The organism is Candidatus Taylorbacteria bacterium (assembly GCA_039934295.1).
Taxonomy (GTDB): Bacteria; Patescibacteriota; Minisyncoccia; order Phycocordibacterales; family HO2-43-120; genus HO2-43-120.
The window spans coordinates 1-56,483 of record JBDTMN010000006.1; the positions used below are offsets into that span (position 1 = coordinate 1).

At 43.0% G+C, this 56,483-nt stretch carries 63 protein-coding genes, 3 tRNA genes and 1 pseudogene (1 of these 67 running past the window's edge); 47 read left to right on the forward strand and 20 right to left on the reverse strand.

Translation table 11 applies throughout. From position 1 onward, the window contains the following. Positions 1-874: hypothetical protein (locus ABI430_02315; protein ID MEO8637712.1), on the reverse strand; the 874-nt coding region annotated here is incomplete at its 3' end. Between the two features lie 247 nt (positions 875-1,121). Beyond that, positions 1,122-1,193, reverse strand: a tRNA-Glu gene (locus tag ABI430_02320). A gap of 90 nt (positions 1,194-1,283) precedes the next feature. Here ABI430_02320 and ABI430_02325 point away from each other — a divergent pair. The 5 genes from ABI430_02325 to ABI430_02345 all read left to right on the forward strand — a co-directional run bounded on the left by ABI430_02325 (position 1,284) and on the right by ABI430_02345 (position 3,727). Further along, the gene (locus ABI430_02325) at positions 1,284-1,973 is read left to right on the forward strand and encodes a hypothetical protein (GenBank protein ID MEO8637713.1); all 690 of its coding nucleotides are present in this window, start codon (positions 1,284-1,286) and stop codon (positions 1,971-1,973) included. Positions 1,974-2,004: 31 nt separating this feature from the next. Next, a tRNA-Ser gene (locus ABI430_02330) sits at positions 2,005-2,091 on the forward strand. A gap of 228 nt (positions 2,092-2,319) precedes the next feature. After that, on the forward strand, positions 2,320-2,871 hold the full coding sequence (locus tag ABI430_02335) for a hypothetical protein (GenBank protein ID MEO8637714.1): 552 nt from the start codon (positions 2,320-2,322) through the stop codon (positions 2,869-2,871). Between the two features lie 58 nt (positions 2,872-2,929). Beyond that, entirely contained in the window at positions 2,930-3,214 is a 285-nt protein-coding gene (locus ABI430_02340) for a winged helix-turn-helix domain-containing protein (protein ID MEO8637715.1), read from the forward strand. A 78-nt stretch (positions 3,215-3,292) separates the two neighbouring features. Then, positions 3,293-3,727, forward strand: coding sequence for an NUDIX hydrolase (locus ABI430_02345; protein MEO8637716.1), 435 nt, complete (start codon positions 3,293-3,295; stop codon positions 3,725-3,727). Positions 3,728-3,778: 51 nt separating this feature from the next. Here ABI430_02345 and ABI430_02350 read toward each other — a convergent pair whose 3' ends face one another. The 9 genes from ABI430_02350 to lepB form a co-directional block, all read right to left on the reverse strand. Then, positions 3,779-4,195: a hypothetical protein gene (locus ABI430_02350; protein MEO8637717.1), complete on the reverse strand. Its 417-nt coding sequence runs from the start codon at positions 4,193-4,195 to the stop codon at positions 3,779-3,781. Between the two features lie 44 nt (positions 4,196-4,239). Continuing rightward, a complete protein-coding gene (locus ABI430_02355) occupies positions 4,240-5,166 on the reverse strand; it encodes an FAD-dependent oxidoreductase (protein MEO8637718.1) in 927 nt (308 codons plus the stop codon). A 524-nt stretch (positions 5,167-5,690) separates the two neighbouring features. Then, a complete protein-coding gene (ftsZ, locus tag ABI430_02360; protein ID MEO8637719.1) occupies positions 5,691-6,863 on the reverse strand; it encodes a cell division protein FtsZ in 1,173 nt (390 codons plus the stop codon). A 297-nt stretch (positions 6,864-7,160) separates the two neighbouring features. Continuing rightward, positions 7,161-8,351, reverse strand: a complete 1,191-nt coding sequence (locus ABI430_02365; GenBank protein MEO8637720.1) for a cell division protein FtsA — start codon at positions 8,349-8,351, stop codon at positions 7,161-7,163. A gap of 112 nt (positions 8,352-8,463) precedes the next feature. Beyond that, positions 8,464-8,856, reverse strand: a complete 393-nt coding sequence (ybeY, locus tag ABI430_02370) for an rRNA maturation RNase YbeY (GenBank protein MEO8637721.1) — start codon at positions 8,854-8,856, stop codon at positions 8,464-8,466. A gap of 96 nt (positions 8,857-8,952) precedes the next feature. Beyond that, on the reverse strand, positions 8,953-9,192 hold the full coding sequence (locus ABI430_02375) for a hypothetical protein (GenBank protein ID MEO8637722.1): 240 nt from the start codon (positions 9,190-9,192) through the stop codon (positions 8,953-8,955). Between the two features lie 156 nt (positions 9,193-9,348). Beyond that, positions 9,349-10,296, reverse strand: coding sequence for a hypothetical protein (locus ABI430_02380; GenBank protein MEO8637723.1), 948 nt, complete (start codon positions 10,294-10,296; stop codon positions 9,349-9,351). Positions 10,297-10,416: 120 nt separating this feature from the next. Next, entirely contained in the window at positions 10,417-11,637 is a 1,221-nt protein-coding gene (locus ABI430_02385; protein ID MEO8637724.1) for a His/Gly/Thr/Pro-type tRNA ligase C-terminal domain-containing protein, read from the reverse strand. 50 nt (positions 11,638-11,687) lie between these two features. Next, positions 11,688-12,272: a signal peptidase I gene (gene lepB, locus ABI430_02390; protein ID MEO8637725.1), complete on the reverse strand. Its 585-nt coding sequence runs from the start codon at positions 12,270-12,272 to the stop codon at positions 11,688-11,690. A 318-nt stretch (positions 12,273-12,590) separates the two neighbouring features. Between lepB and pth the strand changes: the two genes are divergently transcribed. Then, positions 12,591-13,187: an aminoacyl-tRNA hydrolase gene (gene pth, locus ABI430_02395; GenBank protein ID MEO8637726.1), complete on the forward strand. Its 597-nt coding sequence runs from the start codon at positions 12,591-12,593 to the stop codon at positions 13,185-13,187. 246 nt (positions 13,188-13,433) lie between these two features. Here pth and ABI430_02400 read toward each other — a convergent pair whose 3' ends face one another. Continuing rightward, positions 13,434-13,583, reverse strand: a complete 150-nt coding sequence (locus ABI430_02400; GenBank protein ID MEO8637727.1) for a hypothetical protein — start codon at positions 13,581-13,583, stop codon at positions 13,434-13,436. A gap of 131 nt (positions 13,584-13,714) precedes the next feature. Between ABI430_02400 and ABI430_02405 the strand changes: the two genes are divergently transcribed. Then, positions 13,715-14,251: a hypothetical protein gene (locus ABI430_02405; GenBank protein ID MEO8637728.1), complete on the forward strand. Its 537-nt coding sequence runs from the start codon at positions 13,715-13,717 to the stop codon at positions 14,249-14,251. Positions 14,252-14,351: 100 nt separating this feature from the next. Here the strand turns inward: ABI430_02405 and ABI430_02410 are convergent, their stop codons facing one another. Together ABI430_02410 and ABI430_02415 are read right to left on the reverse strand one after the other, a co-directional pair. Further along, positions 14,352-15,689, reverse strand: a complete 1,338-nt coding sequence (locus tag ABI430_02410) for a S1 RNA-binding domain-containing protein (protein ID MEO8637729.1) — start codon at positions 15,687-15,689, stop codon at positions 14,352-14,354. A gap of 236 nt (positions 15,690-15,925) precedes the next feature. Then, the gene (locus ABI430_02415; GenBank protein ID MEO8637730.1) at positions 15,926-16,261 is read right to left on the reverse strand and encodes a hypothetical protein; all 336 of its coding nucleotides are present in this window, start codon (positions 16,259-16,261) and stop codon (positions 15,926-15,928) included. Positions 16,262-16,396: 135 nt separating this feature from the next. On the opposite strand from ABI430_02415, the gene ABI430_02420 reads away from it, so the two are divergent. The 9 genes from ABI430_02420 (at position 16,397) to ABI430_02460 (ending at position 23,990) form a co-directional block, all read left to right on the forward strand. Then, on the forward strand, positions 16,397-17,029 hold the full coding sequence (locus ABI430_02420) for an MBL fold metallo-hydrolase (GenBank protein ID MEO8637731.1): 633 nt from the start codon (positions 16,397-16,399) through the stop codon (positions 17,027-17,029). A gap of 27 nt (positions 17,030-17,056) precedes the next feature. After that, the gene (locus tag ABI430_02425; protein MEO8637732.1) at positions 17,057-17,302 is read left to right on the forward strand and encodes a hypothetical protein; all 246 of its coding nucleotides are present in this window, start codon (positions 17,057-17,059) and stop codon (positions 17,300-17,302) included. Between the two features lie 123 nt (positions 17,303-17,425). After that, positions 17,426-19,894 carry a DNA gyrase subunit A gene (gene gyrA, locus ABI430_02430; protein MEO8637733.1) on the forward strand — a complete coding sequence of 823 codons (2,469 nt, stop codon included), beginning with the start codon at positions 17,426-17,428 and terminating at the stop codon, positions 19,892-19,894. A 102-nt stretch (positions 19,895-19,996) separates the two neighbouring features. Further along, positions 19,997-20,524 carry a methyltransferase domain-containing protein gene (locus ABI430_02435; protein MEO8637734.1) on the forward strand — a complete coding sequence of 176 codons (528 nt, stop codon included), beginning with the start codon at positions 19,997-19,999 and terminating at the stop codon, positions 20,522-20,524. Positions 20,525-20,701: 177 nt separating this feature from the next. Beyond that, positions 20,702-22,003: an extracellular solute-binding protein gene (locus tag ABI430_02440; GenBank protein ID MEO8637735.1), complete on the forward strand. Its 1,302-nt coding sequence runs from the start codon at positions 20,702-20,704 to the stop codon at positions 22,001-22,003. A 133-nt stretch (positions 22,004-22,136) separates the two neighbouring features. Further along, positions 22,137-22,583, forward strand: coding sequence for a pilin (locus ABI430_02445; GenBank protein ID MEO8637736.1), 447 nt, complete (start codon positions 22,137-22,139; stop codon positions 22,581-22,583). Between the two features lie 4 nt (positions 22,584-22,587). Then, positions 22,588-23,073 (forward strand): pilin, encoded by a 486-nt coding sequence (locus tag ABI430_02450; protein MEO8637737.1) that lies wholly within the window; start codon positions 22,588-22,590, stop codon positions 23,071-23,073. 87 nt (positions 23,074-23,160) lie between these two features. Then, positions 23,161-23,577, forward strand: a complete 417-nt coding sequence (locus ABI430_02455) for a hypothetical protein (protein MEO8637738.1) — start codon at positions 23,161-23,163, stop codon at positions 23,575-23,577. 116 nt (positions 23,578-23,693) lie between these two features. Then, positions 23,694-23,990 (forward strand): hypothetical protein, encoded by a 297-nt coding sequence (locus ABI430_02460; GenBank protein MEO8637739.1) that lies wholly within the window; start codon positions 23,694-23,696, stop codon positions 23,988-23,990. 76 nt (positions 23,991-24,066) lie between these two features. Here the strand turns inward: ABI430_02460 and ABI430_02465 are convergent, their stop codons facing one another. Then, entirely contained in the window at positions 24,067-25,095 is a 1,029-nt protein-coding gene (locus tag ABI430_02465; GenBank protein ID MEO8637740.1) for a hypothetical protein, read from the reverse strand. A 23-nt stretch (positions 25,096-25,118) separates the two neighbouring features. Further along, the gene (locus tag ABI430_02470; protein MEO8637741.1) at positions 25,119-25,904 is read right to left on the reverse strand and encodes a hypothetical protein; all 786 of its coding nucleotides are present in this window, start codon (positions 25,902-25,904) and stop codon (positions 25,119-25,121) included. Between the two features lie 222 nt (positions 25,905-26,126). Here ABI430_02470 and ABI430_02475 point away from each other — a divergent pair, with 222 nt between their 5' ends. Beyond that, positions 26,127-28,787, forward strand: coding sequence for a PEP/pyruvate-binding domain-containing protein (locus ABI430_02475; protein MEO8637742.1), 2,661 nt, complete (start codon positions 26,127-26,129; stop codon positions 28,785-28,787). Positions 28,788-29,989: 1,202 nt separating this feature from the next. Then, positions 29,990-30,253 (forward strand): annotated as a pseudogene (locus ABI430_02480) (PEP-utilizing enzyme). A 58-nt stretch (positions 30,254-30,311) separates the two neighbouring features. Here the strand turns inward: ABI430_02480 and ABI430_02485 are convergent. Together ABI430_02485 and ABI430_02490 are read right to left on the reverse strand one after the other, a co-directional pair. Then, positions 30,312-31,709 (reverse strand): hypothetical protein, encoded by a 1,398-nt coding sequence (locus ABI430_02485; protein MEO8637743.1) that lies wholly within the window; start codon positions 31,707-31,709, stop codon positions 30,312-30,314. A 98-nt stretch (positions 31,710-31,807) separates the two neighbouring features. After that, complete coding sequence (locus ABI430_02490; protein ID MEO8637744.1) at positions 31,808-32,437, reverse strand: hypothetical protein; 630 nt, start codon at positions 32,435-32,437, stop codon at positions 31,808-31,810. Positions 32,438-32,600: 163 nt separating this feature from the next. Here ABI430_02490 and ABI430_02495 point away from each other — a divergent pair, with 163 nt between their 5' ends. From ABI430_02495 to ABI430_02600, 22 genes are all read left to right on the forward strand, one after another. Then, a complete protein-coding gene (locus ABI430_02495) occupies positions 32,601-32,831 on the forward strand; it encodes an AbrB/MazE/SpoVT family DNA-binding domain-containing protein (protein MEO8637745.1) in 231 nt (76 codons plus the stop codon). Between the two features lie 3 nt (positions 32,832-32,834). Then, positions 32,835-33,239, forward strand: a complete 405-nt coding sequence (locus ABI430_02500) for a type II toxin-antitoxin system death-on-curing family toxin (protein MEO8637746.1) — start codon at positions 32,835-32,837, stop codon at positions 33,237-33,239. 33 nt (positions 33,240-33,272) lie between these two features. Next, on the forward strand, positions 33,273-34,532 hold the full coding sequence (ahcY, locus tag ABI430_02505; GenBank protein MEO8637747.1) for an adenosylhomocysteinase: 1,260 nt from the start codon (positions 33,273-33,275) through the stop codon (positions 34,530-34,532). Positions 34,533-34,640: 108 nt separating this feature from the next. Next, complete coding sequence (locus ABI430_02510) at positions 34,641-35,573, forward strand: PfkB family carbohydrate kinase (protein ID MEO8637748.1); 933 nt, start codon at positions 34,641-34,643, stop codon at positions 35,571-35,573. A gap of 88 nt (positions 35,574-35,661) precedes the next feature. Beyond that, entirely contained in the window at positions 35,662-37,011 is a 1,350-nt protein-coding gene (locus ABI430_02515) for a hypothetical protein (protein ID MEO8637749.1), read from the forward strand. A gap of 110 nt (positions 37,012-37,121) precedes the next feature. Next, entirely contained in the window at positions 37,122-37,424 is a 303-nt protein-coding gene (locus ABI430_02520; GenBank protein MEO8637750.1) for a hypothetical protein, read from the forward strand. A gap of 4 nt (positions 37,425-37,428) precedes the next feature. After that, entirely contained in the window at positions 37,429-37,773 is a 345-nt protein-coding gene (locus ABI430_02525) for a riboflavin kinase (GenBank protein MEO8637751.1), read from the forward strand. A 52-nt stretch (positions 37,774-37,825) separates the two neighbouring features. Beyond that, on the forward strand, positions 37,826-38,221 hold the full coding sequence (locus ABI430_02530; protein MEO8637752.1) for a hypothetical protein: 396 nt from the start codon (positions 37,826-37,828) through the stop codon (positions 38,219-38,221). Between the two features lie 190 nt (positions 38,222-38,411). Beyond that, on the forward strand, positions 38,412-38,870 hold the full coding sequence (locus tag ABI430_02535; protein ID MEO8637753.1) for an MgtC/SapB family protein: 459 nt from the start codon (positions 38,412-38,414) through the stop codon (positions 38,868-38,870). 814 nt (positions 38,871-39,684) lie between these two features. Continuing rightward, positions 39,685-39,786, forward strand: coding sequence for a JAB domain-containing protein (locus tag ABI430_02540; GenBank protein MEO8637754.1), 102 nt, complete (start codon positions 39,685-39,687; stop codon positions 39,784-39,786). Positions 39,787-39,839: 53 nt separating this feature from the next. Next, positions 39,840-40,439, forward strand: coding sequence for a hypothetical protein (locus tag ABI430_02545; GenBank protein ID MEO8637755.1), 600 nt, complete (start codon positions 39,840-39,842; stop codon positions 40,437-40,439). Next, a complete protein-coding gene (locus ABI430_02550; protein ID MEO8637756.1) occupies positions 40,436-41,197 on the forward strand; it encodes a nucleotidyl transferase AbiEii/AbiGii toxin family protein in 762 nt (253 codons plus the stop codon). The genes ABI430_02545 and ABI430_02550 overlap by 4 nt, the downstream gene beginning before the upstream one ends. A 368-nt stretch (positions 41,198-41,565) precedes the next feature. Then, entirely contained in the window at positions 41,566-41,826 is a 261-nt protein-coding gene (locus tag ABI430_02555) for a hypothetical protein (protein ID MEO8637757.1), read from the forward strand. Between the two features lie 39 nt (positions 41,827-41,865). Further along, the gene (locus ABI430_02560; protein MEO8637758.1) at positions 41,866-43,692 is read left to right on the forward strand and encodes a DUF262 domain-containing protein; all 1,827 of its coding nucleotides are present in this window, start codon (positions 41,866-41,868) and stop codon (positions 43,690-43,692) included. Between the two features lie 166 nt (positions 43,693-43,858). Then, on the forward strand, positions 43,859-45,850 hold the full coding sequence (locus ABI430_02565; GenBank protein ID MEO8637759.1) for an N-6 DNA methylase: 1,992 nt from the start codon (positions 43,859-43,861) through the stop codon (positions 45,848-45,850). An 82-nt stretch (positions 45,851-45,932) separates the two neighbouring features. Continuing rightward, positions 45,933-47,246 carry a restriction endonuclease subunit S gene (locus ABI430_02570; GenBank protein ID MEO8637760.1) on the forward strand — a complete coding sequence of 438 codons (1,314 nt, stop codon included), beginning with the start codon at positions 45,933-45,935 and terminating at the stop codon, positions 47,244-47,246. A gap of 8 nt (positions 47,247-47,254) precedes the next feature. Next, positions 47,255-47,428 (forward strand): hypothetical protein, encoded by a 174-nt coding sequence (locus ABI430_02575; GenBank protein ID MEO8637761.1) that lies wholly within the window; start codon positions 47,255-47,257, stop codon positions 47,426-47,428. Between the two features lie 24 nt (positions 47,429-47,452). Beyond that, complete coding sequence (locus tag ABI430_02580; GenBank protein ID MEO8637762.1) at positions 47,453-47,707, forward strand: hypothetical protein; 255 nt, start codon at positions 47,453-47,455, stop codon at positions 47,705-47,707. A 6-nt stretch (positions 47,708-47,713) separates the two neighbouring features. Continuing rightward, positions 47,714-47,965, forward strand: coding sequence for a hypothetical protein (locus ABI430_02585; GenBank protein MEO8637763.1), 252 nt, complete (start codon positions 47,714-47,716; stop codon positions 47,963-47,965). A 345-nt stretch (positions 47,966-48,310) separates the two neighbouring features. After that, positions 48,311-48,991: an HD domain-containing protein gene (locus ABI430_02590; protein ID MEO8637764.1), complete on the forward strand. Its 681-nt coding sequence runs from the start codon at positions 48,311-48,313 to the stop codon at positions 48,989-48,991. 158 nt (positions 48,992-49,149) lie between these two features. After that, positions 49,150-49,842 (forward strand): helix-turn-helix domain-containing protein, encoded by a 693-nt coding sequence (locus ABI430_02595; GenBank protein ID MEO8637765.1) that lies wholly within the window; start codon positions 49,150-49,152, stop codon positions 49,840-49,842. A 6-nt stretch (positions 49,843-49,848) separates the two neighbouring features. Continuing rightward, positions 49,849-50,241 carry a hypothetical protein gene (locus ABI430_02600; protein MEO8637766.1) on the forward strand — a complete coding sequence of 131 codons (393 nt, stop codon included), beginning with the start codon at positions 49,849-49,851 and terminating at the stop codon, positions 50,239-50,241. 142 nt (positions 50,242-50,383) lie between these two features. On the opposite strand, the gene ABI430_02605 is transcribed toward ABI430_02600, so the two are convergent. Next, positions 50,384-50,956 (reverse strand): hypothetical protein, encoded by a 573-nt coding sequence (locus ABI430_02605; protein ID MEO8637767.1) that lies wholly within the window; start codon positions 50,954-50,956, stop codon positions 50,384-50,386. Positions 50,957-51,262: 306 nt separating this feature from the next. Here ABI430_02605 and ABI430_02610 point away from each other — a divergent pair. Next, a tRNA-Thr gene (locus ABI430_02610) sits at positions 51,263-51,338 on the forward strand. Between the two features lie 215 nt (positions 51,339-51,553). On the opposite strand, the gene ABI430_02615 is transcribed toward ABI430_02610, so the two are convergent. Then, the gene (locus tag ABI430_02615; GenBank protein ID MEO8637768.1) at positions 51,554-51,727 is read right to left on the reverse strand and encodes a hypothetical protein; all 174 of its coding nucleotides are present in this window, start codon (positions 51,725-51,727) and stop codon (positions 51,554-51,556) included. A 77-nt stretch (positions 51,728-51,804) separates the two neighbouring features. Between ABI430_02615 and ABI430_02620 the strand changes: the two genes are divergently transcribed. The 6 genes from ABI430_02620 to ABI430_02645 all read left to right on the forward strand — a co-directional run. Continuing rightward, positions 51,805-52,068, forward strand: a complete 264-nt coding sequence (locus ABI430_02620) for a hypothetical protein (protein MEO8637769.1) — start codon at positions 51,805-51,807, stop codon at positions 52,066-52,068. Further along, positions 52,065-52,634 (forward strand): PH domain-containing protein, encoded by a 570-nt coding sequence (locus ABI430_02625; protein ID MEO8637770.1) that lies wholly within the window; start codon positions 52,065-52,067, stop codon positions 52,632-52,634. Before ABI430_02620 ends, ABI430_02625 begins: the two co-directional genes overlap by 4 nt. A gap of 256 nt (positions 52,635-52,890) precedes the next feature. Beyond that, positions 52,891-53,796: a PCRF domain-containing protein gene (locus ABI430_02630; protein ID MEO8637771.1), complete on the forward strand. Its 906-nt coding sequence runs from the start codon at positions 52,891-52,893 to the stop codon at positions 53,794-53,796. 96 nt (positions 53,797-53,892) lie between these two features. Further along, complete coding sequence (gene ftsE / locus ABI430_02635) at positions 53,893-54,573, forward strand: cell division ATP-binding protein FtsE (protein MEO8637772.1); 681 nt, start codon at positions 53,893-53,895, stop codon at positions 54,571-54,573. 60 nt (positions 54,574-54,633) lie between these two features. Then, entirely contained in the window at positions 54,634-55,560 is a 927-nt protein-coding gene (locus ABI430_02640) for a permease-like cell division protein FtsX (GenBank protein ID MEO8637773.1), read from the forward strand. A gap of 78 nt (positions 55,561-55,638) precedes the next feature. Then, positions 55,639-56,483: the 5' portion of a CTP synthase gene (locus ABI430_02645; protein MEO8637774.1), read on the forward strand. It continues 802 nt past the right edge of the window; only the first 845 of its 1,647 coding nucleotides appear in the window; it begins with the start codon at positions 55,639-55,641; the stop codon falls past the right edge of the window.

The window sequence follows — 56,483 nt, forward strand, 5'->3', positions numbered from 1 at the left end:
CTTCTTTTTCCTTAGCGGTTACCGCCAACTCATCCGCAGTCACAGCCAGCTTTCGTCTCACCTCCTCTTTTTCCTTCGCAGTCACGGCAAGTTCTTCCGCGGTCACAGCCAATTTTCGTCTGACCTCTTCTTTTTCCTTAGCGGTTACCGCCAACTCATCCGCAGTCACAGCCAGCTTTCGCCTCACCTCTTCTTTTTCTTTGGCAGTGAGGGCGAGTTTTTTATCGGTCACCGCCAGCCTGCGCCTCACCTCCTCTTTTTCTTTAGCGGTTACAGCGAGCTTATTGGCTTTGATTTTAAGCTCCCTTGCCGTAACTTCCAACTTGCGACGAATACTTTCCTTTTCACTTGCGGTCACAGCGAGCTGTCTTGCTTTCAGGCTAAGCTTTTCTGCCGTCACCTCTAGCTTGCGCCGAACACTTTCCTTTTCCCTAGCGGTTACGGCAAGTTGTTTTGCTTTCAGTTTTAGTTCTCGTGCCGTTATCTCCACTCTTCGTCTAACGCTCTCCTTCACCTTGGCGGTTTCGGCGAGTCTGTGGGCTCTTTTCTTTAGTCCTTTTGCCTTCACCACCAACTTTCGCCTGACACCCTCCTTTCCACGAGCGGTTACCGCGAGCTTGCTGGCTCTTTGTTTCAGTCCTTTTGCAGTCACTACCAACCTTCGTCTGGCGCCCTCTTTTTTCTTGGCAGACACGGCGAGCTTAGTGGCTTTCAGACGAAGCTTTTTTACCGGCACTTCTAGCTTTCGTCTGACGCTCGCTTTTTCCTTGGCAGATACGGCGAGCTTAGTGGCCTTCAGACGAAGTTTTTTTACCGGCACTTCAATTTTTCGCTTAACAATTTCTTTTTCCGATTTTTTTCTTCTATTTTTCATGCTTCCAATTATTATGCCTTATTATATTCTCGATCCAATAATAAAACAATGAGTTGTGGAGTTACTATTCGTCAAGGGGGGAGCTTGGGCGCTGTGACTCTACTGGGAGTCTCGGCAACGCCGCGTGGCTTTCAGGTTTACTCGAAATATTAATTTCTCGTAAACATTGAAAGCCTTTCGACTCCCGGACGCAGAGCCCCCAGCTCTGCTTAGAGTCACAGCGTAAATCACTACGCTCATTTCGCTGTGACTCTACCGGGAATCGAACCCGGATTTATTGCTTGAAAAGCAACTGTCCTAACCATTAGACGATAGAGCCGATCAAAATACATAAAAAATATAGCATATACTGATAAAATCACAAACATCCTTTATTGAACTCCTTTTAACAGTAAGGTATACTGTAACTATGAGTTCAAATATTCACCTTAAGGAAGCAGCTATTTCTTTGCGAAGAAGTGGCTTAAGCTATAATGTGATTCGCAAACGATTAAATATTAAGTCAAAAGGCACTTTAAGCTTTTGGTTTAAAAATTTAGAATTATCAGCGGTACAAAGAAAAAAGCTTAGAAAGAACAATCATCTCTCTTACGTAAGAGGATTACGCAAGGCAAACACAAAGCGAACTCTCAGAATAAAAAATGAAAATATTAATGCAGGAAAAGAAGGAGAAAAACTAATCGGGCAATTATCTAAAAGGGATTTATTGCTCATAGGTGCAGCTTTATACTGGGGTGAGGGAACGAAATCTCAAAAAAGAACCTCTGCCTCCCTAGTGTTCAGTAATTCTGACCCCAAAATGGTTAGAGTTTTTATGATGTTTATTAGAAAAATATTATTAATAAAGGAAGAAAAGATTCGTTCGGGAATCCATCTATATTCAAACATTTCAGAAGAAAAAGCTAGAATTTATTGGTCGAATATTACAAACCTTCCAAAAGATCGATTTTATATCGTCACTCAAGTAAGTAGGGCAAGTCAAAATAAGAGACCATTTAATAGTTTACCTTTTGGCACTATTGCGATAAAAATTAATAGTAGAATACAATTTTATAAAATATTAGGGATGATTAAAGGTCTGTCCGAAAATTTTTTGTAAAAAACACAAAAAATGGTATTGTTTGAATCAAGGAAAGGTGGCTGAGTGGTTGAAAGCGCATGACTCGAAATCATGTAGGGTCGAAAGGCCCTCGAGGGTTCAAATCCCTCCCTTTCCGCAATGATTCGTGCAAAACAACCCTTCGGTTGTTCTAGCGACTCATCATTGTGAGATGAGGGAGGGATGAGAAAGACGCAGCGGATGCCGAGCTAGCAAGCGAGGTCGCGAGTCGGGGTAGCGGAAATTTTCGAGCGACGGCGAGAAAATTATCTGTGACCAAATCCCTCCCTTTCCGCAGTTAGGAAATAAATCGTCAATTTACTTTAGTTTTTGAAAAAAAGATCCTATGAATCCACAAGAGAGACCCAATGATTTAAAACGATTAATTAAATCGGAGTCAATAAAGGAGAATCACATAGATCAACCCCCGTCTTCTGAACAAATAGGCAAGCAAGTGTCTAGGAGTGTTGAAAATACATCTGAACAGCTTGATAAAGTTCGCCATGAGATTAATATTGCAGAGCAAAATCAGCCATCAGACCAAAAGGAGATTGCTGTCCCTCAAAACCAAAGGGAAACAATTACAATAGGGAATAAGCAATATATTGTTGAATATGTTCCAAAAGATGCAATTTATCCTGGTTTTGGTAATTCAAGTGGAAACATAGCCACAGTAAGAAAGGATTTACCACCTCGCGTCAGAAACTTTGTTAAAGCACACGAATTGTACCATTGTCAGGATGAAGCTACTTGGGGAGGTTGGATTGGAAGAGAAATCAGGGCAAATCTAGTTCCAGGACTAAAGGATCCTGCCGGTTTACTTGCAACGGCTTGGGCAACGCTTTCGGATTTGGATAGAATCAAATTTTATTTGAGACGCATAAAAAGAGGCTACTAAATATGCTTATCACCCCAACAAACTGGAGTTTGTAAGGATGATGTAGTAACATGTGACTATGGGTAGGGTAAAAACAGCAAAGCAAATGGAGCGACATCTCAAAGGAATGGCGAATCACTATCGTATTCAGATTCTTTTGATTATTGCATCAAATGAGAGCATCACTCTTGATAAAATCATAGAACAAATTAATGCAAACGAAAAAACTATTGGAGAGCATACGCGGCGTCTCCACAGTGCGGGTCTTATCAGCAAGAAATATCGAGGACATTTTGTCGAACATACTCTGTCGCCATATGGCAAAACATTTGTTAGTTTCCTAAAATCATTTCAACGACTCTAAAACATACCCTTAAATACTCCAGTATTTAAGGGTATGTTACTTTCGAAATATTGTGTGTCAATTAATCACAATACATTTATGCTTTATCTCAAAAAGCCCAAAGATTTTGCAAAAAAATTTGATGTGGCAGCATGTTTTTTTGAGTGCAATGGAGAGTTTCTCATTCTCCATCGCCACAATCATAAATCGGAAGGGGATAAATGGGGATTGCCTGCAGGCAAAATAAACTCCGGAGAGACTCCCGTCGACGGGGCTTTGAGGGAAATTTACGAAGAGACGGGAAATAGAGTAAGGAAAGAGAATCTTGTTTTTTTTAGAAAAATGTATGTGCGATATCCCGATTTTGATTTCGACTACTATCTTTTTTCGATTGCGCTTACAGAAAAGCCGCAAGTTACTTTGAGTGAAAGAGAACATAAGGACTCGAAGTGGGTAACTCCCAAGGGAGCATTGTCAATGAATCTTATGAGGGATTTCGATAGTACGGTGAGGCTTTTCTTCTGTATCAAGTAATTGGCATTATAAAAAAGCCCGCGGTATCTGCCGGGGCTTCGAACCTCAAGTTCATCTCCATGGATTTGCTCGCTCTTCATCAACCATGATGATTGTTTTCTGTGTGACGTCAGAAATAATCTCCGCCTCGTTTTCAGCAAATCCAAAACACTCGCCGGGTTTGGGATATCCATGCTCTCTCCACCAGCGGGCCGCACCTGGTGCGGCACGCTCCAGAATTGCGATTGCCTCGTCTTGAGGAACACTAAAGCCAAAACGATTCAATGTTGCTTTTTCACCGCTTAGGACGCCTTGATCCATTCCGCTATCGGGATAGCCGACGAAGGGATGACAAGGCAGGACCATGCCGACCCATTCTTGACGAACATCGATCGGAGGTTCACCACAGGGGACTCTCGTGATTTTGATGAGACCAGTCGCTTCAGTTTTTGGCATAATGAATCCTTGGGGTACGTTTGTGTGACTCATTCGAGTATATGCCGACAAAAAAAACGGTCAAGGGATAAAACTGACTATTTCGCCTTAAGAAACAGATAGATATCTTCAAGAGCCCTGACCGCGTCGCCGGCGGCGATGTTGTTTTGGTGATAGAGACTGTCCGTGCAATCTCCGGCAGCCCAGACACCGGCGATACTCGTCCGCTGATTGCGAGGGTCGATTATGATATGTCCCCATTGGTCGAGCTTCACGACGTTCTTCGCAAAATCTGTAGTGGGAATGGACCCGATTTCAACGAAAATTCCGGTCAAAGGAATCTCCTTCACTTCGGGAGTTTCGGTTGATTTATAGACGAGCGAAGAAACGAATTTGTCTCCCTTGATTTCAACTATTTGAACATTCGTAAGAGCAGTCATCTTCGGATTCTCGAGAATTTTTTTTACCGTTATCGGGTCCGCTCTGAATTCCGTGCCTCTGTTAAAAAGGGTGACGCTTTTGGCGTAAGCCAAAAGCTGGGCGGCCGACTCAAAAGCCGCGTTCCCGCCCCCAATAACCGCCACATCTGCCCCCGCAAAAAGAGGCCCGTCGCACGATGCGCAATAGGTAATGCCTTTGTTCTCGAATACATCCGCTCCGGGAATGCCTTCCAATTTTTTTCGATGGCTTCCGGTCGTTACGAGGACAGTCCTCGCGGTGTATTCTCCCTTGTCAGTTTCGATTGTGAAAGCGCCGTCTTTATTTTTAAGAATTTGCTTTACGGATTCACCTGATTTTATTTCCACGATGTCGTTAGCATAAGCTCTCAGATGTTCTTCCAAGTTTTTAGCGAAATCCATTCCCTTGATAGAGACAGTGCCTATCCAGTTTTGGATATCGTCCGAAACAGTGCTCTGGTTTTCGAAATTTTTTGTGATGAAGACAGTCGAAAGCCGTTTCCTGGAAGCGTATACGCCAGCCGAGACCCCAGCAGGTCCTCCGCCTAAGATTGCAAGATCGTACATGATGATAAGTTAAAAGTGCAAAGTATAAAGTATAAAGTAGAATCTGATTATAGCAGAAGATGCAGAAAAGCCGAAGAGTTGACGCATTCGTATAGAAAGGTAGGATAAGACGAACTTTTGTACACCAATCACAACTAAACTGACAGAAAATATGCCACAAATTTGCAATTACATTACTTTTCGGGTCTCAAGCGAAGGCACAGTTGGAAGGGAGCGGACCTTCAGAAAGACTATCGACGTCCCATGTGAAAATCCGTACTTGCAGGGAAACGTATTCTTCGAGTTTGCAGGTAAGGGGATGGTCAAAGTGGAGCGCTCCAAAAAGCACGGTCGAAGATTCTATTTTCACTTCTGCGTCGAGAATGTTTTCAGGTTCCTCGATTATTGCGAGGCGGCGAAAAAAACAATCGGATGGGAAGAGGTATTTTCGGAAAGAGTCAGAAACACTAGAATCCGGAGTTGCGTTTGACTCCGGATTTTTCTTTTTTTCACACAAACTATCAATTAACAACTATCAACTTCTTCTACTTGAGTTTCGATCTTCGGAGGAATGCCGGCACAGCGCCCCAATCGTCATCGCTGTCGTCCACAACGGGGGTTATTTTCTTTTCTTCTAACTTTATCTCTTTTAAGTTCACCGTATTGAAGCTTGTCGCAGTCGGGATAGAGTTGTAAATTTTCCCTTTTTTCTCCTCCTTGTTTTCGCCTTCGCCTTGAAAGAGAGTGGCTTTCTTGAACGTCCCGTCCGGAAAGCCAGAGGCGATTACCGTTACTTTGACTTCATTTTTCTTCAGTTTGTCGTCGCGAACGGTGCCGAATATGACTTTTGAGTTCGGATCGATTGATTCTGTAATAATTTTTGCAGCGTCCTGAATTTCAAACATCATAAGGTCATCTCCGCCGGCAATCGAGAAGAGTACGCCCTTTGCCCCGTGTATGGAAATGTCGAGAAGAGGGGAGTTGATAGCGAGTTTAGCCGCTTCTTCCGCTCTTTTTTCACCCGACGCCATTCCGATTCCCATTAGGGCGGAACCTGCGTTATCCAATATCGCTCTCACGTCCGCAAAGTCCACATTGATGATTCCCGGATTGGTGATAAGGTCAGATATGCCTTCTACCGCTTGTTTTAATATTTCATCCGACATCTGGAAGGCCGCCTTAGCGCTCGTGTCCTTGCTCACAATATTTAGAATCCGATCATTCGGAATGACGATCAGTGCATCAACCGATTTTCGAAGTTCTTCGAGCCCTTGGTCGGCGAATTTCATTCTTTGCTGACCTTCGAAGAAAAACGGCTTAGTGACCACTGCAACAGTCAAGATATTCATTTCTTTCGCAATTTTAGAAACAACCGGCATTCCGCCCGTTCCTGTTCCTCCTCCTTCTCCCCCCGCAATGAAAACCATATCAGCTCCTTTGATTGCTTCCTGGATTTCCTCTTTTGTTTCCTCTGCGGCGCGTTTCCCAAGCTCGGGATTCATACCGGTTCCCAATCCGCGGGTCAAGTTTTTTCCAATATGGATTTTTCTCTTCGCGAGAGAATTATGCAGGTCCTGCGCATCGGTGTTTACCGCGATAAATTCAACTCCCTTTACTTTCGAGTTGACCATATGGTTCACGGCATTTTTTCCGGACCCGCCGATACCGATAACCTTAATTCTTGCGAAAGCTTCTACTTCTGGTGATATGTTTGGCATGGCAATTTTGGCTTATAGCTGTTAGCTTTTAGGCGCTTGCTTGAATAGAAATCTGCAGTTAAAAAACAAGTCAGCGCTACACTAGCAATCTCACTTAATGGGGCTATCATAGCAGAAGTGCTATTAAAAAGAAAAGGGGTTGACAGAAGCAGGAAGTATATATTGTAATATTATCATTTTTTCCATTAAACTGGTTGAAATTTTATGCAGAATCATCCGCAAGAAATAAGCTTTCAGCTTTTAGCTGTTAGGAATGAATATCAAAGCTAAAAGCTGGAATCTTACAGCTGGTAGCTCCTAGGGGAGAAACTGTTTTACCCATCCGACAACAGTTTTTGCCAAAGACTTTAGAAATCTGAGACCTCGCTTTATTCCGATAGCGTCTTCAAGAGTATTGGTGAAGCCCAAAAGGCACAGACCGTAAGCTACAGCGAAAACAACGTTTCGGACGGGCGACTTCATATTTCCCTGAATCGCCAGATCCGAGACCTTCGAAGGGAGCTTCAAGGACCGCATTGCAAATTCGGGGATGGTGTTTAAGAGCGAGCCACCGCCGATGAACACGATGCCTGCGGGCAGGAGACCGTCTCTTCCGATTTTTTTTAGGTGATTTTCTATGAGCTCAAAAATATCGCTCAATCTCGCGTCAATGATTTCTTCCATTTTTTTCTTTGGGTGCTCGCCACCATCTCTCCTATCGCGCTTTGCGGACTCGGCATCCTCGAGAGGAATTTTAAAGCCGAGGGCGATGTCATTGGTAATATCGGTTGAGCCTATGGGAAATACCTCGAGAGATATGGGGATGTCGTTTTCGTAGACTACCACTGAAACCGTTTCTGAGCCGATATTTGCAAGGACACAGCCGGCGATTTTTTGCAATTTGTTTATTGTGACAAGGCTTGCCGCGATCGGCGAGGCGATGAGATCTTCGGCCTCCACACCGAGCTCTTCCAGGCATAGAATTATGTCGTTTACATGTTGTTCGAGACAGGTTATGAAGAGAGTCTTAACGTCAAGCTTTGCCGCCTTCATGCCATGTGGACGTCCCCAGACCGTTTTTCCGTCAATCTTGAATTGAAGGGGAATGGTGTGGATAATTTTGCGATTCAAAGAAATTTGTCGCGGAATTTCCTTTTCGCTCGCGGCAATGGCATGGCTCACATCAAGATCGGTAATCTCGCTGTCGGCGCGCGATATCATGATGCTTCCGTGCGATATGCGACTCTCGAGACCGATTCCTCCAAGAGCGACGTACGCCTTTTTGATTTTAATTCCCGAGCTCTTTTCGGCCTGACGGATGGCAAGACCAATGCTTCGCGTTACCTCGGCGGAATTCACGATATAACCGTTGCGAAGTCCTTTGGATTCAGAAAATCCTGCTCCCAGCACGCGAGGAAAACCCTTCTCCGCGATGCCTCCCGCTTCGCAGACGAGTACTTTGACCTCGTAAGAACCAATATCTATTCCAATTGAAATGTTGCGTGCCATAGATTGTCAACTAATCACAGATAACAAATTATTGAATAACCTATAACCGAACTTTTAAAATCCTGAATTGATTTTTCAGTTACGTTTCGGTTATTTTTTGTGAGTGAGAAAATTAAATCCCGAATTTTTTTCGGACTACAACTTCCTCACTCTCCATTCTACTACTATGAGTGAAACCTTTCAAATGCGTGAGTGCGTGGATAAAGAGAAATCCGGCAAAATTTTTCTCATTTCTTTCAAAAAGTTTTGCTTCACGTTTTGCTCTCGCGAGATTTAAAAAAATTTCTCCCTCTTGTTCGCTTAAAGGGAACGCGAGGACATTGGCCGGCTTGTTTTTACGGCGATAGCGAAGGTTGAGCTTGCGAGAACGGGAGTCGCCCACAATCACGAGACTAAGTAAATATGATTTTCCTAACACGGAATTTTTCATGCCCGAAAAAGGCAAGCCCGGAAGCTTGCCTTTTGTGGTGTTGGTTATGGAAAAGTGGCTGGAAGTATTCTGCATAAAACTTATGCGTTTGGACGCTATTCAACTTAGTTCGACGAAGTCAGACAGTCTATGAGGCGACGATGAAATGCGCCAAAATCAAAAGTTTCTCATTTATCTTCGAGAGGGTTTCTCAACAATTTTTCCCAGCTTAATAAGTTCGTCCATTTCTTCTCTTTTTCTCAGCTTTTTCAAGGCTCTTTTTTTCTTGGTGTAGGGCGAGGGGATTCGTTCGGAATAGCGCAAAGACCGCACGCGATTCAAAACACCAGAGCCTTGCACGCGTTTAGTAAACCTTCGCAAAAGGTTGATGTTATTTTCATTGCTGTTTTTCTCCACCTGAATATTTATCATGCATTGCATCCTACCATAGGAGAGGGAAAAGTCCAAGAATAGGTGTTAGGTGTAAGGTGTAAGGTGTAAGGTGTAAGGTGTTAGGTGTTAGCTTTTCGATAATACTTCGAGGGTGAGGAGGGTAACTGTCCAAAGAGACTCTTTGGACACAAAGTCCTATATTTTATAGATATTCTCATTCACTTCTTGCTCAGAGCCGAAAGCTTCCTTTCTCGCAAAACGATAGAGTACATATTGTGCCGAAATGTTTCCTAAGTCTGTAGCCTGACGGCTTGCTTCCTCACTATAAACGCGCATAAGACCTCCTACCATTTTACCTGTATTACCAAACTGAGCCAAACCAAGACTAATAGATCCAATTGCCAGTTGGGCAATACTATTTACAGAGTTCGCACCGATGCTTAGAATCAACGACTTCTTAAATGTTTCAGATTTACTGACATTATTAAGCTTTCTCATCTCTTCCAGCATTAACTTATAAGAATGATCTGTTCCAAATTTATCAAGGAAAATAAACCACGTGTATCGTAATTTTGTTTTAAGATAATAGCCATAAGCAACAAGACCTATTACAAATACTACGAATAGTACGAGCGAACTATTCAAAATAATTTCATAGCCGGTAGAACTGTTAAATATAGGTACGAAAATCATTATTACTAAACCGAAAGCAACAATAATCACCGCAATAGGTACAAAGTAATACTGTAGCCAGAGTTTAATACGGAAGTCAATAGCTGGCCAAAATAATTTTCTCGCTATTTTCCAACTTTCCGATGGGGATAGATTCTTTTTGTCGAAAAATGAGTCAATCCATATTTGCTTCTCGATTTTGAATATAAAACGAATAATTTGACTATAAATTACTGCTAGAATCAAGTATACGGCAAGGGCTTCGAAATAAATAAATTTTTGATCCTGTGAAAATGAATTGAAGTCATAAATCAGGTTAAGCACGTAAGATACTACGATAAGTAATAAATACGGCCAAGTGATGAGCAGTATCCTTTTAAACAGTGCTGATTTTCTAAGCTTAAGCTGTCGCCCTATTTCCTCAAATATTTCTTTGTAAGTTGGAGGTAGGGTTGTATTGCTTATTTGCATAAAATTCTGTTTCTTTAATATGAGCTAATAAATAAATCATACAATGCTTATCAATATTCCCTTTATTCAACCTAGAAGCTAACACCTAACACCTAACACCTAACACCTAACAGCTAACAGCTACCCCTTTATCTTCTTCAAATATTCCGCAAGTCTAGCTATTGGAATCGTTTCTTGGCAACGCGTAGCCATATCACGAACAATGATGCTTCCTTCGAGCGCCTCCTTCTGGCCCATGATAATCGAATAGGGCACTTTCAATCTTTCGGCGACCTCGAGCTGGGGTGCTAATTTGTCTTTGACGAGGCCCTGCGCCAGAGGGATTTTTTCCTTACGCAGGATTTCCACGATTTCAAGGCTCTTCAATTTTGCCTCAAAGCCGAGCTGGATAAAATAAATTTTGGCGGATTTAAATTTTCTCTTCAGCTTTTTTACACTGCCGGTTCCTTTTTTGTAATGGACGAAAATGCCCGCCGCTCCGAGCTCTTTTTTGTAACCGATTTTTTTGGAAAGACTGTTATAGCGGAGGCCAACTGCAAGGGTGGTTCCCGTGTCGGTGTCTTTAATCGAAAAAATAGTTCCCATGCAAAGCTTTCTTGAATGGAGAAGGTCGGTGCTGATTTTGTAGGGAATTTTCAAAGTCTCCAGATATTCCAGAACCTCTCCGAAATGTTTTCTCGCGGTTTCCGAGAGCGAGTCGATGGGGTGCGGGGCATTTCCTTTCTGTGATTGGCATTTCTCGTTATCGCAAAGCAGAACGTCGAAGGGGTCGTCCTTGAGTGCCTGACGGCAATGAGCGGAAAGCGTATTTATATTTTTTCTGTAATAGTTCGAGAGGTCACGCATGAAGCTTGACATGGAGTCTTTGTCTCCAATGCTGTTGATTTCGATTTGTAGATTTTCGTAACCCTCATCTTTTAAAATTTCAAGTGCCGTTTTTATGAGAACCGCTTCGGCAATGCTTTTCGTCGTGCCGATAATGTCCAGATAGAAGCGTTTTTCATTGGGAAGCGCCCGCACTCTCCCTCCATCGATGCGTTCATAGTAGAGCATCAAGGGCTGGCTTAGGGGACTCGGATTATCTTTGAGAAAATTTCGGAAGAGAGCTACTTTTTCTTCGGGACGTATTGAAAAGATGTGTTTTTCCAATTCATTTTCTTCCTTCAGTTCTAAAACTTTGCGGGCGATGTCGAAGTCTTCTTTTTTAAGTTTAAACGGGACTGCATGGGTGAAGCCATAGTAGTAAGCAATCTCGGCAGACTTCTCCACGCTCCGCGACTTGGCTCTGTGTCTGCTTTTTACCTTTCGTTTCAGGACTTTTTTTTTATGGATAGTAACCATGACGTTAGAGACGGCTTTATGCGCTGAAAATGGTTCTGTGTAAAACGAGATTACTCGGGAGTCGCGAATTCGCCCGGTAAAACTGCAATTTTGGTTATTGGATGAAGGCGAATGACCGGCCGTCCGATGATGAGGGCTTCCTTTACCGGTCCCCAGAATCTAGAGTCGGAGCTTTGAGGCCTGTTGTCCCCCATGACGAAATACTCGTCGCCCAAAGTGATTTTGAACGAGTCAAACGATTTGTTTTCCAAATACGGCTCATTTAAGGCAAAGCCCTTTGGATGCAGTGCATTGACGATAGTTATTTTTCCGCCTTGAGATTCCACAGTTTCCCCTGGCAGACCGATGATTCTTTTTATGTAGTATTTGCTCTCGTCTTTAGGATATTTGAAAATAATGACATCGCCACGCGCAGGATTCTCAAAGCGGTAGGTGAGCTCGTCGACAATTAAATATTCTCCGTTTAGAAAAGTAGGATCCATTGAAGAACCGCTTACCACAAAAGGCTTTGCGACAAAAAAACGGATCGGGATGACGATGATAAGAGCAATCAATCCGAATCGAAGGAGCTCGGCGAATGCTCCTTCGGATTTGGGAGGAATGCGAGGCGGAGGATTTTTGGGAGCGGCGTTCATTAAAAATTTTTAATATTTAAAAGAGAGTTTTTTCGAATTTAGATAAATCTTATTACGAATTTGCGTTTGACACAAGGGGCGCTCATCTGTCATTTTGCGAGAAACCAACGCTTCGATGATAAGAAAATTATTTTCGCCTCGTTTTGGAAATTTCATGAGTCGCTTCGCTCCTGCAGCCAGATGAAATTTTCAACTCGGCTCAGTAATTTTCCATCATCTCCGCGAGTTTTCGCAAAATGACAGATTCACTATATCGAAGGGAAGAAGTTGCATGTTCTTCCACTTTACACTTTACACTTTACACTTTACACTTCTCCCATGTCTTACATCATCGTTGGTCTAGGCAACCCCGGAGAAGAATATGAAAATACCCGACATAATGTTGGACGGATGGCTCTCATGTCGTTTCAGAAAGAGCAAGATTTTCCGGAGTGGAAGCTGAACTCAAAAATAAATGCTTTAATTTCAGAAAAAAATTTGCCGAACATAGGCAAGGTTACTCTGATTTTGCCGGAGGCATTTATGAACAACTCTGGCAAAAGCCTGACGACAGTTATTACGAGCAAAAAGAAAGCAAAGGAGCTTGTCGTCGTTCACGATGATTTAGACCTTCCGCAGGGCAAGGTGAAAATTTCGTTCAACAAGAGCGCGGGAGGTCATCGCGGGGTTCAAAATATCGTAAACAAAATTAAGACGGAAGAATTTGTCCGAGTGCGAATCGGCATTTCTCCAGAAACAAAAAAAGGCATAAAAAAACCGCAAGGCGAGAAAGCCGTCCTCGATTTTATTCTCGGAAAACTCAAACCCGAAGAAGAGAAGCAATTCAAAAAAGAATTTAAGACAATCTCAAAAGCCCTCTTGATTCTCTTAGGGGAAGGCTGGAGCAAAGCGGCGAGTGTGTATGGTAGCTTGTAGGTCCCAATTTTTCCCACGAATTTTTAATTCGTGGATGAAAAATTGTGCGCCGACATTAAGAAATGTCGGCGCACAATTTTTGTCCCTCGCAAAACCTCGGGATCCTCAATCTTGCACCCACTCGGGAACTCGTGGAAGTCCAAGGAGACTTCTTGGAAAAATGATGCGTTCTAATTTTGAGCTACATTGCGTTAATGTGGGAATTTGAATATCAAGGATATTCCTTCATAAAAAAAGCCTCCCAAATTAGGAGGCGGGGCGACGGGAAGAGGGGAGAGAATGAATGCGAGATATCATTTTCCCCATTTCAAGCGCCTTTGCATACGCAATGGCTCGGGCCAATTTTTTCTCTCCGGAGATTGTTTTTCGCTCACGGGCAGTTCTTAGTTTTTTCATACGGTTTTTTCGACTTTCTGCATTTACGCTACCATACCGCCTATCTTTGTGCCATACCCGCGCGAATGATTGACTTTTTTTGGGTTGGCCAGTAGGCTAAATTTGGTAACACGGCTCAACAAATATTCCAAATGAAAGGACGGATTATGATAATCAGCACTGGGCAGTTTGCGAAACAGATAGCCAAAGCGCGATTCGGAGATCGGATTGTGCTTTGCCAAGACGCAGACAAAATCTCTTCCCCACCCGTCTTCTGGGCGCATCCTAAAGGTGTGGTAACCAAGAAGGGCGATTCCTTCTGGCTCAACGAGGCAGATTCCTCTCGAGGAGATTCGGCACTGTATTCTGGTGAGTACAAAACAAGTTTCTCATGTCCAACTGGTTTTGTGATTTTGAAAGATGACCAGTTTTTGCTCGATGGTGAGAAGCCAATGACTCCAGTTCAGGCTCATGAGTCCTTCACAGCTCCAAGCTCGATAATCCAAATCAAAGGAAGGACCTTTTTGGCGGGCGGAGAAAAAGATGGCATCGAGCTTACCGAAGGAGAATGGGACGATTGGGCCACACATCCCTTTGGTGTCATGTTTAAATGGGGGAGTCGAGTGGTTCTCGTCGTAACCCAACCACCAAATTCCAAGGTGCCTCAATCTGAAAGCAAGCCAAGTTAATCCTTGGCTTTTTTTATCTGAAAACAAAAACTCCGAGCTTCTCCGGAGTTTTTGTTTTCTTGAAGCTAAAAGCTAACAGCTAACAGCTAATAGCTAATACCTACTTCTGCTCCACAAACGAAAGCGCCATTTTTTGCTCCTTGGTGTCGAAAAGAGTGATTTTGAATGTATATGATTTTCCGAGCTCGAGCTTTTCTCGAAGCTTCTCTTCGCTCCCAAACTCCGAAATATGCACCAAACCGGCGATGCCTTCTTCAATCGAGGCCAGGGCGCCGTGGCGGTTGAATTTAATAACCACGCCCGAAACCACGTCTCCCTTTTTAAATTTATTCGAAGCCGCAACCCATGGGTTTTCTTTGAGCGCCTTGATTGATAGGGAAATTTTGCCCTCTTTGATTTCTATGATTTTGACCTTCACTTTATCCCGGACTTTGAAGAGCGCTTTCGGATCTTCAACAAGGGACCAATCTATCTCGGAAATATGCACCAATCCTTCGAGTCCTTCCTCGATTTTTACGAACACACCGAAATCCACCACGCCGGTAATTTCCCCCTGGATTTCATCGCCGACGGTATAGTGTTCGATAATTTTCTCCTTGTCTTTTTCTTCGCGATTCTTTTCCGAGAAGATGAGCTTGCCTTCTTTTGGAGAGGCGGAAATAATGGAAACAGAAATTTTCTGCCCGACAAGCTTTCGCAGTTCATCGAGAATTTTGTCCTTGTCGCCGTCAGCCACGCGCGGGTAGTGGTCGCTCTTCAACTGTGATGCCGGCAGAAAGCCCGATATGCCCTGCCACTCGATAATGAGCCCGCCCTTGTTTGCCTCCTTGACGGGAAGCTCGAGCACCTGTTTTTCTCTGATTGCGTCTTCGGCTTCGTTCCAAATGAGGGCCTGGCGAGCTTCCTTGAGAGAAAGTTCGATATAACCGTCCTTGTTCTCCGTGTCGACAACTTTGGCCGCAATGGTGTCGCCGACAAGAACCTTCTTGATGATGTCCCGAGCGTTTATATATTCTCGCCCAAAGATAATTCCAGTTCCTATGGGAGAAAGATCGATGTATACGCCAGACTTATCATTTGATATAACTTTACCTTCCACGATATCTCCCACCGAGGGGGGAGTCTTGGTGTTCTCGATGATGGAGGTCATCATGCTTTCCTTCTTGGCAGGAGTTCCGGGTGCTGTCGAAGGCGATGTCGGTTGCGTCGCGGAAGTTGCTACAGAAGACTTTGTGCCATGAATAGGGGCGTCTTTTTTTGCGACCTTTTGAGCTACTTTTTCCTCTTTTTTTATTTCTTCTTTCGGGATAAGGGCAGTTATCGGAATTGTTTCAGGTTCTTTCTCTTCTTTTTTCGGTTCCACCGCCTCTTTCGTCTCTTTTTTTGCTTCCTCTTCCGATTCTTTTTTGGGAGTTTTTCTTAGTCTAAAAAATGCCATGTTTTACAGAACGAGGAAGGTCTCCCGCGATCAAGAGTGGGCAGGAAGCGGTAGGTTTATCTTCTTCGTTTGCTATTAAATTAATGAGGAAAGTATACAGATTTGAGTTGAAATGTAAACCCCGTTAGTGAATTTTGGCATGGTCCTCCTATTCCGCCCAAAGCGGATGATGCCAAAATCTACTACGAGGTAAAGATGACACAAAAAAAGACCGGACACTTGTGTCCGGGTGATATTCAGTGATGGAGAAACAACTTATCTCCTTCCCGCTTGAGGAACCAAAGGAGTAGAGCAATGGCACCTATCGTTACCACTGCAATCCATGGAGAAAGTTTAAAGAGCAAGTAAATTACGTATGCAATTGCATACAGTACTCCCACTAGAATAGCGAAGGAAAAAAAAGTAGCAAAAATGAGGCCGATGCAGATTGGAATCAGATACTTCTCAATCATCTCACAGTATCGCTCTCGCTCCTCTCGTTCTTGCGAGTACAGGTAATCATTCCATCTGTCAAGGGCTTCTGGGTCATTCTGAAGGTGTGTGGTCGAAGAGGTCGAATTGGGTGTGTTCATAATTCAATTTTTTTCAAAGCCATATTTACAGTACTCCTGCTTTTCTCACTAGTCAATTTCCTATCTCCCAACCTTTCTTTGGAAATTAGAAATTAGTAATTGGAAATTTCTTTTAGTATCTGTTATACTTTATGCATGATTATCACGTATCTCGGAGCGGAGTTTTTCAAAGTGCAATTCGGCGAGACCGTGATTGCCTTCAATCCTATTTCGAAGGAATCTAAATTTAAGCAATCGCGTTTTGGAGCAGACGTAGCCCTCGTCTCATTGAACGACAAAGATTTTAATGGCTTCGAGACGCTCGGATTCGGCGAAAAAAAACCTTTTGAAATTAGCGGCCCGGGCGAGTATGAAATCAAAGGAATTTTCATAAAAGGATTCAAGTCGGTGTCACACTATGGCGGAAGCAAAGGCAAAATCAATACGATTTATCTTCTCTCACTCGATGGAATCAGTTTATGCTTTCTTGGGGCGCTTGGGGGAGAGATTGACAAAGAAACGATGGAGAGTCTTGATGACATCGATATTCTTTTTACGCCCATCGGGGGGCAGGGAACGCTCGAGCCGAGCGCTTCGTATAAAATTGCCGTCAATTTGGAACCTAAGATTATCATTCCAATGCTCTATGATGAGAAAGGCGATGTCTTAAAGAAATTTCTGAAAGAAGGTGGAGAGGAGAAAGCGGAGCCACAGGACAAACTTACGATAAAGAAGAAAGATTTGGAGGGAAAGGAAGGGGAGATAGTGGTGCTTGCGCCGCAAGCATAAGAGCCCAATAATTGAATAACTGAATTTATGTCTACCCTGATAGAAAATTTAAAAGCGAAGCCGAAGAAAACGCGAAAAAGAATTGCTCTTGGGCTTTCGAGTCTGATAACCTTTGCAATATTTCTTTTCTGGATGGCAGCTTTGCCCTCCCGCGTTTCGCAAAGTTCTTATGCGGATGTGACGCCTTTTAAGAATTTACAGAGTAATGTGGCGGGTGTTGTCGGCGCTTTTCAGGACAGCTTCAAGGATTTAGGTGGCAAAACGCAAGATTAAACATACCAATATACGAATGAAGAAATATACTAATGGATACTAATAATTAAAGAAACTCTCTTCATTTCTCATTCGTTTTCATTTGTATATCGGTGTCAATTAGTATATTAGTATATTCAAAAAATGAAAGACAAACAAAAAACAAAAGACGCAGAACCGCTACTCCCGCGCCAGAGCATCATCTCTCGGAGCATCACCGCCGAGATGCGTGAGTCCTACCTCGACTATGCCATGTCGGTCATCACCTCGCGGGCGCTTCCCGATGTTCGAGACGGATTGAAACCTGTGCATAGGCGCATCTTGTTTGCCATGCACGAAAAAGGCCTCACTGCTTCGGCAAAATTTCGAAAATCAGCCGTGGTGGTCGGAGACGTTCTCGGTAACTACCATCCTCACGGAGACGTGTCGGTATATGACGCGATGGTAAAGATGGCACAGGACTTTGCTATGAGATACCCTCTTGTGTCTGGTCAAGGAAATTTTGGTAATGTCGACGGGGACTCTGCAGCTGCCATGCGATATACGGAAGCGAAAATGTCAAAAATTGCGAGCGAGCTCCTGAGGGATATCGAAAAAGAAACGGTAGAATGGAGAAGTAACTACGACAACACTCGAAAAGAGCCTACGGTGCTTCCGGCGGCAGTGCCCAATCTGCTTTTAAACGGCACTCTCGGTATTGCTGTCGGAATGGCAACCAACATTCCACCGCACAACTTGGGCGAAGTGGTGGACGCGACCTTAGCTTTGATTGAGGACAAAGACGCTACTCTGGAAGACCTTCTTCAACATGTGAAAGGTCCTGATTTTCCGACAGGAGGCATTATTTATGGACAGAAAGATATTCATCATGCGTACGCGAATGGCCGGGGCGGAGTAGTGGTAAGAGGCGAAGCTGAAATTGTCGAAAATTCGGGCAGTTCCTCCTCAATAATTATCACCTCGATTCCGTACCGTGTGAACAAAGCCGACCTCATCATGCACATTGCGGACTTGGTTCGGGAGAAAAAAATCGAGGGCATAAAGGGGCTCCGCGACGAGTCGACTGCCGACATGCGGATTGTCATTGACCTTAAAAACGGAGCGTATCCCCAGAACGTGCTGAACTACCTCTACGAACATTCTCAACTCGAAGAAACATTTCATTTCAACGTGGTGGCATTGGTCGCGGGCGTTCCTCAAACCCTTTCTCTGAAATCGATTCTTGAAGAATTTATTATCCATCGGGAAGTGGTGGTGCGTAAGCGGACTGAATTTGATTTGAAAAAAGCTCTGGAGCGGGAGCATATTCTTCTCGGGCTTAAGAAAGCTCTCGACCACATTGACAGAATCGTAAAGTTGATACGTGCGGCAAAAGATGTGCAGGAAGCTCATGCAGATTTGAAAAAAGAATTCAAATTCTCGGACATTCAGGCGACGGCTATTCTCGAAATGCGTCTTCAGAAGCTCGCCGGCCTTGAGCGCAAAAAAATCGAGGATGAACTTATGGTAACGCAGGCCCTCATCGGGTCTTTGAAAGAGTTGCTTGGCTCCGTGAAGAAAATCCGCGAAGTGATAGCTCGCGAGCTCAAAGAAATAAAAGAAAAATATTCGGACGACAGGAAGACCAAGGTGATAAAATCAAGTCCAAAAGATTTTTCACCCGAAGACGTTATTCCCGACACCGAGTCCGTGCTCGTGCTAACCGCGGGAGGCTATATCAAAAGGACAGAGCCAACCGAGTACAAAAGGCAGAAGCGCGGAGGCGTGGGGGTGGTGGACCTCGACACGAAGGAAGAGGATTTTGTCACTCATTTTCTGACAACGAATACCCACAGCGACCTACTTTTTTTCACCGACAAAGGCAAGGCGTATCAGATAAAAATGTATGATATTCCCGAAGGCAAGCGCGCCACAAAAGGGAAATCAATAATGAATTTTCTTTCACTTACCGCGGAAGAGAAAATCACCTCCATCCTGCCCATGCCAAAAGAGGTCAAGAAATCGGGCCTCTCACTTCTCATGCTCACCAAGGGAGGTATCGGCAAAAAAGTGCTTGGGGAGAGTTTTTACGATGTCCGCCGTTCGGGACTTATCGCAATCGGTCTATCAGACGGGGATGAACTTAAGTCGGTAAATTTTGTGGAAAAAGGCGACGACGCAATTGTGGCGACTTCGCTCGGTCAGTCAATCAGGTTCAAAGAATCCGATATTCGGGTAATGGGAAGAGGAGCTGGCGGAGTCCGCGCCATCAAGCTTAAAAAAGGGGATTCTCTCATCGGAGCCGATGTCATAAAGAAAGACTACAAAGAACCCGCGTTTCTTGTTATTTCCGAAAATGGATATGGAAAGAAAACCGATTTGTCCGAATACAAGACGCAAAATCGAGGAGGTTCGGGAATTAAAACGGCGAAAGTGACCGCAAAAACCGGTAAGCTCATCAGCTCAAAAGTGGTGGTGCCCAACGAGACCGAAGAGCTGGTGGCGATATCAAAAAAGAGTCAGGTCATCCGCGTCGCCATTCACGAAGTGCCTCTTCTCGGGCGTCAGACGCAAGGCGTTCGAATCATGAAGCTCCGCGAAGGCGACAATCTGGCAAGCGCAGTCAGCTTGTAAGCTTTTAGCTACTAGCTTTTAGCTATTAGCTTTTCTATAATACAGATGAACAAATTAATTTCTTAAAGCTAGAACCTAACAGCTAACAGCTTCAAGCTACCCATGTTCTCCGACCCCAAACACAACATTGAGCAATTAAATCTCGACCCGGGGATGGTTGTTGCAGACGTGGGCTCGGGCTCCGGCCATTATTCGCTGGAGGCCGCAAAAATTGTGGGCGATAAGGGAAAGGTATACGCCATTGACGTGCAAAAGGATTTGCTCGCGAGGCTCAAGTCGCACGCGGTAGCGGAGCACCTCCATAATATTGAAGTCATTTGGGGCAACGCGGAAAAGCCGGGCGGGACTCGAGTCAAGGACGCATTTGTCGATTTTGTATTCGTGTCAAATATTTTGTTTCAGGTTGAGGACAAGAAAACATTTGCCAAGGAAATCAAGCGGATTGTGAAGACGAACGGAAGAGTGCTGGTGGTTGACTGGGCGGATTCTTTTGGAGGCATGGGTCCGCAAAGGGAACACGTTGTCACGGAAGCGAAAGCCAAGGAACTCTTTCTGTCCGAAGGTTTGGCGTTTGAGCGAGGCATACAAGCCGGCGCGCACCACTACGGCCTCGTTTTCCGAAAACTGTAACGCGGAAGAATGTAACATGTAGCGTGTAACGCACGACGTCTGAAAATGCAATTTTCTTTTTCCTTTTACGTTACAAGTTACACGCTACACGTTACACATTCAAACAAGCTATACGTTTTTAATGTGAATGCGTTATAATAAGAAGGAATAAATAATAGTAACCACTTCTCAATCCCGATGGGTACCAAAACAAACACATTTCAAATTGTTCTCATCGGAGTTTTCGCGGCGTGCATCGTGATTGGAGTGATTGTGTTTTCTAAAGTTCGGGGCACGTCCGGTGTCGTTTTTTCACCCGTAACAATCTGGGGCACCATATCAAAGGAAGCCTTTGATAGTGTATATTCTGAAGTCAATCAGGCGAGAACAAAGAAGGAAGGAGCACTCAATGTAACGTACGTGCAAAAGGGCGAAGACAGTTTTGACCATGACTTCATAGAGGCGTTGGCCTCCGGAGTCGGTCCCGACGCCATCATTTTGGACCAGGGTATGTTGTTGAGGCATAAGGACAAAATTTTTCCTATTCCGTTTGAGAACTTTTCGCTCCGCGACTTCAAAGACGACTACATAGATGAATCCGAGCTCTTTGTGGACGACACGGGCATACTCGGACTCCCTTTCTTTATCGACCCGATGGTGATGTACTGGAACAGGGACACATTTGGCGGGAATGCGCTCGCTTCGCCTCCGCGACTGTGGACCGAATTTTTTGGATTGACGGAAAAACTTACGGAGAAGGACAGGAACAACAACATTTTGAGAAGCGCGGTCGCCTTCGGCGAATTTGTCAATGTGACAAACGCAAAAGATATTCTCTCCATGCTCTTTCTGCAGGCAGGCAATCCCATAACAAAAATAGATAATGGCAAGTTAAAAAGCTCTCTCAATAGTTCCACGTTTCTTTCCTCCGCCTCCGAGTCGGTGCTGACTTTTTATACAGAATTTTCCAATCCGTCAAAAGTATCTTATTCTTGGAATCGTTCGATGCCCGAATCGAAGAAGCTGTTTCTTGCAGGGGATTTAGCGCTCTACTTCGGGTTTGGAAGTGAGCTATCCGACCTGCGCGCGAAAAATCCCAACCTCAACTTTGACGTTGCTCCCGTGCCACAACCGAAGGATGCGAAGATTAAGGTAACGTTTGGAAGGATGTACGCGTTTGCAGTATTAAAATCCGCAAAAGATATTGCGGGAACATTTGGCTCTGTCTACGCTCTCGCTGACAAAAAGTTCCTTGTCCCTTGGGTTGCCAGAGAGAATGTTGCTCCGCCCCGACGCGATATGTTGAGCGAGAACCCGGGAAACGCGGATCTTAAAGTTTTTTACGATTCAGCCATAATGTCTCGGGGCTGGCTTGACCCGAATGTGGCGGAAACGTCGTTAATTTTCAAAGATTTAGTCGAGTCAATTTCATCCGGCAAGCTTCGAATTTCCGAAGCCATTTCTCGCGCGTCGCAGAATCTGGATAGTTTGATAGAGTGACGCAAAATACCGAGTGCATCGAGTATATTTTGCGTCATCCCCGCGGTGGTGGGATCTAGGAAAAATACCGAGCACAGCGACTACGTTTTATGTCATCCCCGCGGAGGCGGGGATCCAGACTAAAAAAATCAAAATGCAACAAGTAAAAAAAACAGAAAATAGTATGTATAAGAAAATGATTTTTCTCTTTGCTTTCGGGATTTTCTTTTTATCTCCGTTGTCCCTTGCCCATGCCCAATTTGACCCCAATGTTGTTTGTTTTATGGGAGGTGACTCAAAATGTCTGATTCCTTGCGACGGTGTCACTAAGGAATGCACTTTCGACTCCTTTGTTCAGCTCGTTCAAAACCTCATCAACTATCTCATCCTGCTTTCAATTCCTCTCTGCGCCATCGCTTTTGCCTGGGCGGGATTCCTCATAGTCACTTCAGGAGGGTCAGAAGAAAGGGTAACTCAAGGTAAGGCGATTTTCGGCAAAGTGCTCTGGGGATTTCTCTTCGTTCTCGGCGCGTGGCTTATCGTGTATACTATTACTACAGGTTTATTGCTCAATTCTTCTGATTATACGTTGTTAAAATAGCTTTATGAGGAAAACTTTTAAAAAATTGATATCGACAGGTTTAATAGTCGTCTCTATCTTTGCCTTTACTTCTGTTGCTTCCGCTCTTCCACCGTCAAATACTTCGGGGGGAAATTTTCCTTCTAACACGTCGGGGAGTAATACTCCTTCTAACACTTCAGGAAGCTCAGATTGCAACGGTCTCACTACTGGGACGGGCATTTCCAATCCGCTTAAAGGAGGCTGTAGTCTTTATAATCTCATCGAACTCGTAATAAATAACGTTGTTCTACCGATAGGTGGGGTGATTGTCGTTTTCTTCATTATTTATTCTGGGTATCTCTTGGTCGTTTCAGCTGGAAACGAAGAGAAGGTGAGTAAAGCCAAAAAAGCCATTACGTACACTCTCATCGGCGCGGCAATTCTTCTTGGGTCTTGGGTGATTTCGACCGCCATCAAAAATACAATCGAGCAAATTACCGTCACACCACAGGCAATCCCCAACAGATAACTAAATCAGATTCTGTCATCCCCGTGTAGACGGGTATCTCGATTAACCCTAGATTCTCGCTTTCACTAGAATGACACGTTCACTTCAATGACAAAAACAATCCTTAAAAAATCAGCCGTACTCCTCATGCTTCTTTTCTTTGTAGGTTCCTCGGTTTTGCCTTTTACCGCTGAAGCACAATGGGGAAGGTATTTGGGAGCCACATGTCCTAAGCCACCTAATAACTTCAAAGATTTCGTCTGCATTTCGATGGAGATTATTTCTCTCACAACGGTCTTTGCCGCTTCAAGCGCATTTCTGGCTTTCATTTGGGGATTGTCAAAGTTTATTTACGCTTCAGGCAATGAGGAAAAAGTGGCTGATGGGAAAATGATTATGAAATGGGGACTCATCGGATTGTTTTTTATGGTATCAATCTGGGGGGTCCTGTTTGCACTTACCACCGGCTTAGGTCTCGATTACGGTATACCCCTCCTGCCCCAAACCAATTTTATCAATTATTAGTGATTCCTTGTCATTCACGCGAAGGCGGGAATCTAGGTTGATCTGGATCCTCGCATTCGCGAGGATGACAGAATAGGAATTTTGTCACTTTTACTTTCCACTTTACACTTGCCTCCATGCACTTAAACTCCATTCAAGACGTCATCCAGCTTTTCATTGATTTTAATTTGAAGCTGTTGCTCCCAATAGCTTTTTCTCTCGGCCTTCTTTATTTCATGTGGAGAGGGTTAGTATACATTTTTCATTCAGACTCGGAGGAGAGCAAATCGGAAGGGCGGAGAATTCTCACCTGGGGGGTGATATCACTTTTTCTCATGGTGTCGGTCTGGGGAATCATAAAACTTTTTCAATCTGATATTTTTGGAATCCCCCCACCTTCAGAGGTTATCTTCTTTGAGCATTCCGGTCAATGAAGTTTGGCTTTTCGAAAAGAAAAAAGGCGAGAGGAGGATATTATCCAACTCTCGCCCGCCCTTAAAGGGCTGTTTGTCACCACACTCGGGTGAGCTCGATGACTACCTTCGCGGGTCTTGTGGGATCCGCAGAAGTGAATTTTAACCAGTCGTTCGTCCCAAAAGGTCCTAGTCGACCTGGGGTCCGATATACGACTGGATTGTCGAATGACTTTCCCGTAACCATGACACAACCTTCTTCCAGTTGGATGTCTTGGTTTGCGCGGTAGGCGGGCATGTTTACCCACGCTACCTGATCTGCCGATGTGAGGGTAAAGACGTTTGCTCCCTCCCTCACTTCGAAACGATTCATTCCGGGGTTGAGTAGTCGCTCGCCCCGTTGAATCGGTGTGCTCGGAGCCGTCTGAGTCGCTGTCGTCGAACTCGCTGTTCGAGACGCCCATGACCCGACTGCCTTCGTCGCGGATTTCGCTCCGCTAACGATGTTCGTCACCGCACTTGCGGTGTTTGACGCGACCCAATTCACTCCTCGTTCATCCGCAGTTACCTTTGGATTGTAGAACGAGACGAGGTTGACGAACGCAACGACGAGGGCAAGAACAAACAGAGGAGTTCCAATCCACTTGTTCTTCACCTGGTACAGTCCCAGTAGAACTAGGAACAGCAGTACCAGAAGAAACAATGGCAATGCACTTGGATTATTTCGCACTGGGACGATGCTCAGGAACAAGGAGGCTAGTGTCTGCCACAGCAGAACTCCTATCGCCAAGTTGGCATACAGGTCCCGCGACCTTGTAGCTGTTTGTCCTTCCGTCAACGTCTCTTTCTTCCTCATGAAGTGGACCGCGGGTATCCCCACAGGACTTAACAGGATGAAGAACCGGACGAAGTAGAATGCGCTCCATAGCCCCGCGCAAGCATTGATCCATAGCCATCCCTGTCCCGCCGTTGTGGCAAAGACGATGAATGGGATTGGAAGAAAGACTGCGAAGAAGAACTGTCTCCAGACGCCGTCTGCGTAACCGACTACTACTCTGGAAACGGGTTTTGCAACAAGTTTCCCAATTCTGTGACCGAGGAACACTAATCTCAATATTTTTTTCATACTTACCTTTCGTTTTTCGAAGTTTACGGGAAAATCCCTTTCAGGATACTCCGACCAATTTGCCCGACCCAATCGGGCTTCTTAGGTGGCTCCGTAGCCGCCTTGTCTGCTTGTGCCTTCTCGCATTTGACAACCATTTCTTCAATGGCATCGTTGACTGGCTCGAGAGCTTCTCCGACGCCGTCCAGGGCAGTCTTAACATGCTCCATGAAAGGCTTACCGGGTGGTTTTGGGGCTTCGGGTATCGGTTCCGGCCCCTCCAAGAGGACCTTTTCGACTTTTGCGAACAGGTCCCGCTCTATCAGAATGTCGGATGCAACCTTCGACTTCTCAGCCGATGGGGCAGTTTCCATCCTCATCCGTGCGCTTTCCAGAAACTTCTTCTTGGATTCCACGAATGCTTCAAGAGCTTTTGAATCACGTTCCGTCACTTTAGGGGTTGCTGGCGTCTCGGAATCTTTTCCCCGGAGGCGCCGACCAAAAGTTTTGATCCAGTCAGAAGCTTTCTGCAAAGCGACTTTCGTCGGTTCACCAAACTTCTGTGCCGCATCTTCGATTGTTGCCGAAATGACACCGATCACCGATCCGCATACCCAGCTTTTCAGCCAGCTATCCTTCGGCAACCGTTTTTTTAGTCTGTCGGCGACTGCTTCAGCGGACTCGTCGAAAATCGGGTCCAGAATTGAGACTATCTCATTCCAAGCTGATTCCGGGATGAGACTCTTGAAATTCGCAAAGATGCGTTGAATTACGCCCTTTGCTTCGGCTTTACCGCCATCTGTAGGTGTTGGTTTGGTTTTGTCTGCCATAATTTTGTCCCAGTTTGTTTTCCGTAATTAAGTTGTCAAAGATCGAATCGGCGCGATGTGCGCTGACTTTCCTTGATGAACTTGCTAGTGTAGAGTATAGCATAGAAAGCCCCTAATGTCAATACAAATGGGTGCTTTCAAGCTAGCAAGAAACTCCATGTTTTAAGCCATAAAAAACCCGTCTCACTGTCTTTTTTTTTGAAACTGTGGTAATTTTTAGGTATGAAAATTCTTAAGGACTTTAGTAAAATCAACAAAAATGATTCTGCCATCGCTGGGGGAAAGGGGGCATCGCTGGGTGAAATGACATCCGTCTTCGCTAAAGCTACGACGGGACAAGCAAGCTGGTATAATCCGGTTCCACCCGGCTTTGTTTTGCTCGCAAATGCGTTTGAGAGATTCCTGGAGGAGACAGATTTGAATGTTGAAATCGATACTATTCTTCACACAGTTCAACATAGGGAAATTCATACGGTGGATTCGGCGTCGGAGAAGATTCAGGCGCTAGTAAAAGGCGCGAAGATGCCAGAGGACATTGCGAAGGAAATTAAATCGTCATTCAAAAAATTAGGCGCCAAGTTTGTCGCCGTGCGTTCATCGGCGACCGCCGAAGACTCCACGGAAGCGGCATGGGCGGGGCAGTTGGACAGCTACCTGAATACGACGGAGAAAAACGTTCTCGAAAAGGTCCAGCACTGCTGGGCATCACTTTTTACACCGCGCGCGATTTTTTATCGTTTCGAGCTTCACGATAAGAATCGTGGCACGGATCAAACGCGGAACAACACACGGATTCATACGAAACTAGAAAAGGTTTCAGTAGCTGTGGTAATACAGAAGATGGTTGAGTCGGAAGTGTCTGGCATTGCTTTTTCAGTGCACCCGGTAACCCAAGACTACAATCAGCTCATTATTGAGGCTGGTCTTGGACTCGGTGAAGCAATCGTTTCCGGCCAAATAACACCCGATTCCTACGTCGTCGAAAAAAATCCCCGCCGCATCATCGACAAAAACATCTCGACCCAAGAGCGCGGTTTATTCCGAGCTTCACTTTATCCAAGTAAAGTGAAGCTTGGTAGCCATGCCCAAAACGAGTGGCTTGATATTCCAAAAGAAAAAGGTGGCTTACAAAAACTTTCGGACAAACAAATTCTCGAGCTTTCCGAGCTTGTCCTCAAAATAGAAAAACACTATGGCTTCCCCTGCGACATCGAATGGGCGTTCGCACTCGGCAAATTCTACATCACCCAGTCCCGCCCGATTACGACTCTCGCCCCTAAACCGAAAACTCCCGATTCAAAGGCGGAGAAAAAAGGCGAGACGAAGGAGGCAGTGTGGGTGGAAAATTTCTCTGCGGACGCCTGCGGTTACGAGCTTGTTTCTGCCTTTTTGGAATTTGGTATGTGGGACTTTCAGAGGATTATTTTTGGAAAAAAATCTCCTCTTGTTATTAGCGACTGTTTTATTGATTGCAAGGGCATTGCAGTTGCGGGTTTCTACCCAGAAAATCAAATTCGAGAAATTATAGATCGCCTCATGAATCTCATCTACTCTCGTCCTCAAAAAATCCAAAAAAATCATAAAGAGTCATACGTTATTAACGACAAGTACGTGGCATATGCCAAAAAATGTTTTTCAAAAAACTTTAAAGCTCTGACCAATGGGCAATTATCAAAACTCTTCATCGATCTTATCGTCTGGCAGGAGAAAGCTCATCAGCATTCTCTTGGGAGCACTTGGTATGTTGATTCCCACGGAGGCACGTTCGCAAACTCGGTGCTTGAAAAAACGAAAGCTTTGGTCACATTGAATAACTCAAAACTGAACCCCGCGGAAGTCTTCACAACGCTGACCACACCAGAGGCACCGAGCTCGGGACTTCAGGAAGAGCTCGAATCGCTTGGAATTTTAGAAAAGATCAACGCCGATAAAAAGGTAAAAGCAATTTTCCGAAATCTCAAGGATTATTCAAAAATACCCGAGGAGCTTCAAGCATCCATGAAAAATGCCATTTCCAATCATCATGAGAAATGGCAATGGATTCCGTTTGGATACATGGGACCCGCGTACGGAGTGGATTATTATCTTGCCGTCTGGGCGGGTCTTATCCGGGAAAATCTTGATGTCAAGAAAACAATCGAGAAGCTAAGAAATCGACCGAAAGAAATCAAATCAAAAAAAAGAGAGCTTATAAAAGAACTCACAATTCCAAAAGATTTACAAAGGATCTATGAGCTTGCCGCGGATATCACATTTCTTAAGGGATATAGGAAGGATTCCTCTTATTTCGGCTTTTTTGTATTGGAAAAAATATTCAGAGAAATAAGCAAACGACTAGGCTTGAGCATTCTTGAGACCCATTTACTCCTACATACGGAGATTAGAGATTTATTGATGAAAAACAGGAAAGCGGATAAGAAGGAAATCGAAAGGCGGAAAAAACATGCAGTCATTATTTTGAAAGACGGAAAGCTTGTCGTTCTCTCGGGAGAAAAAGCGGATGAATTCATGAAACTGAAAAAAATTAAAAAGGAGGTCTTTGAGTCCGGAGCCGATTCATTCAAAGGTACCTGCGCTTGTGCCGGATACGCAAAGGGGATGGTAAAAATTGTTAATAAACCCGATGAAATGCATAAAATGAACCAGGGAGATATCATGGTTTCTCACACGACATTTCCTTCGCTTGTTCCCGCGATGAAGAAAGCTTCCGCCATTGTTACTGAAGATGGGGGAATCACATGCCACGCGGCAATTGTTGCGCGAGAGCTCGGGACTCCTTGTGTAACAGGCATCAAAGTGGCAACACAAGTTTTTAAAGATGGAGACGAAATAGAGGTCAAGGCCGATGACGGTATAGTAAGAAGAATTCAAAAAAAGAAATAATGAAAATACCATACAAAAAAGAATGGCATTTATTTGAAAGAGAAGATTATGCAAATTATCTCTTTGTAACGGCCACGTGGGAGGCATATCCTATTCTTGGGCCAAAATGGGGATTTAAAACTCCAAGATATCTAGGGGCGGAGTATATTAATTCTGCCTGTAACCTTTTTGCTTTGAAAGGCGAGACCGATGAGGCCAATAAGTTTAATTTTGGTCTGTTGCTGAAAAAACCAATTTTGTGGGACGACGTCCATCTATTAAATGTGAATAATTCAAACAAACTTTTTGATTTTGGCCGAAAGACTCTTTTGAGAGACTCGACAAAATTATCTGATGAAAAACTCGCTAATATAGTGGATGAGTTTAATGGATGGCAGATAGCTGTTCACGAACCCCGTGGAATGATGTGGATGCTTGAGACCCCAGATAACATCGTAACTGAGTATCTCATGAAATATTTGAGTCTGCAGAAAATTCAGGTAAATGCGAAGACCTCTTTTTCTGAGGCATTTCAGATGCTTATTGCAGTAGCCAAGCCAAGTCTTTGGAGTGAGGAAAGAATGAATTTGGCGAAAATTGGCCTAATTAATAATAGAAAAAAAAGAAATATCGCATTGGGGATTCACGCTCGAAAATCTGAATGGCTTGAATATGGTTTGCAAGGGAAAATTCTCGATCTTCAATATTTTACGAAAGAACTGGAGAAAATAATGTCGGAAGATCCAAGAAAAGTGATAAAAAATATCAAGCAGGAATTTACTTCACTAAAGAAGAAGCAGTTGGAAATTCAGAGAGAGTACAAAATTAATTCAGTTCACAAACGAGTTTTTAAAATTGTTCGTGATTCGAACTACGCCCGTCTTTACAGTAAATATTCTCAATTTTTTGGCTACTATGCGATGGAGGGTGTCTACAGTGAAATCGGCAAGAGGGCTGGATTGTCACTTGAGCAGATAAGATTTCTTGGACATGATGATTTCCGAAGAGTCTTAATTGAAAAGAAGGATTTCTCACAAGTTACTCTTGAGCGGATGAAGTACAGCCTTCATATCACTGACGGCAAAGGCCATACGGAGTATTTCTTTGGTGATGAAGCAAGAAAAGTGAGAGCAAGAATGAAATTCAAAGAGATTGAACATAAGTTGTCAGATGAAGGGAACAATACGCTAAGAGGACAGAGCGCATATAATGGAAAAGTACAAGGGCGCGTGAAAGTCATAAATCTTATTACTGAACTTGGAAAAATTCACCACGGAAATATTCTTGTCTCACATATGACAAATCCAGACATTGTCCCTGCAATGAAAATGGCCCGAGCAATAGTTACCGATCTTGGAGGAATTACCTGTCATGCTGCAATTGTTGCAAGAGAGCTGAAGAAGCCCTGTATCATAGGCACAAAAATCGCGACGAAGGTTTTGAAAGACGGCGACATGATCGAGGTAGATGCCGATAATGGAATTGTTAGAATAATTAAATAAATCCTTACATACTCTAGTATGTAAGGATGTTTTTTGGGACCAACTATTTGTTTAAATGAATTTGCTTGACTACGTCAACGAGTTTGAGAAGTTCCTTACTCGCTGTGACCTTATATTTTTTTTGTATATGCAGATTCTTGAAGGCATCGGGAAGTTTTCTAAGCTCGCTCTCAAGTCTTACTTTGATTTCATCGAGATTATCTATTTTTATCAGGGCTTTGCCCTTGCTTACCACTTCTTTCAATAATGCCTCCCCAAGATTTTCATTTTCTAATCCGATAATGTCTCCGGCCATCTTGCCTTGCTTGTACGTTCTGAAAACCTGCTTCCTTCCCGGGTAACTTTCTTTTCCCTTTGTAAGTTTTGCCTTGAGCTCAATTTCTCCGTTTTGATGCGTGAGCTCAGCCATTTTGTAAACTGCTTCAAGTTTAGGACTGTCGATAACATTTCCAACTGCCGTTCCGCAGAAGTAGAGATCAATCGGCGTCTTTCTTTTTACCATTTTGTCCACAATGTACTCGTCCAAGTTGCTCATAACCTGTATGCCTATTTTTTTTAGTCCCGCCTTGTCCAATTTATTTCTTGCCCATCTCGCCCGCTTTTCTATGTCACCCGAGTCAATAGTAATCATAAGTTTTGCCATGCCGAAATCGGTGACTTTTCTCGCCTCCTCAATAAAAATCTTCAGGCCATTTTCAATCTCATAGGTGTCAATCATGACAAATACCGAATCACATTTTTTTAGAATGTTGTCGAAAAAATATCGAAAAGCTTCACGCTCGGAGCCGAATGATTTAATGAATGCGTGATTAATGTTTGCCCCAATTTTCCCCGAAGGTTTGTATTGAGGAAATTTTTTATAAAAAAGGGGAGTATATTGCGGACTGCCCAAAATATAGGCCTCTCGAATGTTCCAGAGTCCCTGCTCAAAGCCGGGCAGGCGGACAACCGTTCCGGACATGTATTTATCATTTCCGGTTGCCATTTTGACCCTCGTCATTTTCGTGAGTAGTCTTACGGGATAGCTCAAAACGTTCATCATAAAAGCAGTCAGAATATTAGCTTCTCCGAGCGGAGCGGTAATGCGGATAATCGGCTCTCCTGGAAAAAAGATTGTGCCATCGAGCATGGCGAAAACGCTCCCTGTGAATTTGAAATTGCGGTAATACTTTTCGACCTCTGGAGAATCAATGAGGCCTATCTCCTTCATAATCCTAATTCCTTCTTCGTCGAATCTATAGTGAGTGAGAATGTCGATAAACCGCTCAAGACCGTTCATCACATAAAAGCTCCATGGGGAAGCAAGTTCTCGAACAACGAGGTCGTACGTCGCGGTATCGTTTACAATTCCTCGCTTGATCCACGTCAAATTGCCCACGAAAATATTGTTGTATTCGAGGAGGGGAATGTCGGTTTCGTCGATTTGGTACGTTTTAAGCATGGGTGCGGCTATGTTGGCCGAGGTAAGAATAATTATGTCCGAGAACGCACTGCTTTGTCAAATAAAAAAAGAACCGAACGCGCGTTCGGCTCCTGTGACTATTGATGAAAGCTTCTCATGACCCAGTCGGCGGCCCTAAGAGGAGTTTCGACGACCCGGATGAAAGGTTCGACTTCCTGGGGAAGCCATCCCCATCCTCGAAAAGTGGAGAGCATTGTCTCTCCCCACGGTCCTTTTGAGTCTGGGGGACAGAGAAGCGCGGCACGCTTTTCAATCCCATTTTTGAGCCAGCGTTTTGCCATCAGGTTGACGTAGGTGAGGAACTCAACTCCCGTACCCTGGCTTCCTTCGGCTCCGAATACGAAATCGTCCGCCTCCAAGAGATGCCCGAGACGCGCCCCGAATGCGACTTCATCAGATAGCTTCGTGTTCGAGTTTATGGCATTTTTACGACTGAGGAGGAACTGCTGAAGAGTGTCGCAATTCACTTGCTTCGTGAGGAAGTCATTTCCGGGCATCCCCCACAATGTGAAGCCGGTGCATGTTCCGCCAGCTTCCGTCGCTCCCAATGCCGGCGCCTCCATTCCGGAGCCCCCATAAGCACCGGTATAAATGTGAATTCCCCTCATAGCGAGGATTGCCGCCGTTTCTGACATGGCCCCGTACACGACTTCTCCTTTCTTCCCGCTCCCACTTCCGCAGAACGCCACAGTTTTATTATCTTCCACAACTGTCCTTTCGTTTGGCCACCACTGGCCGTGTTTTTGGTTTTACCGATTTGTACTGAGTCGCATTATACAATTACACTATACATAAGTCAACTTCTATTTATATTGACATTCATTAGTATATTATTATAATAGGCATGTTACACACTAATATAGAATAACTATGACTCAAAAAGTTATACAAATTGGAAGTTCAGCGGGTATCACGATACCTAAAAAATCACTTAAGGAACTTGGTCTCAAAATCGGAGACGATGTGCGTGTGGACGTTGATCCAAAAAAAAGGAAAGTAGTAATTGAAGTGGGTGATTCTCCACAGTCGGAAGTTGTTGAATGGACGGATTTGTTCATTCATAGATACAGCAAGGCGTTAAAAGCGTTGGCAAATAAATAATTCATGATCCGTTATCTGACTTCTGAGGAAGTTCTTATTATTCATGCGAGAATTGTTGATGCGACAGGTGGTTTGCATGGTGTTCGAGATATTTCTCGAATCGCTTCAATGATTGAGAGGCCAAAGCAGCAATTTGGCGGGGAGGATTTGTACCCGACATTGTTCCTGAAGTCCGCAGTGTATTTTGAGGTTTCGGCATATCACCATCCGTTTGTTGATGGCAACAAGCGAACAGCTATTGCCCTCGGTGCGCGATTTCTGTTCCTAAACGGATATGATTTAGCAACGACTGACGAAAATCTTGAGGAGTTTGTAATTGAATGTGTCATAAAAAAGAATGATTTACAAGTGATTGCCAAATGGTTCGAAAAACATTCACGGAAAATTTTGAGGAGGAAGAAAAGTTGAAGTGTGTTGAATTTCCCTATATACTTTGTGGATATGAAATACGATATAAAAGACATCGGACTTGCGGAGGAAGGCAAAAGGCGAATTGATTGGGCGGAAAGAGACATGCCCGTTTTGAGGCAGATTAAAAAAAGATTTCAGAAAGAAAAACCGTTAAAGGGCGTGCGTGTCGCGGCGTGTCTTCATGTGACTTCGGAGACGGCGAACCTGATGATAGCTCTTAAGGCCGGCGGAGCGGAGGTTACGCTCTGCGCTTCAAATCCCCTTTCAACGCAGGATGATGTTGCGGCCTCGCTTGTTCATCACGAGAAAATTTCTGTTTTTGCCACTCACGGCGAGAACAACGAAACCTATTTTAAGCACGTGAATTCCGCGCTCGACCTCGTGCCCCACATCACCATGGATGACGGAGCGGACCTTGTGAGCGAACTTCATAAAGGCAGGCGCGAACTTATAAAGAATATGAAGGGAGGCACGGAAGAAACGACGACCGGAGTCATCCGCCTTCGGGCTCTTGCCAAAGAAGGCAAACTTGCGTTTCCTGTTCTTGCCGTGAATGACGCAAAAACGAAGCACATGTTTGACAATCGCTACGGCACAGGCCAAAGCACAATTGACGGCATCATACGGGCAACGAATCGCCTTATCGCGGGGTCTACGTTTGTTGTTGCGGGGTATGGATGGTGCGGAAAAGGGGTGGCAATGCGAGCCCGCGGACTCGGAGCAAGTGTCATCGTGACGGAAATAGACGGAGTGAAAGCGCTTGAGGCGCACATGGAGGGCTTTCGAGTGATGCCAATTCGAGAGGCGGCAAAGGAGGCGGATTTTATCGTCACTTTGACGGGGGATATCGATGTGGTAAATGGAGAAGTCTTCAAGGTTATCAAGGATGGGTGCGTTGTCGCAAACTCCGGGCATTTTAATAACGAAATAAATATAAAAGATTTGGAAAAGCTTACGCGCAAAAAAACCGTTCTCAAACCGAATGTTGTGGAATACGTTTTGTCCGACGGGAGACGAGTGTACTTACTTTCCGAAGGGCGACTCGTGAATTTGGCATCTGCCGAAGGTCATCCCGCCTCGGTGATGGACATGAGCTTTGCGAATCAGGCGCTCGGCGCGGAATATATTTTGAAAAATGCCGACAAACTTGCTAAAAACGTGCATGTCATTCCTCGAGATGTTGATGATAAAATTGCCGGTCTTAAACTGGAGGCTCTTGGCGTAAAAATCGATGCTCTCACCGCGAAACAAAAAAAGTATTTGGAGAGCTGGGAAGAAGGGACGGAATAGCTGTTAGCTGTTAGGTGTTAGCTGTTAGGTGATTTTTCTGCCAGAAAAATCATGTCGAAAATTTTACAATAGCCGAGCTATTGTAAAATTTTCGACTTAAAAAAAAGAATGGAAAAAAAGGAAAATAAAATTCTGGTGGTTGGGTCGGTGGCGTTTGACGTGATTTTTGAATTGACGAGTGCGATACGGGAGCAGGTAAGTGTCGAAGGAGGAAAAGCGGGGAAGCAGAATCTCATGTTTACCGCGAAGGGCAAAGAGCAGTTTTTTGGAGGCACGGCAGGGAACATCAGTTATGGGCTGGGGATTTTGGGGGCAAAACCTTTACTTTTTTCAGTTGCGGGGAAAGATTTCGCGCAGGATTATGAAAAACATCTCCGCAAGGTTGGAGTAGATGTAAAAGTGAAGATTATTTCCGAAGGGTGGACGGGAGTGTACTATGGAATGACGGATACTCTAGGAGAGCAAGTTGGTGTGTGGCAACCGAACGCATACGGTGAGCACATCGGTAAAACTCATCTTGAAGCGACAATCAATTCAGATGAACTCAAAGAAGTGGAGGTAGCTATTTTTTCTCCCGGGACGCCGGAGAGTACCCTGATGCATATGAAGGAATTTCGCGAGCTCAACAAAAAGGCGAGGATGATTTTTGACCCGGGGCAGAGCTTGATGGCGCTCTATCACAAATCGCAATTTGCCCAGGCGCTAAAAATAGCCGATATTTTTATTTCAAACGATATTGAAATTTTGCACGCGAAAAACCATTTTGGTTTTGCGCTTGAAGAAACTCTTCGCGAGGGCAAAGTAGTGATTGAAACAAAGGGAGAAAGGGGGAGCATCATATTTCAAGATGGAAAAGAACCCTCTCTCATCCCCGTCTTCAAACCGAAAAAAATGGTTGACCCGACGGGCGCTGGAGACGCATACCGAGCCGGACTTTTATTCGGACTCTCACAAGGGCTCTCACTTCGTGAGTCGGCGATTAGTGGAGCGAAAGTGGCAACAAGATGTATTGAAAAAAGGGGAGCACAGGGATATAAGTAAATTCGAAATATTTTTAGCCGAAAAAGTGATATTATTCCTTTTCAATTAAATATAAAAAGAGCATACTGTACATGCATAAATTAAACGCATGAAAAAAATTCTCAGTAAAATTGCAATAATTTTTTCTGTTTTGGCTGTACTTATTCTAATATTGCTAGTAATTATCTTGTTTCTCCCTTCAGTATTAAGTCTTTTCTCAAAAGATATTGACCCTCCAGATGTCTCGGATATTCAAGTAAAGATTCTTGCTATAAATACAGAAAATAATAGCTATTTCGACTTAATTAAAATTGATAAAAATATTTATATACCGGAAGACAAGATGCTGATCTTAAACTATGCACAGGGCGAATCGTGGAATGACGAGGTTGTTGCGGATTTACTGTCAAAAAACAGCGAAGCGCTTTCCTATTTTACGGATGCTTCAATAAGGAGCGCTTATCAGGACATGACAATAGATCCTGCAACATTTTCGGCGAATACCATCTTGCCACCGATGTCTAGCTGGAGGACAGCATCGCAACTAAGTTCTATCAAGGCTCGCTATTTGGCCAAGCAAGGAAAGACTACCGAAGCCATTGAGGAAGCGTTTAAATCGCTTGCCGTTGGACATCAAATTCAAAACTCCCAGTCTCCTCTCATTGAATATCTAGTATCACTCGCTTTAAAAAATCTTGCGCTTCAGACGATGCAAAGTATCATCACTGATAATAAATTGTCTACGGCAGAGATTACCAAAATCATTCCCAAAATAGATTTATATTTGGATAATGGAGAAGGACTGAAAAATGCATTTAAGTTGGAAGGTATGATGGGTAGTCGCGAATTGGACTCAATTGCTTACGTGTCAAATAAGACGATGGAAGAGATTGTTAATAATCTAACCGCTGATGGCGCAGAAAAAGATTCGCTCGGTATTCTCACTGTCGGTCGAAATAAGAACTATTATTTTAAGGTTAATAAAACTAAACAAATTGCTGCCGAATATGTTCGTAATCAAGTAAAAAATGTGGATGAGACTTGTGAAGTCTCTCTTCGTCCGCGGAATGAAGAGAAACTTGTTACTGACCTGTCTCCCACAAGTCTTTACTTTTCGGAAAATGCAATAGGAAAAATAATGCATGATACAGTAATGCTTGGTTTAAATGGAGTGTTTGAGAAGAGGTGCGAAGAGAATTTCAGACTTTCTTCCACAAAGTTACTTTTTGCAATCAAAGCGTATAAAAATGATAGAGGGGAACTTCCCCCAGTACTCGCGGATCTTACTCCAATTTACATTGATTCAATACCAAAAGATCCGTATGACGGAGAAGATGTTAGATATGATATAAATAAGAAGATTATTTATTCAGTCGGTAAGAATGGAAAAGATCTAGGAGGTAGTGATGATGTGGATTGGAATAAATCCGAGAATCCGTCAGTAAAAATTGGTTTTTAGAGTGGCGATAAGTAATACGGATTTGGTCCAATTATTAAATGTAATTAAGAGTGCCTTTTTTTACTGTTTCCGCTAAAATCTATTACCTCGGAACTAAGAACTCATTCAGGATGCATAAAAGAACTCCGACATTTCTCATGGCGAATTTAGGAGCAGAAGTTACTCGGCTACTTTCTTCCCATGCTCGCGGAGACCAAAAGGCAATTGTGGGGAGTTTTCAGAGAGCAATCGGGATTATTAGGGAAATTGAATCATTTCCAGAGATGTCGAAGAGAAAAAAAGAACTTGAAATACTGGAGGGAGTGATTCGCGAATATTCGTCGGGAGATAAAAACACGTATCTCGTGCCATCGGAGCAGATTAAGAAATATTTTACTCCCTTTGCAATGCGTGTACTAATCGCCCAAAAATAGCTTTATGAAAGTGAGAGGCAAAGTCGAAAAAGGAAAAGGAGAAGGGGAGAGGCTCGGATATCCCACAGCAAACATTCCTCTCAAGGAAAAACTTGCGAGCGGAATTTATCGGGGGAGCGTAATGATTGGGGGAGACACTTATTCTGCCGCCCTTTTCGTGAATGTCGCGGGGACTCTTTTGGAGGCGCATGTTTTGGACTTTACGGGAGATTTATATGGAAAAGAGATTGAGGTAGAGTTGAAGGAAAAAATAAGGGACGTTATCCCCTTTGAAAGCGAAGAGCAGATGCGGGCTATTATTATTGATGATATTCTAAAGATAAGGAGCAAAAGCAAGAGTATAGGTTAGAGCAATACTTTTTCAAGAAAATTTAGTAGAATATGGTGATAGTAAAAAGACAATGAAAAGATTCACAATAACTTTCTTTTCCCGGCTGGCGCTCTTCGTCGTTTATTTTTGGTTCGGCCTCCTTAAAGTTCTTGGTGAAAGCCCCGCGAACCCGCTTGTGAGCGGGCTTCTTGAGCGGACTTTGCCGTTTCTGACATTTGACCAGTTCATTGTTGCGTTTGGATTTTTCGAGATGTTTCTGGGTGTCTTGTTTCTCACAGGCAGGTTCCGCAGAATTACTGTAGTGTTATTTTCTCTCCATATGATTGCCGTTTTTTTACCGCTTTTTCTACTTCCTCAAATCGTGTGGCAAAGGAGCTGGATACCAACCCTCGAGGGGCAGTATATTATTAAAAATATTGTTATTATTGCCCTCTATCTTAATGTATACAAAAAAAAGATGTTTTAAGCTAGGACTTTCGAGTTTGGCGCATTTCTTCGTTGCTTCGGTCGTTTGCTCCTTCGCAGTAGTATCTAACTACAGCTCAGTCGCAAGCTTCCCTCGCGCCTTGAACTGCATCCAAACTCGTAAGTCCTAAAAATGTAAGTCCTAAAAAATGATAATCTGATTTATAATTATTCGTTATTTATTTCAATTTATGGATATTTTTATTGCTCAATTTGAATTATTCGATATCGTTCTCATCGCTTCACTTTTGGGGGGAGTTATCGGGCTTGAACGGGAGACAAGCCACATTTCCGCGGGTCTTCGAACTCATATGCTTATCGCCGCGTCGGCCGCAACCCTCGTGTCGCTTGGCACGATTCTTTCGGAGTCGTATCTTGCGGTTTTACCTCTCGATTCGCTCAAAGTTGACCCTATCGGAATTTTTCAAGCGATAATCGTGGGAATCAGCTTCATCGGTGGCGGAATTATTTTCCGAGATAAAGATGGAGAGCATGTAAAGAACCTCACCACCGCGGCTTCAATTCTTCTTACATCGGGAGTCGGCATTGCTGTGGCTCTCCATCAATTTTATTTTGCCGTGGGTATAACCATTCTCGTTGTTTTTGTGAATCATATACTCTATAAGGTTGAAAAGAAGTATATTAACTAAATAGGACAGCAGAATTTAGCGCTCTCCTTCGTTGCTTCGGTCGTTTGCTCATTCGCAGTAGTATCTAACTACAGCTTGGTCACCCTCCTTACAGGAGCAGTACACTCTTCACATTTCGCAGACGAAACGTTCAGAGTCTTGCGGAGCTTCAAGTATTCGCTCCTCACCTCCCTCGTGCCTCCTAGACCGTCTGACGACGTCGGACCAGGTCGGATAGCATCTAAATTCTGCTGTCCTATCGGATCGTCGTGCATCAGTGATTTTGATGTATTTTTTGATTGAAAATCTTCAGGTACTGTAATATGATTCAAAGGTTCCTTAGAATTGTAAGTATGCCGATGTAGCTCAGTTGGTAGAGCACGTCATTGGTGGGTCGTCACTCCTGCCCATACTGGAAGTAATTCCCGTATGAATCCCGAATTACGGTTAATATCCTGCACTATTTTTTTACCATATTTCGTAAACAAAATAGTGAAGGACAAGACCGTTCCGCCTAAGGCGGACGAACGACTGACAAGGGCTTCCCGTCACTTTTTTTACAAAAAGTGACGGGAAGAAGATACAGTCTAGTCCTTATCGTAAGATGAGGTGTAAACGAATGACGAGGTCTCCGGTTCAATCCCGGACATCGGCTCCCTAAAATATTTTGGTTGCTAAAATATTAGGGCGAACATTTTAAAAAAATTGTTTTAGCCAAAAAGAATCCTGATTATATTTTCAGATTAATTTTGCCACCTTACCAATACATTCGCGCAACACGCGAAAATGGCAAAAGCAATCAGGGTTGCAGTCGGAGAGTTAATGAAATAATTTTATGAAAAAAGTAAAGATTCTGGGGATTGAGGTCAATGATCATGTTATTATTACAAAGACCGGATTTTTTAGTTTTAAGGAGAAAGGGCTACTTGCTTATTAAGTTATCAACAAGCAATAGTTGATTATTTTAGTCCGTTTTGGTATATTGACAATATGGTCAAATTAGTGAATCAGACAATTTTTGCCGCTAAGATAAAGGGGAAAAAGCTCTCTATATTCAACGCGAATGATGTTAGGGCTCTCTTTGGAGTGTCTGTAGTTGCCGCCGCCGGGTTGCTCCATAGGTACAAAAAGAGGGGGTTTATTTTGCAGATTAAGCGAGGATTTTATGTTTTTCCCGATGCCTTGCCTCCAGATGTTTATGTTGCCAACAAACTATACAGCCCGTCTTACCTGTCACTTGAATTTGCGTTGTCGTATTATGGGGTTATCCCGGAGACAGTCTATGAAATTACTTCGGTTACAACAAAAGCAACCCGTCGCTTTGAAACGCTAGGCAAGGTTTTTTCTTACCGGAAAATAAAAAAATCCGCCTTCACTGGTTATGGCATTCAAAAGCAACAAGGGTTGAGTTTTTATATTGCCGATTCCGAGAAAGCCTTTGTAGACACAAATTATTTGCGATTGTTAAACAATCAGAAACCGATTTCTCGTTTTCAAAAAGAAAAAGTTAACCAAGCAAAAGCTTTGCGTTACGCAAACTTATTTGGTAACCCTAAACTTACAAGTATAATAAAGACCACACTATCATGATTTCCAATGAAGCATTGGATAAGCTGGCTCGACATCATCAAACCGGTTTATTTCCAAATATAGTTCGAGAATATTTTCAGCATGTATTTTTGGGGGAGCTCTATAAATTGCCGGACTCGGAGAAAATGCTTTTTAAGGGAGGCACAGCACTTCGTATAATCTACGGTAGTCCAAGATTTTCCGAAGATTTAGACTTTTCATTATTTGGAATTTTACAGACCCAAATTAAGGCTTTTGTTGAAGGATTGTTTTTAAAAGTTCTTGCAGAAATGGAGCAGATCGGCATTAAAGTTGAGATAGGAGCAAAATCAGACGCAACGAGCGGGGGATATTTCGGCGTAGCAACTTTTAAAATGGTTGAATATCAGCCTGTAGCAGTTGAGATTAACATTTCGGCTCGGAATGGACGTGAAATGCGCGGAGAAGTTGATAGTGTGGCGAATGATTTCGTACCAACCTATACGGTTGTTCATTTACAGCAAACTGAATTGGTGGAAGAAAAAATTTTTGGAGCTCTTCGCGAACGTAAAAAACCGAGAGATTTTTATGACCTGTACTTCATAATGCGCAAGGGAATTATTTCACTTGATCAAAAAAAACGCCTAGCCGAAGTCAAGAATGTGATTGTAATGGATGCTAAAAAAGTAGATTTTCGCAGCGAGCTCGGTGCTTTTCTCCCGGTTGACCAACAGGCCGTGATCCGAGATTTTGTCGCAATGCTGGAACGAGAGTTGGATCGCCAACTTGCGCCAGTATAAATTAGGAACCATGCCAAAAAATATTATAACTACCCCAGAGCAGAAATTCTCCGATGAACTAAAAAAAGAGCTGAAGGGCGCAAAAAATGCTAAATTCGCTGTCGGCTGGTTTTTTTTCCGGGCTTAAGGAATTAAAGAACGAGATTGATAAATTAGAATCATTGCAGATACTCATTAGCCCTTCAACCAATCGCCACACGGTCGAGACGATGATGCTGGCAAAAAAAGTTTTAACACGCGCACCCTCCTTCATAAAGCTATGAACGGGAGCCGCGGGAAGAGTGGGGTGAGAAGCGGAACTTCGCAAGGTCTGAGCCCTACGGGGCGAGGCAGGACCGAAAGATTTTTTAGTAGAAAAATACTTTTGGTTGGAGGTGAGGAATGCGGGCGAACAATTTAAAAAAATTGTTTTAGCCAAAAAAAGCCCTGAATCAACTACCCCGCAGCTCTGCTGCGGGGTAGTTGATAGTTATGATGAAGAGAATAAAAAGTATCGAGGAGAAAAGATTATAAATGGAAAATCGGCAGGAATGGCTATCGGTGGTGAAGATTGGCAACTGTTTTTCGTCCACTTAACCATGCTTGGTCTTGCTAATGGGGAGCCCTGCAAGTTTGAAAAGGAGGATTGAAATATAAGGGGAAATGTGGGATGATAGGAGAATAAAACTATGCAAAAAATAATTGGAAAGGAAAAATCATTAAGCGATCTTCTTTCTAATAAGAAGTATACGATTCATTATTATCAGCGCGAATACCGTTGGGGTAAAAAACAGATCGAAGAACTCATTGATGATTTAACCGGAGAATTTTATGAATTTTATGAATCCGGAAATTCTAGAGACATGGTAGAACAATACGGGCATTATTTTTTAGGTTCTATTGTATTTAGTAGCGGTGAAAATCAAGCTGCAATTATTGATGGCCAGCAACGGCTAACTTCTTTAACCTTGCTATTGATTTATTTAAATAATTTACAAAGAGGTAAATCAGAAAAAGTCGCGATCGATCATCTAATATTTTCTGATAGGCATGGCATTCGCTCGTTTAATATCAACGTAGATGAGAGAGAAGCGTGTCTGAATGCTCTTTATACTGATAAGGCAAGTGATTTCACTGTGACAAATGCCCCTGAAAGCGTAAAAACGATATTTGAGCGCTATCAAGATATAACCGAAATATTTCCAGATGACCTAAGAGATAAGGCGCTACCATTTTTTATTGATTGGCTAATTTATAACGTTGATCTTGTAGAGATTTCAGCATATACCGAACAAGATGCTCACAAAATATTTGTATCAATGAATGACCGGGGTTTAAGTCTAACACCAACAGAAATGCTAAAAGGATTTTTACTTTCTGAAATAAAGTCAGATAAAAGCAGAGTCGATGCAAATGAAATATGGAAGAAGCAGATTTTAGAACTTACAGAGATAGACACCAAAGAAGATGATGATTTTTTCAAAAATTGGCTAAGGGCTCAATATGCAAATTCAATTCGTGAGACAAAAAAGGGTGCGGTCAATGAGGATTTTGATATTATTGGAACCACCTTTCACAAATGGGTCAGAGAGAATGCAAAAAAAATTGGCTTGGTAGAGTCAACGGACTATGAACGATTTGTAATGAGCTTTTTACCAAAATACGCTGCAATATACAAATTGCTAAAAAAATATTCTTTAGAATTTAATACTGATTATGAGTGTGTTTTTTATAACGCTGAACGAAATTTTACACTTCAATATCAAGTCATTCTTTCAGCGATTGATCCTGCTGATACCGATGAAATAGTTAGACAAAAAATCCAGATTGTTAGTAGATATATTGATCAATACAACGCCCGCCGTAGCTTTAACTTTAAAACGTTGGGTTATAACGCAGTAAAAAATGCCATGTTTGTTGTCTCGAAGAAAATAAGAAGAAAAACCGCCGAAGAATTGAGAAATATCCTGATTAAAGAATTAGAGGAAATGGACTTTGATTTAGAAGGAATTGACGAATTTTATTTAAATCAATTTACAATAAAAAATGTACGTCATGTTTTAGCTAGAATTACTTATTATCTTGAAAAAGGTAGCGGAAGAGATACTGAATTTACTAATTATGTAGATCGTGAAGTCGAAAATCCCTATGATATAGAGCATATTTGGGCGGATCATTATGAACGATTCACAAATCAGTTTGAAACGGAAAAAGAATTTAAAGATGCTAGAAATAGATTCGGTGATCTATTAATTTTGCCTCAAGATAAAAACAGAAGTTTCAATGATGCTACTTATTCGGAAAAATTGCCGATGTATTTTGGCGAAAATTTATTGGCAAAATCGTTAAATGAAAAATGTTATCAAAATAACCCGCATTTTTTGAGATTTATTGAAAATGAGAAATTAGATTTTAAGGCAATCGATGATTTTACTAAAGAAAGTATTCAGTCTCGCCAGCAACTATACAAATCTATTTGTCTAAAGATTTGGGATACCAAATTGTTAGAAAAATAAATTTATGGTCAATAAAATTAAATCTGAAGAACTTATCCAAGCATTAATAAAAATTGGATTAGGGAATTCAAGTAATATCAATTTCAATAGAAATGTGAAATAATTCTAGCTATATGATTCAAGGTAAAAAATTAATAGTGGAGTTGATGACTTTACTAAATAAAATATGAAAATATCTTCATACATAGACGAAATTTTTGGTCACCCTGAAGTCAAACACGGGCTTGTTGTTTTTAATCAGCCGGAATTGCAAGCACTAAATTTACTTTCAAAAATTGAAATTTCAAAACGCGAAGATGGAAGAATAGTTATACAGTGTTTGAAACGAGAAAGAGAGTTAGTTGCTAAACCGGAGGAAATTGTCCGTCAACTTTTTCTTGTGTATGTACGAGATTATCTCAAATATCCGATGAGCCAAGTAACTGTTGAGGAAAAAGTACAAATGGGATCAGACGACTCTAAGCGTGCTGATATTGTAGTTTTTACAGATGACACCTGCACACGCAAATACATAATTTTTGAAGTCAAAAAACCAGACGCAGAAACTGGTGTTGAGCAATTACAGTCCTATCTCAATGCAACTGGGGTACACTTTGGCGTGTGGTCAAATGGCAAAGATATTACATTTCAGCTCCGCGAAGAATCACCAGAAACAAGAGGTGAACCTTATCATTACCGTGATATCCCACGTCTACCTAAAAAGGGCGAAGCACTTGACGATGTTTTGAAGCCGCTTACCAAAAAAGACCTCCGCCCGATTCAAAACCTCAAAGATACCATCAAACGTCTTGAAGACACCGCACTTGCCAACGCCGGTGTAAACGCCTTTGACGAACTTTTCAAACTCTTTTTCGCCAAACTCCATGACGAATTTGATCAAAAAAAGAATGATACTTCCCCAATGCAGTTTCGTGTTCCAAAGGCAGACCCAGATACGGTTTATGAACGGATTAATGGTCTTTTTCAGGAAGCAAAAAATCGACCGGGTTGGCAAGGAATTTTTGACTCGGACGAAGTACTAAAACTCAAAGACGATGCGCTCATTCTTTGCGCCTCCGCGTTAGAGCCGCTTAGATTTCACGATGCCGATTTGGATGTAATAGACGCCGCTTTTGAATATCTTATCAACCCGGAACAGAAAAGCTCAAAAGGCCAATACTTTACCCCGCGCATGGTCGTTGATATGGCAGTAAGAATGATTGACCCTCAAGTGGACGAAAAAGTGATTGATCCTGCCTGTGGCTCTGCAGGATTTCTCATTCACACCATCAAGCATGTGCGCGATGCGCAAGGCTGGACTGATAATCGCGATGTTTCCCGATACGCAAATGATTATATTTACGCCGTTGATTTTGACGAAAAATTGAAAAAGGTTGCCAAAGTAATGATGCTTATCGCTGGCGATGGCAAGTCAAATGTATTTTCCGTGGACTCGTTGGACTATCGCAAATGGGCGCGCTCTGATGCAGCATCACCATCTCGCATCGGTCCGTTTAAACGCGACATTAAAGACGGAAATTTCGACGTGGTGCTTACCAACCCACCCTTTTCCGGAAAAATTACTGGAAAAGAACAGCTTTCGGCGTTTGAACTTTATGACCTCCGACAATCGGGCAAGCTCGCCGATGACGAGGAAGAGATTGAGGATGAGGATGAAAAATCGAAAGCAAAAACGAAGCGCACCGTAAACTCTATGAAGCGCGACATCCTTTTTATCGAGCGATGCTTGCGATTCTTAAAACCCGGGGGGCGTATTGCGATTGTCCTTCCGCAAGGTAACCTCAATAATATCGGCACAAAAGCACTACGAGAATGGATCATGCAAAAAGCGCGCATTCTTGCCGTCGTCGGTCTTGGTGTCAATACGTTCAAGCCGTTTACAGGTACGAAAACGAGCGTAATCTTTTTGCAGAAATGGGGTGGTATCGCCGGAATGCCAATAGCCGACTACCCGATTTTTATGGCGACGAGCGAACGCTCAGGCAAAAACAATTCCGGTGATTATATTGTGCTTGCAAACAAAGAAGGACACCTAATTGACCGCGAGGGCAATATCCTTGACCCTCTCAAAGAAAAGCCGATTGTTGATTCTGATTTGCGGGAGATCGCGTCAGCATTCCAACAATTCAGCAAAAAAGAAGGGATTACGTTTTACTAATATGTCAACCATACAATCAATCAGAACAAAGAATCTCACCGAAGACCTGCGACTTGATTCAGAATTTTATCATCCCAAGCATTTGGAAAATGATGAAATTATCTCAAGGATTGGTGCTAATTCGCTGGGCGAGATTTCAGAGGTAATATATGGAACAACCCCAGAGGGTGGAGTATTTGAAGATGAAGGCGTACCATTTATCCGATCTCAAAATTTCTATGACCACATTATCTCATCAGATTATGTCTTTTGTACAAATAAATTTCATATTGAACATGAGAACTCAAAATGTCTTCCTCGCGATCTTCTGTTTGCGGCAATAGGAGCAACTATTGGAGATTTTGCGATCGTGCCTACTTGGATAAATGAGGCAAATACAAATCAGAATATCGCAAGGGTGAGAATTAACAGCCAAAAATATAGAGCCGAATATGTATGGGCGTTTTTCCTTTCGCAGTATGGACAACTTCAATTGCACCGATATCCAACAGGAAATGCACAACCATATCTGAATACTTACCAATTCAACAGATTAAAAATTCCTTTCATAAAAAATCAAGAAAAATTTACTCAACTTGTTCAAGATATATTTAAATTAATAGAGTCATCAGATAGGTTATACCCCGAAGCCGAACAGGAGCTATTGAAGCGTATGGAATGGGACAAGGTAACGACAAATCACAGATTAAGCTACTCTGCGACAAGCAAAGATATTCTCACTGACGAACGGCTTGACCCCGAATTTTATCAGCCAAAATTTGAAAACCTTGAAAAACATTTGAAAAAAGTCGGCTCGCTAGCAATCGAGAAAGTATGCAATTTTGTAAATCATGGCATACAGCCCCCGTATTTTGAGAACGGAACAGTCAGCGTCGTAACGCAAAAGGAAATGACGCCGACTTTTTTGGAACTTGAAAGTATCAAGGATTTTACCAGCGCGGATTTTTATAACGAAAACCCTGATTTCAAATTAAAAAAGCACGATGTTTTGTTATATTCGGTTGGCGCATATATCGGACGTTGTAATATCCTACTGGACGAAATCAAAGCGATGGCAGGCAGTTATGTAACCATTTTGCGAGCGAATGGGGATTTTATTGTTCCAGAATATCTCGCTTTGTTTCTGAATTCTACGGCGGGTGTATTGCAATCAAGACAACAGATGCGTGGTACGGCTCAACATTATTTATACCCACGCGATATAAAGAAAATAAAAGTTTTCATTCCGCGGGACAAAAACGGCAAGCCCGATCTGGCATGGCAGAAGAAACTCGCCGCCAAAGTTATTCAGGCAAATGAAGCAAAAAAATTTGCACAACAAAAACTGCAAGAAGCTAAGGAACTAGTTGAGCAAGAAATTGAAAAATTAATGATTGATCAAAGAACTGTTATTTAGCTAAATTTATGCTTTATTTTGCTTATGGCTCAAATATGGACGAAAATCGCCTAAAAGAAAGGATGACTTCAGATAACAGCAAATATGGAGTTATTCCGCGCGGAAAATATTCAATACTATATGGTGAACGCAAGGAGGGATATAAATTAGTTTTTAATAAGAAGGGGGCAGATGGATTATGAACTGATTTATGATATAGTTCATATATGGCAATTGAACGACTATCAACCTCCACAGGCGAGCATCTTGACCTCTCAATAAATAATGGGGATATTGAAGCATTAAGAAATACAGCTACTCGGCTCGGGTTTAGAGACGAAGAAAGCATGCTCCGTTTTATGCTTGCTGTACTTTCAAAATCGGCGACCAGGGTAATAACGATTACAGACCAAAATAGTGCCAAAGTCAGTCTTAATCCGTCCCCTGATTTATTAAGACCGACAAATCCGCCTGCACAATAAAATGATATGGCTAACGAAGAAACATCAAAAAAAGATTTTCATGTCGAAAAGCTAGTCGAAGAACATGGCAAGGATATTTCAGGTATTGTGGAAAAATTACTGAAATCCTATTCATCAGAAAGATATAAAGATTTTCAAAAGGATGTGGAAGAAATTGTCGGAAGATATCTAAAATCGGTATTAGGGTGGGCTGTGCTTGTGTGGCTAATATCAATGGTAGCAAGCATGTTATTACAAAAAGTTTTTAATATATTTTAGTGTAATTAAGTACATAGTTCCCGAAAACCTTGCATTTTCCCAGCAATAGTGCTATACTAAAATGGTAGTTCCTTTAATTATAAACAGCTGTAATCTATGCAGAAAATCATAGATCGTTTATGTCTCTTTGCTCTCGGACCCTTCTTCACAAGGTTTCGACGGGCGCGGTAGGTGACTTGGGAAATCTGCGAGAAGCCACATGATATGAACGACTGACCTTAAAGCGGTTGGGAGATTTCATTGAGCCAGTCGGGCTCGATTAAATCTCTTAGTCGCTTTTTTGTTTGCTTGGTCGGCAAATGACGAAGCTACAAGCATTAAAAATTAATAACTTATAAACAAAATATGAGTAAAAGTAAAAAGTTACAAAGTTCAGGAGTTGATTGGGGTCAGGTCATTGTAGATGCACTTCGTGAGGAAACAAAAGAAGAAAAGAATATTCCTATAGAAAAAGCAGCTAGATTGGTAAAAGAACGAATTAAAGGAAATCGCAAAGGTCTAGAAGAACCGAATTATCTGCACTCCTTTCGAGTGCGGGATTTAGTTATGAAGTTTTCCCTGGTAGACGACCCTAATAGTGATCTTTTCGTAGCGGCCTTGCTTCACGATATCGTGGAGGACGGAGGAGTTTCGTTTGATGAGCTCAAAGACATGGATTTTTCTGACCGAACTATTGAACTTGTGAAATTGTGCACTCACCCAATGGATATAAAGAACAAAACTGAAAGATGGATGCGGATGGTAAATAGACTAATTGAAGCAAATGATCATGATGCGTGGCGCATCAAAGTTGCCGACCTCGCGGATAACTTGAAACAATCTAAGGGATTAACTTTGGAGAATCGTGAATTTATGATTGATGTTAAAGCGCCAATATTTCTTCGGTTAGCCATTCTTGTTCCTGATTCACCTTATTCTGTGCTAGAAAAAGAAATAGAAAAGCAGAAAAAAGAATTAGCAGAAAAATCAGAATCGGAAATTACATTTTTACCAAAGTATGAAAATCCTGAAAATACAGTGATATAATATATTCATGATACTACAAATCAAATAGAGGAGAAGGGTGGAATTGCGGCGGGAAGAAGGAGAAGAAGTAAAACACAATATTTCAAGAGGGAAAGGGTTGTCCAGTTATCAACATGTTTGGCTTGACTTCTTTACATAGTTTGTGTAAACATGTTCGTATGAACATGTTTACACAAAAAATAAAGGACTTCCGTATTAAAAAAGGGTTGTCTCAAGAGACTGTGGCGCGGGCTATTGGCGTATCTAGACCGACATATACAGCTATTGAGGCAGGAAAACAGAGGCTTGACCTGGATGAAGCGGGGAAACTCGCAAGTTTTTTTGGTATTGATGTGGACACACTTCTCTCGGGAAATGTCCCAGATATTATGAAGTATAAACACATGATATTGACATATCTACGAATGAATTTGTCAAAAGATAAAAAAGTGCCAAAAACTAAACTTGCCAAGCTCTTGTACCTAGCTGACTTTGCGTGGTTCTATGATCATTTTGAAAGTATGAGTGGAATGCAATATAGGAAGATTGCCTACGGTCCTGTTCCTGACATGTTTTTCCGCGCAATAGACGAACTCGAAGAAGACGGAAAAATTATTATTGATAGAAAAGTTTCCGAAGGAAAGGAGATGTTTTTAATTAGCGAATCTGAAAGTAATGCCAACGAAAAGATTAACACCCTCTCGGCTCTCGAAAATGGCTTAATAAAAAAAATTGCAAAAAAATGGAAAGATAAAAAAACTGAGGAAATTGTGAACTTTACGCACAATCAGTTGCCTTATTTTTTGTGTCGAGACAATGAGCTCATCCCCTATGGGCTTATTACCCAAGAAGATCCTGGGTTCGTGTACTAGATTGCCATGCTAGGAAATTTCTCTGTCCAAATTGAGAGCTTTGCGAGAAGGCACTTCATAAAAAGTTTTCAGAAGAAGTATAAAAGCAAGTGGGATTTTACATTGATATATATTATCGAGGAGCTTGCCCGCCTGGATAATTTCTTGAAAACTGATAGAGCAGAAACTATAATTGATGCGGGCGATATTAAAATAGTGAAGACAAAATTCAGAGTGGCAGGAACGAATGAATCTGCAAAAGCGTCTGGTAATCGATGTATTGTTGCTTGGTGTATTAGTAAGCAGTCAGTATCAATCTTGCTTGTATACGGTAAAACAGATTTGAGTGGTAAAAATGAAACTGCGAACTGGAAAGCATTAATAAAAGATAATTATAAAGAGTATTCGAGCCTATTCTAGGAGCCACCCGCTCGCAACCCTCTCCTCCTTTGCGAGCGGGCTTGCGTGCGAACGGGAGGCCGTTCAGGCTCTGAAGAGAGCCTTCAGGCTCGAACGGGGGGTCCCGCCTTCGCTAAAGCTACGGACGGTCAAGCAAGCGCAATTAGGTTGTGATTTGCTTACGTCTTACGATGAGCAAGATTGAAAGCAACGCATTCCCAATTACCCAAGCTATGATCCATGAGGTGGATAAGTAGTTATAATTTTCTATTGCCAATAATGCTAGAGCGAACCGGATGGCATTTGTTACATACAGCGATAAAGTTTCAGAGTGCGGGTCCCGATAAGATTTACGCACAGTTGGGATAAATGCCAACATATCAGCAAGAATAACTAAGGAAATCGAAATTTCAGGCTGATCAGCAAGTAACCAGAAGCCGATTGCAGCGAGGGATAATATGGCTACAATAGTGTCGGAAGTTGTGATATCTCTTTTGCCATTTTTAAAACTCAAGACTACAACCCCAATGCAAAGAAGACCCGCGGCGGCCGTAATCCAAGTAGCTGGACCTGCACCTCCCTTGATTTGCAAAGCAACGAGCAAGATTGTAAGCAAACCCCACAGTGACCAGCTGTATATGTGCGGACGAGTTTTACCTTTACGGATGTCCCGATAGTAAGGGATATAAGCTATAAAAGTCAGCACCACAGCAATAACACCGATGATTTCTTTCATATTGTAATAATTATAACATCTCTCAATTAATTTCACCCGCATTTGCGTGGAGCTCGGACATTTCCGCTAGGGCGTCACAGACTCTCGAATGAGCGCCGACGTAGCAAGCAAGAAATAATCTAAAATCTTGAGAAATACAATGTCCGAGGCTGATGTTAGGATACGTCCCCTTTAGATTTGGTCGGAAAATGCTAGAATGACCGCAGGCACGACATCATCATTTGCCAAATTACCCGCCCGAACGACTGATAAGAATCAGATTCGTTCAGTCGGGCGGGGCTCAGTTGGTACCCCTGTCCGCATAATGCCAAAGTAGCTCAGATGGTAGAGCAACCGATTCGTAATCGGTAGGTCGTGAGTTCGATTCTCACCTTTGGCTCCAAAAGGATAAAATTTGAGTCAGATTCAGGATTGAGATGAGGGGGTATTGACGTATTAGATGACATCTGTTATGCTCTAGAAGTCGTCCATAATCCCACCTAGTTTCTCCCGGGTGCGGGTTGTTGTTGGATGACAGGTTGGCGGTCGTGTTTGTTCATGCACTCGGTGCGGTGTTCAATCGGTTCCTCGTACCGAAGAGAGTGGCCGGTCGCCAACCTAACGTTTTCCCCGCTTGTCGAGCGTCGTGCTGGAGTTCGATTGCTCAAGATAGCGGGTGAGGGGAGTGGCGGCGGCTTCGTTTCTGTTTATATCGAAGCCGCCGCCCAACAATTTCCATTTGTTCTTTGTTTTTTCGGTTTTTTTTGCCCATAGTAAGCCGCGCTTTTTCAAAGTAGCGGCTTTTATTTATTCATTTTCCACAGACACCCTATCGAAAAATGAATACACACGTGCTAAACTACACCTATATGGGATCCATTTTTTCTTTTCAGCAAATCTATCTCCTTTTTGGCGCATTCATCTTGCTCATTTATTGGGGCTTTGCGTTTACTATTATTTACCATCTTACCCGTTTTGGGATTGGCGTTCAGCCGAAGAGAATTTCTGCCGTCTACTTTCTGGGAACAGTAATGCTTTTTATCTTTGCCGCGCTCCTCTCAACTACAGTCAATGTCTCCGGACTCTCTTCTCGCCTTTTTGATTCACCACAGAATAACAATATGCTCCAATGAAAATAAAAAATCTGTTCGCACTTTTTTTGGAATCGGCAAATAATTTTGAGGGCAAAGAGAAAGACGAGGAGGTTCTGCTCCTTATCCGCCGGCATCCGTTCTATGTCATTGTTCAAGCTGTGTACATTTTTCTCATGGCGCTTATCCCTTTTGTGATAGGAGTCGAAGCGCAGTCTTTTCTTTTTTCGCACAATTTAGTCGCTCTTTTTTTCTTCCTTCTCGCGCTTTGGTATCTTATTCTCTGGCAGTTGCTTTTTTATAAAATCACAATGTATACTCTCGATGTGTGGATTGTTACCAACCACAGGATTATTGACAGCACGCAACACGGTTTTTTTGACCGAAGAATATCGGAATTGCACCTCGCTCGAGTGCAGGATATTTCTGTTGAAACGGAGGGGATGATTCCGACTTTTTTTCATTTCGGGGATCTCGAAGTTCAAACTGCGGGCACGGAAAGCAAATTCAAGTGTATTAAGATTCCGCATCCCGAAGCGGTAAAAGGTAAAATTATGGAATACGTGTCGCATGCGGCCTCTACCTACTCGTCAACTCCAATTGTTTAATAGGCAGTTTGCAATTTTTTTTCAGTCTAGTATTGTAAGGGCTGGGTTTGTTTTATCCTCGGAGTGTCTCGAGTTTTGCGAAGCGACGTGCTTCGATGTCCTTGTTTCTTAGAGAGTCAACGTTCCAGTGCCTGACAAGGAGACTCGAGCGCTCCGGGGACCAATTTCTAGTCGCGCGCCAACTGACACGGTGCGCGATTTTTCTACATTCTGATACTATATACTTTGTGCCTCTAGCTTCACACACTTTTCATACATGTTAAATGAAAGCCGAAAAATGAACAGCGCAAGCGGTGACGCGCGAATCAAGGAAATCGAAGCGTTGATGATCGATTCGGAATTTTGGTCTGACAAGCAAAAGTCCCAGTCTCTGATTAGGGAACTTCAGGAATTGAAGGAGGGAATGTCAACGGGCGGGACAGGAGGAAAATTTGACCGAGGTGGGGCCGTCATTACCATATTTTCAGGAGCGGGAGGAGACGATGCCGAAGATTTTTCCGCCATTCTTTTTAGAATGTATCGAAAGTATATCGAAAACAAGGGGTGGAAAATCAGCATGCTTCACTCGAACGAAAATGACCACGGAGGGTTTCGCAACCTTACATTTGAAATAGACGGCAAGGGCGTGTATGGAACGCTCAAAAACGAGTCGGGCGTTCACCGCCTTGTGCGCATTTCCCCATTTAACGCCAAAAAACTCCGCCACACGTCGTTTTCAATGGTTGAAGTGATTCCCAAATTCGACAAGACGGTTGATATTGAAATTCCGCCTGCTGAAATCGAAATTAGCTACGCGCGCTCAAGCGGGCCGGGAGGCCAGAACGTGAACAAGCGGGAGACCGCAGTCCGCCTTGTGCATCTCCCGACAAAAATCGCGGTGCATGTGGAAACAGAACGGTCGCAGGCGCAGAATAAGGAAAGGGCGATGGACTTGCTTCGGGGAAAGCTCTACAAAATGCGAGAAGACGAGCGGGTGGCAAAAGAAAAAGGCATGTATATCTCAAAGACGACCTCTGTTGAGTGGGGCAATCAGATTCGCTCATACGTTCTTCACCCTTACAAAATGGTGAAAGACCATAGAACAAACGTGGAGACCTCGCAGGTGGACAAAGTGCTGGAAGGAGGATTGGAGGAGTTTATTAGCGCTGAAGCATTGCTCTAAGCTGTTAGCTGTCGGATCACTTGTGATGAAGCAGAAAAGATAATAGAATAAGAGTGCAACCTAAAAGCTAGAAGCTAATAGCTAATAGCTGTTCATATGATTTATTTCGACAAAGTTTCAAAAGTATACGGAGATAAATGCGTCGCTCTTGATGATGTTACCTTTAGCGTCGAGCCAGGGGAGTTTATTTCCATCGTCGGACACTCTGGTGCTGGAAAGACGACGCTTCTCAAAATGATTTTAGCTGAAGAGATGCCCACCGGAGGCGGGGTTTTTTTTGAATCGGTAAACATTCATTCGCTTGGGAAATCAGAGATGAATCAGTTTCGTAGACGCATCGGCAGCATTTTTCAGGATTTCCGTCTCCTGCCGGGGAAAACCGCGTACGAAAACATCGCGTTCGCCATGGAGGTCGCAGGAAGGACGGATGAGGAAATAGCCGCCGACGTGCCGTACGTTTTTGAGCTCGTTGATTTGTCACATAAAATGCACAATTTTCCGCACCAACTTTCGGGAGGCGAGAAGCAAAGAGTGGGGATAGCGAGAGCAATCGTGAATCACCCGGATATCATTATTGCGGACGAGCCGACTGGGAACCTCGACCCCGTAAACACCTACGACATCGTCCAGATTTTGAAAAAGGTGAATTCTTTGGGCACGACTGTTATTCTCACCACGCACAACAGGGGAGTGATTGATTCACTTGCGAAGCGGGTGATTACATTGGATGAAGGCAGGCTGGTGAGGGACGACAAAGAGGGCAAGTTTGTTTTGTAAGACAAAACAAAATTTACAATACTTTATACTTTTCACTTTATACTTTATACTATTTTCACAATGCTTTGGGTCAACACAAAAAGAGTTTTAAAATCGGGATTCGTCAACTTTTGGAGGAATGGATTTATTTCGCTGTCCTCCATCCTTATCATGGTTATCACCCTTTTCGTCATCGGGTCTATTATTTTTGTGAGCGCGACTTTGCAGTCTTCACTTTTGGAGTTAAAGAAGAAGGTGGATATCAACGTGTATTTCGTGACGAGCGCGAAAGAGGCGGACATTCTTGCCGTCAAGCAGTCGATAGAAAAACTCCAGGAAGTTTCGTCAGTTGAATATATTTCTCAGGACCAGGTGCTCGCCAATTTCAAAAAAAGGCATGAGAACGACCAGCTGACTCAGCAGGCTCTCGAAGAAATCAACGGCAATCCGTTGGGCGCAACATTGAATATCAATGCAAAAGATCCTTCACAATACGGGAGCATTGCGGAGTATTTGAAAAGCGACAGCACCCTTACTCCCGGCGGAGCGTCAATTATCGACAAGGTGAACTACGAGCAAAACAAGGGGGCGATTGAAACGCTTACCTCTATAATCAGGATTGCCGAAAAGCTAGGGTTCGGCATCACCCTTTTCCTCATCATTCTTTCTATAGTTATCACCTTAAATACTATTCGGCTTACTATTTACACTTCCCGCGAAGAGATTGCCGTCATGCGCCTCGTGGGAGCGAATAACATGTATATTCGAGGGCCATTCGTAGTTGCCGGAATGACGTACGGGCTAATCTCTGCGATTATCACTCTTCTCCTTTTCTATCCCGTTACGTTTTGGCTCGGGCGGGTGACGGAGCGATTTTTTACCGGCATCAATCTTTTCAATTATTACATCAATAATTTTGGGCAGATATTTCTCATCATTGTCGGTTCGGGAATTTTAATCGGCGCGATTTCGAGTTTTCTTGCAGTCCGCCGCTATCTCAAGATTTAATACGCACTTACGGTGAGCGGTTTTGTCCGTATACTCATACGCCTTTGGCGGATTCGTATTTCGTAGTAGTATAGGGAAATGAAAAAAACGAAAAAGTTTATCTTCGTGACCGGCGGAGTAATGAGCGGAGTAGGAAAAGGCATAGCTTCGTCTTCCATCGGTACGATTCTGAAGGCGAGAGGGTTTAAAGTTACTGCCCTCAAAATTGACCCCTACGTGAACATTGACGCGGGGACGATGAATCCCACCGAGCACGGCGAAGTATTCGTGCTCTCTGATGGGGACGAGTGTGACCAGGATATGGGCAACTATGAGCGGTTTCTTGATATGAACCTTTCGCGAGTGAACTACATGACGACGGGGAGAATTTATCAGGAGGTTATCCGCAAGGAAAGAAATCTCGAATACAAGGGAAAAAATGTCGAAGTGGTGCCCGATATTCCGATTGAAGTTATTCGTCGCATTGAAGTCGCGCAAAAAGATGCGGAGGCCGATATCACTATCATTGAGATTGGAGGAACGATTGGAGAATACCAAAACGTGATTTTTCTTGAGGCCGCGAGAATGATGAAAACAAAATATCCCGATGATGTTGCTATTGTCATGGTGAGTTTTGTGCCGATGCCCTCGAAAATTGGCGAAATGAAAACCAAGCCGACGCAATACGCATCTCGAAGTTTAAACAGCGTAGGATTGCAGGCGGATATCATCATTGCCCGTGGAGAACTTCCTCTCGATAACAAAAGAAAGGACAAAATCGCCCTTTTTTGCAATATAAAACCTGAAAATGTCATTTCCGCGCCTGACGTTGAAAGTATTTACGATGTGCCCATCAATTTTGAAAGGGACAACCTGGGCGAAATACTGTGCAAGACGCTCAAAATTAACTCCTCTAAAAAAACCGATTTAGGTTCATGGGAGGC

Excerpts from the sequence above, each read along its gene's own strand:
- ABI430_02325 (MEO8637713.1), top strand. The coding sequence starts at position 1,284 with ATGAGTTCAAATATTCACCTTAAGGAAGCAGCTATTTCTTTGCGAAGA.
- ABI430_02510 (MEO8637748.1), top strand. The coding sequence starts at position 34,641 with ATGGAAAAAAAGGAAAATAAAATTCTGGTGGTTGGGTCGGTGGCGTTT.
- ABI430_02625 (MEO8637770.1), top strand. The coding sequence starts at position 52,065 with ATGAAAATAAAAAATCTGTTCGCACTTTTTTTGGAATCGGCAAATAAT.
- ABI430_02440 (MEO8637735.1), top strand. The coding sequence starts at position 20,702 with ATGGGTACCAAAACAAACACATTTCAAATTGTTCTCATCGGAGTTTTC.
- ABI430_02460 (MEO8637739.1), top strand. The coding sequence starts at position 23,694 with ATGCACTTAAACTCCATTCAAGACGTCATCCAGCTTTTCATTGATTTT.
- ABI430_02425 (MEO8637732.1), top strand. The coding sequence starts at position 17,057 with ATGTCTACCCTGATAGAAAATTTAAAAGCGAAGCCGAAGAAAACGCGA.
- ABI430_02340 (MEO8637715.1), top strand. The coding sequence starts at position 2,930 with ATGGGTAGGGTAAAAACAGCAAAGCAAATGGAGCGACATCTCAAAGGA.
- ABI430_02345 (MEO8637716.1), top strand. The coding sequence starts at position 3,293 with ATGCTTTATCTCAAAAAGCCCAAAGATTTTGCAAAAAAATTTGATGTG.
- ABI430_02550 (MEO8637756.1), top strand. The coding sequence starts at position 40,436 with ATGATTTCCAATGAAGCATTGGATAAGCTGGCTCGACATCATCAAACC.
- ybeY (MEO8637721.1), bottom strand. The coding sequence starts at position 8,856 with ATGCAGAATACTTCCAGCCACTTTTCCATAACCAACACCACAAAAGGC.
- ABI430_02525 (MEO8637751.1), top strand. The coding sequence starts at position 37,429 with ATGAAAGTGAGAGGCAAAGTCGAAAAAGGAAAAGGAGAAGGGGAGAGG.
- ABI430_02435 (MEO8637734.1), top strand. The coding sequence starts at position 19,997 with ATGTTCTCCGACCCCAAACACAACATTGAGCAATTAAATCTCGACCCG.
- ABI430_02515 (MEO8637749.1), top strand. The coding sequence starts at position 35,662 with ATGAAAAAAATTCTCAGTAAAATTGCAATAATTTTTTCTGTTTTGGCT.
- gyrA (MEO8637733.1), top strand. The coding sequence starts at position 17,426 with ATGAAAGACAAACAAAAAACAAAAGACGCAGAACCGCTACTCCCGCGC.
- ABI430_02465 (MEO8637740.1), bottom strand. The coding sequence starts at position 25,095 with ATGAAAAAAATATTGAGATTAGTGTTCCTCGGTCACAGAATTGGGAAA.
- ABI430_02540 (MEO8637754.1), top strand. The coding sequence starts at position 39,685 with ATGAAAAAAGTAAAGATTCTGGGGATTGAGGTCAATGATCATGTTATT.
- ABI430_02475 (MEO8637742.1), top strand. The coding sequence starts at position 26,127 with ATGAAAATTCTTAAGGACTTTAGTAAAATCAACAAAAATGATTCTGCC.
- ABI430_02405 (MEO8637728.1), top strand. The coding sequence starts at position 13,715 with ATGAAAGGACGGATTATGATAATCAGCACTGGGCAGTTTGCGAAACAG.
- ABI430_02365 (MEO8637720.1), bottom strand. The coding sequence starts at position 8,351 with ATGGCACGCAACATTTCAATTGGAATAGATATTGGTTCTTACGAGGTC.
- ABI430_02545 (MEO8637755.1), top strand. The coding sequence starts at position 39,840 with ATGGTCAAATTAGTGAATCAGACAATTTTTGCCGCTAAGATAAAGGGG.
- ABI430_02375 (MEO8637722.1), bottom strand. The coding sequence starts at position 9,192 with ATGATAAATATTCAGGTGGAGAAAAACAGCAATGAAAATAACATCAAC.
- ABI430_02565 (MEO8637759.1), top strand. The coding sequence starts at position 43,859 with ATGAAAATATCTTCATACATAGACGAAATTTTTGGTCACCCTGAAGTC.
- ABI430_02485 (MEO8637743.1), bottom strand. The coding sequence starts at position 31,709 with ATGCTTAAAACGTACCAAATCGACGAAACCGACATTCCCCTCCTCGAA.
- ABI430_02500 (MEO8637746.1), top strand. The coding sequence starts at position 32,835 with ATGATCCGTTATCTGACTTCTGAGGAAGTTCTTATTATTCATGCGAGA.
- ABI430_02605 (MEO8637767.1), bottom strand. The coding sequence starts at position 50,956 with ATGAAAGAAATCATCGGTGTTATTGCTGTGGTGCTGACTTTTATAGCT.
- ABI430_02530 (MEO8637752.1), top strand. The coding sequence starts at position 37,826 with ATGAAAAGATTCACAATAACTTTCTTTTCCCGGCTGGCGCTCTTCGTC.
- ABI430_02420 (MEO8637731.1), top strand. The coding sequence starts at position 16,397 with ATGATTATCACGTATCTCGGAGCGGAGTTTTTCAAAGTGCAATTCGGC.
- ABI430_02590 (MEO8637764.1), top strand. The coding sequence starts at position 48,311 with ATGAGTAAAAGTAAAAAGTTACAAAGTTCAGGAGTTGATTGGGGTCAG.
- ABI430_02600 (MEO8637766.1), top strand. The coding sequence starts at position 49,849 with ATGCTAGGAAATTTCTCTGTCCAAATTGAGAGCTTTGCGAGAAGGCAC.
- ABI430_02560 (MEO8637758.1), top strand. The coding sequence starts at position 41,866 with ATGCAAAAAATAATTGGAAAGGAAAAATCATTAAGCGATCTTCTTTCT.
- ABI430_02455 (MEO8637738.1), top strand. The coding sequence starts at position 23,161 with ATGACAAAAACAATCCTTAAAAAATCAGCCGTACTCCTCATGCTTCTT.
- ABI430_02385 (MEO8637724.1), bottom strand. The coding sequence starts at position 11,637 with ATGGTTACTATCCATAAAAAAAAAGTCCTGAAACGAAAGGTAAAAAGC.
- ABI430_02630 (MEO8637771.1), top strand. The coding sequence starts at position 52,891 with ATGTTAAATGAAAGCCGAAAAATGAACAGCGCAAGCGGTGACGCGCGA.
- ftsE (MEO8637772.1), top strand. The coding sequence starts at position 53,893 with ATGATTTATTTCGACAAAGTTTCAAAAGTATACGGAGATAAATGCGTC.
- ABI430_02620 (MEO8637769.1), top strand. The coding sequence starts at position 51,805 with ATGGGATCCATTTTTTCTTTTCAGCAAATCTATCTCCTTTTTGGCGCA.
- ABI430_02400 (MEO8637727.1), bottom strand. The coding sequence starts at position 13,583 with ATGAAAAAACTAAGAACTGCCCGTGAGCGAAAAACAATCTCCGGAGAG.
- ABI430_02580 (MEO8637762.1), top strand. The coding sequence starts at position 47,453 with ATGGCAATTGAACGACTATCAACCTCCACAGGCGAGCATCTTGACCTC.
- ABI430_02585 (MEO8637763.1), top strand. The coding sequence starts at position 47,714 with ATGGCTAACGAAGAAACATCAAAAAAAGATTTTCATGTCGAAAAGCTA.
- ABI430_02415 (MEO8637730.1), bottom strand. The coding sequence starts at position 16,261 with ATGAACACACCCAATTCGACCTCTTCGACCACACACCTTCAGAATGAC.
- ABI430_02470 (MEO8637741.1), bottom strand. The coding sequence starts at position 25,904 with ATGGCAGACAAAACCAAACCAACACCTACAGATGGCGGTAAAGCCGAA.
- ABI430_02335 (MEO8637714.1), top strand. The coding sequence starts at position 2,320 with ATGAATCCACAAGAGAGACCCAATGATTTAAAACGATTAATTAAATCG.
- ABI430_02380 (MEO8637723.1), bottom strand. The coding sequence starts at position 10,296 with ATGCAAATAAGCAATACAACCCTACCTCCAACTTACAAAGAAATATTT.
- ABI430_02595 (MEO8637765.1), top strand. The coding sequence starts at position 49,150 with ATGAACATGTTTACACAAAAAATAAAGGACTTCCGTATTAAAAAAGGG.
- ABI430_02535 (MEO8637753.1), top strand. The coding sequence starts at position 38,412 with ATGGATATTTTTATTGCTCAATTTGAATTATTCGATATCGTTCTCATC.
- ABI430_02640 (MEO8637773.1), top strand. The coding sequence starts at position 54,634 with ATGCTTTGGGTCAACACAAAAAGAGTTTTAAAATCGGGATTCGTCAAC.
- ABI430_02520 (MEO8637750.1), top strand. The coding sequence starts at position 37,122 with ATGCATAAAAGAACTCCGACATTTCTCATGGCGAATTTAGGAGCAGAA.
- ABI430_02450 (MEO8637737.1), top strand. The coding sequence starts at position 22,588 with ATGAGGAAAACTTTTAAAAAATTGATATCGACAGGTTTAATAGTCGTC.
- ABI430_02355 (MEO8637718.1), bottom strand. The coding sequence starts at position 5,166 with ATGTACGATCTTGCAATCTTAGGCGGAGGACCTGCTGGGGTCTCGGCT.
- ahcY (MEO8637747.1), top strand. The coding sequence starts at position 33,273 with ATGAAATACGATATAAAAGACATCGGACTTGCGGAGGAAGGCAAAAGG.
- ABI430_02445 (MEO8637736.1), top strand. The coding sequence starts at position 22,137 with ATGCAACAAGTAAAAAAAACAGAAAATAGTATGTATAAGAAAATGATT.
- lepB (MEO8637725.1), bottom strand. The coding sequence starts at position 12,272 with ATGAACGCCGCTCCCAAAAATCCTCCGCCTCGCATTCCTCCCAAATCC.
- ABI430_02575 (MEO8637761.1), top strand. The coding sequence starts at position 47,255 with ATGCTTTATTTTGCTTATGGCTCAAATATGGACGAAAATCGCCTAAAA.
- ABI430_02350 (MEO8637717.1), bottom strand. The coding sequence starts at position 4,195 with ATGAGTCACACAAACGTACCCCAAGGATTCATTATGCCAAAAACTGAA.
- ABI430_02410 (MEO8637729.1), bottom strand. The coding sequence starts at position 15,689 with ATGGCATTTTTTAGACTAAGAAAAACTCCCAAAAAAGAATCGGAAGAG.
- ABI430_02495 (MEO8637745.1), top strand. The coding sequence starts at position 32,601 with ATGACTCAAAAAGTTATACAAATTGGAAGTTCAGCGGGTATCACGATA.
- pth (MEO8637726.1), top strand. The coding sequence starts at position 12,591 with ATGTCTTACATCATCGTTGGTCTAGGCAACCCCGGAGAAGAATATGAA.
- ftsZ (MEO8637719.1), bottom strand. The coding sequence starts at position 6,863 with ATGCCAAACATATCACCAGAAGTAGAAGCTTTCGCAAGAATTAAGGTT.